Here is a 56,037-nt window from a genome sequence, read left to right as displayed (position 1 = left end):
GTTGCATGGGCTCGGTATAAATGGCGGAGGAGGTGGGATTTGAACCCACGGATGGTCGCCCATCGCCGGTTTTCAAGACCGGTGCATTCAGCCGCTCTGCCACCCCTCCGCAGCAGTGCGGCGAATATTACCATGCTGATCCGGCTTGTAAATCCCCGTCCGGTTCGATTGCTGGTTAATTGCGCGAAACGACATGAAAAAGTGGCAATCAGGGCGTCTCAAGCGCTTTTTTGGCCAGATAACTTGACTTGAAAACAGACTCAACCACTATAGTGGCCTCTATCATATCCTCTGCAAGATAACGTTATGACTATTAAAAATGCCCTGTTTTGCGCGCTGGCTGGCGTGACCCTGCTGGCGACGCCGGTACATGCAAGCGAGTTGACCAAAAGCGATGTCGAGCAAATTGTTCGCGACTATCTGGTCAAGAATCCCGAGATCCTGGTCGAGATGTCCAATGCCCTGCGTGCCAAGCAGGAGAGCCAGCAGGCCGAGAGTGACAAGGCGCTGATCAAGGCTCACTCCAAGCAGCTTTATGCCAATCAGGATCCCGAGATGGGGAATCCGAAGGCGTCGCTGACCATTGTAGAGTTTTTCGATTACAACTGCGGTTACTGCAAACGGGCCCATCCGCTGGTCAAGCAGCTGATGGCGGAAGATAAAGATATCCGTTACATCTACAAGCAGTTCCCCATTCTGAGCGAGTCCTCCTACTTCGCAGCCCGTGCTGCGCTGGCGGTCCAGCTGGGTCAGCCTGACAAGTACCAGGCGTTCCACGAGAAGCTCTATACCCATCAGGGCCCGCTCGCTGATGAAGCACAGGTCAAGCAGTTGGCTGTGGCGGCCGGTGTGGACTGGAGCAAGGTGGAGGCCAAGATCAAGGATGGCAGCATTGACCAGAACCTCGGTACCAACCGTGCGTTGGCTGAAGCGCTTGGTATCTCCGGTACCCCGGCCTTCATCATCGGTGATCAGATCCTGCGCGGTGCCCCCCGTGATCTGGCTAGCCTGAAGGGGTTTATCAAGGACGTGCGTGCCGGCAAGAGCATTCAATAAGCAGTTGTTATGGTCGAGGGCCCAGCGCCCCGGCCAGATACAGAAAGAGGGTCGGTATCACTACCGGCCCTCTTTTTTATTATGTCCTTTGGCACAAGTGGTCGTCGCGAAAGGACCATAACAACGTGCTCAGGACCCGGCCTGTTGGCCTCAGTAACAATTATTAGCAGAGTCGTTCGGAGTCTATTGATAAATATTTCGCCTCGCGGAGGCGTGTCGTGAGCATTGCTTAATTCCGGTCAAGATTTTTTCTGCTGCTTGCCTTAGAATCGCCGCCCGTTGCAGGAGAAACCCCTATGTTAGTTGATATTTTACGGCTGGTTTTTATAGCCGGAGGTCTCGTATTTGTCTTCATGCTGGTGCAAGCCTGCTGGCGGAAGAAGCAGAGTGGATCCTTTGAGGAGACCCCCTTCTGGCCGGTGGCGTTGATCGGTGGGGTTGCCAACTTCCTCGATACCCTGGGGGTGGGCAGCTTTGCGGTGAAGACCGCCTGCTACAAGCAGTTCAAGCTGATCGATGACCGGGTGCTGCCGGGTACCCTCAATGGGCAGTGTGTGCTGCCGACCGTGACTCAGTCGCTGATCTTCGTCGGCGCAGTAGCGGTGGAGCCGCTGACGCTGATCAGCATGATGATGGCCGCCGCAGCTGGCGCAGCCTGGGGCGCTCGTCATGTGGCTTCGTTTGATCGGCAGACCATCCGGCTGGTGATGGCCATTTCCTTACTGGTCGTCGCAGGGCTTATCTTTGCCGGTTTGCTGGGGCTTTTCCCTGTAGGCGGCGATGCGATGGGGCTCAGCGGCTACAAGTTGGCGATCGCCCTGCTTGGCAATTTCATCTTCGGGGTGCTGATGAATGTCGGTATCGGCCTGTTTGCCCCCTGCATGACGTTGGTTTATCTGCTGGGGATGAATCCGCTGGCGGCCTTTCCCATTATGATGGGCTCCACCGCCGTGCTTAGCGTCTTCTCCGCGGGCACCTTTATCCGCAAAGGGGCGTTCGATGCCAAGGCGGTGCTGGCGGTGGCCATCTTTGGCCCCATCGGTGTGGTGCTGGCCGCCATGCTGGTCAAATCCATGGATATGGAGATGCTGAAGTGGCTGGTTGCCTTTATCGTCATCTATACCTCCTGGACCATGTACGCCTCCTGGCGGGCGGCGCGTCGCTCCTCTGTGCAACTGGCGGTGGAGAGCGCAGGCTAGCCTGTACCAGTGCCGCTTCGGCCTTGGCCCCCAGAAAAACATAGAGGCCCAGCGCCAGCAGCAAACCCACCGCACACCCCATCACTCCGACCGCTGGCCAGAGCAGCTCGCTCTGGCCGAGCGAGCCTTTGAACAGCAGCAACAGCCCCTCGATGGAGACCGCGATCAGAATGGCGGCGATAAAGCGGGTGATGGTGCGGCGAATGGCGCTGTGGCGGAAGATATCCTTATGCAGCAGTACCTCCTCTTCCAGAATGGTCTTGCCCAGATCGAACACCGCCAGTGCCAGCGTCAGGAAGATGATGGCGCTAAAGGCGCCGAGCTGGTTCTGCTGCTCGCCGCACAATAGCTGGTAGAGCTGCTCCAGCCCGTGCCAGATGAGCGTCGCGACGATGAGAAACAGCGCCATGCTGAGCACTACATAGACCGCCTTGAACCAGGGCATGGCGCGGCGGCGTTCCCTGTCTCCCATCAACCAGCCAATCAGCTGATTCAGACAGATGGTGATCTCCCGTCCTTGCCCCTGCACGATAAGATGCAGCCGGTTATGGGCCGCCGGTGCCGCAGGCTGGATGCACATCGGCCCCTGATAGTGGTCAATGCTGACCACAAAGGGATACCCCTTGAGCGAGGCAAGGGGGGCTCTGAGCAGCCCCTGCAGTAGTGGGGTCAGCTCTTCCTGATACTCCTGATAGCGCCGCAGCACATCGATGGGGCTCATCTCTGCCATATGGACCTCGGTGACGTGGGCTCTTGTGGTGAATGTGCAAATAGTGGGCCTGCTTTATGACAGGGATGGCAGGGCAAGTTGCACCAGAGGATGACAAAACGACGGATGATGAGGGGGAAATGCACCAGAACTGGGCGTATCGAAGAGCTGTGTGGTGATGAAGGTACTGCGATAGAAAAGGGCCCGTGACGGGCCCTTTGCGACAACCAGCGGCGATTTAGCCAGCCAGCTTGGCGAAGCTGCGCTCGGCGGCAGCCAGAGTGTGTTCAATCTCTTTGTCGCCGTGAGCCAGCGACAGGAAGCCAGCCTCGTAGGCGCTCGGCGCCAGATAGACGCCCTCTTCCAGCATCAGATGGTAGAAGCGCTTGAAGCGTTCCATATCGCAGCGAGTGACCTGCTCGTAGCGAGTGATTTCGTTCTCTTCGGTGAAGAAGACGCCGAACATGCCGCCCACATAGTTGATGGCGAGCGGGATGCCGTGCTTGGCGGCGGCCGCTTTCAATCCCTCGGCAACCCGCGCTGTCTTGGCGCTCAGCTGCTCATAGAGACCCGGCTCCAGCAGCAGATCCAGCATGGTCAGACCGGCCGCCATGGCCACCGGGTTGCCGGAGAGAGTACCCGCCTGATAGACAGGGCCGGTCGGGGCGATGTGCTGCATCACCTTCTTCTTGCCGCCGAAGGCGCCCACAGGCATGCCAGCACCGATGATCTTGCCGAGGGTGGTGAGATCCGGGTCGATGTTGTAGTGACCCTGAGCACCGCGCAGGGAGACGCGGAAGCCGGTCATCACCTCGTCCAGGATCAGCAGGGCACCGAACTTGTCACAGATGGCGCGAAGCCCTTCCAGGAAGCCGGGGACCGGCGGGATGCAGTTCATGTTGCCTGCGACCGGCTCGACGATGATACAGGCGATCTCGCTGCCGTACTGGGTGAAGGCTTCACGCACCGAATCCAGATCGTTGAAGACGCAGGTCAGGGTGTGTTTGGCGAAATCGGCCGGAACGCCCGGGCTGTTCGGTTGACCCAGGGTCAGGGCGCCGGAACCGGCCTTGACCAGCAGGGAGTCGGCGTGGCCATGGTAGCAGCCCTCGAATTTGACGATCTTGTCGCGGCCAGTGTAGCCACGGGCCAGACGAATGGCGCTCATGGTGGCTTCGGTGCCGGAGTTGACCATCCGCACCTGCTCCATGGAGGGGACGATCTGGCGGACTTTCTCGGCCATCAGCACTTCGATCTCGGTCGGCGCACCGTAGCTCAGCCCTTTCTCAACGGCCTTGATGACGGCAGCCTTGATGGCGGGGTGGTTGTGACCCAGCAGCATGGGGCCCCAGGAGCCGATGTAATCCACGTAGGCCTGACCATCCACATCATAGAGATAGGCGCCATCGGCGTGATCGATGAAGCGGGGCGTGCCGCCGACCCCATTGAAGGCGCGGACCGGTGAGTTGACGCCACCCGGAATGGTCTGGCGGGCCTGTTCAAACAGCTGATCTGATTTTGACATGGATCATCCTTAATGGGATTTTGGGCGTCACACAAGGGATTGCAGCCGATTGAGACTCGGCAGGCCGGAGCATCAGGAGTATGCTTTGCGCTCTCGCCACCCGGACTCTCGGTCTGCTCCCGTGACAAAAATTTAACGGGCCGACTATAGCAGAAAGCCCCAGCCCTGGGCAGCCGAGCAACGCGCCGGGTGATCCTGATCTCAGCTAGCTGACGATATGGTTTTTCCAAGTTGGTGTAACAAGATGGCGCAACAAGCTCTCTCCTCTGAAGCCGATACCTCTTTGCGGGGGCCGCTTTCCCGCATTATCCGGCAAGACAAGATGCCCTTGCTGGTGCTGCTGCTGGCGGCGTTGGTCGGTACCCTGGCCGGACTGGTGTGCGGTCTGTTCGAATCGGGTGTCCACTGGCTGGCAGAACAACGTATCGATTTGCTGGCAGACCGTCCCTGGTGGCAGCTCGGTCTGCTTGGCTTTGGCTTCAGCGCCTTGCTGGGATTTGTCGGTTACTTCCTCACTCATACCTTTGCCCCGGAAGCGGGCGGCTCCGGCATTCCCGAGATCGAGGGGGCGATGGACGAGCTGCGCCCGGTGCGGTGGTGGCGAGTGTTGCCGGTCAAGTTCTTCGGCGGCATCTGTACCCTGAGCTCCGGTATGGTGCTGGGGCGGGAGGGGCCTTCGGTACAGATCGGCGGCAACCTCGGCAAGATGGTGGCGGATATCTTCCGGCTGCCCAAGGAGCATGGCCATGCCCTGTTGGCCGCCGGTGCGGCGGGCGGTCTGGCGGCAGCCTTCAATGCGCCGCTGGCGGGCATCCTGTTCGTGATGGAGGAGATGCGGCCGCAGTTTCGCTACTCCTTTCTGGCCATCAAGGCGGTGGGGATCTCCGCCATCATGGCGACCCTGATGTTGCAGAACATGAAAGGGCAGGGGGCGGTGATCACTCTGCCCCACTACGATGCGCCCGCCCTCAAGGCGCTCTGGCTGTTCCTCTTTATGGGGGCCACCTTCGGGGTGCTGGGTTTTGTCTTCAACAAGTTGGTGCTGGCATGTCAGGATGGCTATCTGGCGCTGCATCAGAACAAGCGCCACCGTTTCGTCGCCATCGGCATGCTGGTCGCCGGAACGTTTGGTGTGCTGTCGTTGTTTGCCCCCTCGGTGACGGGCGGCGGCACCGAGCTTATTCCTCATCTGATGGGGGATGAGTATGCGATGGCGACCCTGTTCCTCATCTTCTCGGTGCGGCTGGTTGCGACCCTCATCTGCTTCTGCTCCGGTGCCCCGGGTGGGGTGTTTGCGCCGACCCTGGCGTTGGGCACCCTGTTTGGCGTGGTGTTTGGCCATCTGTTTCATGCGGCGTTTCCGGAGCTTGGCATCGAGCCAGGCGCCTTTGCCATCGCCGGAATGGGGGCGCTGTTTGCTGCCACCGTGCGTGCCCCCATCACGGGTATCGTGCTGGTCACCGAGATGACCGACAACTATCAGCTGATCCTGCCGATGATGATCACCACGGTCGGGGCGACTCTGGTTGCCCAGTGGCTGGGGGGGCGGCCCATCTATTCCCAGATCCTGGAGCGAACTTTACGGCTCGCCGCGCGTCAAAAGCGAGGTGATGGCAGCGCCACGGCCAGTTAATTTTTCCCTTTATCGCCTTTGGCCCCGGTCAGGGCGGTATAGTGAAGGGAGAGGCGCTGCCGTAAATGGCGTGATAACGGGATGAGGGGCTATGTCCAATCTATTGAAGTTATTGGTCGTGTTAGCCGTCGGCGGGCTCATCGGTTACTTTGTCGGTAACCGTCAGGAGCTGGCCCAGAGCAGTCTGTTGGTGGTACAGCAGGAGACGCTGGATCGCCAGGGCAAGGCCATCGGCCAGCTCAAGACCGAGCTGGGGGTGAAAGATACCCAGCTGGCAACCCAGAAAGCGGCCTTCGAGCAGTTGCAGACCACCCTGAAGAGTCAGGAGGCGCAGGTGCAGGAGCTCAAGCGCCAGCTGGCCTTTTTCGAGCGGATCATGCGCCCCACCGGCGAACAGGTGGGTGTGGTGATCGACAACCTGACTCTGCAGGAGACCAGCATTCCCGGTCGCTACCACTATCGTCTCGCCCTGACCCAGCCCGCCAAGAAGCGGGAGCTGTTTCGTGGTCAGGTGCAGATCCGGGTCGAGGGGAGTCTGGCTGACAAGCCGAAGACACTAACCGGCCGCGATCTCGGGATGAAGGTGAGTGAGTGGCGCTATGCCCTGCGTTATTTTCAGCTGCTGGAAGGGAATTGGCAGTTGCCGGAAGGCTTTGTGCCGGATCGGATCCGTGTCACCATCAACAAGGATGGCAGGCAACCGGCGCAAGAGCTGCTGGTTGAGTGGGGCGAGGTGATCAAGCCGCTGGTCGCCGCACCGCCTGCTCCGGTTCCCGCTGCCGGTTAAACGTGGTGAATACTTGAACTGAATGGTCGGGTATTGGATAATTTCGCGGTTTCCATGTTTGTGGATCTAATGGTTGTGAGGTCAGTAATGAGTGCAGTAGCAGAAGCCCCGCTGCCCATCCAGATGACGGATGCGGCGGCCAACAAGGTGAAGAACCTGATCACCGAGGAAGAGAATCCCGAGCTGAAGCTGCGGGTATACATCACGGGTGGGGGCTGCTCCGGTTTCCAGTATGGCTTTACCTTTGATGAGAAGATCAACGACGGAGACACCGTAGTCGAGAAGAATGGCGTCACCATGGTGATCGATCCCATGAGCCTGCAATATCTGGTAGGCGGCAGTGTGGATTACACCGAGGGTCTGGAAGGTTCACGCTTCACCGTGACCAACCCCAATGCCACCACGACCTGTGGCTGTGGCTCCAGCTTCTCCATCTGATCGGCGTATCGGTCTGATGAAACGGCTCTCGGCAACGAGGGCTGTTTTTGTTTGTGGTGATCCGTGAGCTCCATCAAACAGCATTTCTCTGAAACAACAAAGGCGCCTTGATGGCGCCTTTGTTGTTTGCAGGATGGCTTAACGGGAGCTTGCCGCCGCGACCAGCGGGATCCGGTTCACTGCCTTGCCCATGTAGGCGAGGGTGATGGTCACAATGATGCAGGTGAAGCTCAGCCACATGTAGGGCAGGTAGTCGAGGGTTGCCACCCCCAGCACCCCGGCCATGAAGATGCCGTTGTCGCTCCAGGGCACCATGCCGCAGGTGAGGGTGCCGCCAAACTCGGCGTTGCGAGAGAGGTTCTTGCGTGCCAGTCCCAGCCGATCGTAGTTCTTGGCCATGATCTTGGGAGTCAGGATCAGCGACACATACATGGCCGAGCCAAACACGTTGGCCAGAAACGCGGTGCCGATGGTGTGGCTGGTCAGGCTGCCGACGCTATTGATGCGCTTCTCGAAAGCGCTGGCGATCACTTCCAGAATACCGACCTTCTCCAGCAGGCCGCCAAACCCGAGACCGAAGATGATGACCGCGACCGAGCCCAGCATGGACTCCATGCCGCCGCGACCGAGAATGTTGTCGATAAAGTCGATGCCGGAGGTGATGGCAAACGGACTATAAGCCGAGTGCATTGCCTTGACCGGATCCATGCCCTGGAAGGCGATGGCCCAGATCAGGCCCAGCAGGGCACCGAAGCTGATCACCGGGAAGGCGGGCTTGCGATTGGCCAACAGGCCCAGTACCAGCACCACCGGCACTATGGCCAGTGGGGTAATGTTGAACTGGTTGTCGAGAGCTTCCATCACCAGATTGACCTGCTCCAGGCTGACATTACCCGAATACTGCATGCCCACCACGGTGAACAGTACGGCGGTGATGACATAGGAGAGCAGGCTGATGGGCAGCATCCCCTTGATATGCTCCACCACATCGACGTTGGACATGGTCGAAGCCAGCACTACTGAGTCGGAGAGCGGAGAGAGCTTGTCACCAAAATAGACGCCGGAGAGCACGGCACCGGCTACCAGCGGCGCAGGCACGCCGAGGCTGTGGCCGATCCCCATCATGGCGATACCGGCGGTGGCGGCAGAGCCCCAAGAGGTGCCGGTGGCCAGCGAGGTCAGGGAACAGATGATCAGGGTTGCCAGCAGGAAGATGGACGGATGGATCACCTTGAGGCCGAAGTAGATTATGCTGGGAACAATGCCGCCGGCAATCCAGGTGCCGACCAGAGCACCGACGGAGACCAGGATCAGGATGGCCCCCATCCCCTTGGCAACTCCGTCAACGGCAGCCTGCTCCAGGGATTTGTAATCGTGGCCGAGTTTGATGCCAAGTCCCATGATGACGAACCAGGCGATGAACAGCGCCAGCTGGATCGGCAGATCGAGCACGCTGGTGAACGAGAATGCCAAGGCCAGGAAAATGGCCAGACAGGCAAACACCTGTGCCATGCCCGGTAGTCGGATGTGGTTTTGTTGGTTTTGCATAGATACTTCCTAAACTCTTGCTCGCCAAGGTCACTCCCTCTCGTCCTGTGGATACATCGATCCCGAGGAGGCAACCCAAAAAGAGGCCGCAATCTACCACAAACCCGAAGGGTTAAAGCCCCATCAAATTGGCAAAAATGCACATTTGATTGAAAAAATCACAAATTAGTTGATCTCATAACCCGTTTTTGAGCGGCCTGTTGACACAAAGGGTCACATACGAAGCTTGCCTGTGACGCCACTTGCATCCCCAGCAGATGAAGATGATAATTATTATCAATTGTTGGTTGGGGAGAAAACAATGCGCTGGATATTGCGGGGGATGATGTTGCTGGTGGCGGTGGCCGTACTCGCATGGGGTCAGGATAAAGAGTACGGCACCTGGAGTGCCGGTTTTCTGCTGGCTGCCTGGGTGATGCAGGAGCCCGGATTGCGCCCCGCCTTGATCTTGCTGCCAGTGGCCGGGTTGACCGGTATCGTCACCCTGCTCTGGCAGCAGCCATGGTTATGAGCTTTTGACGGGAGCCTGCTTGATCTTCTGCTGTGCCACCTTGAGCGATTCGACCACCAGTTTCTCCATTTCGGTACGCTTGGCGTCGGTCAGGAAGTAGATCATGTCGACATTGTGGCGAATATAGTGGGCCGGAAGCTGGTTGAGGGTAAGGCAGCAGAGGTCGGCCATCTGATCGCTGTTGAGCTTTTGCTGCAGCCCCTGTTTCTCAATCTCCTTGAGCACCAGATGTTCGTAAAAGTTGTGAATGTCGGTATCCAGTATCATATGCGTTCCTTGGCATGACGATGAGCGGGGAGTCGTCAAAAGCATAGCCATAACAAGGAGTAAAAACAAAAGGCCCATCACTTTCGTGATGGGCCTTTTGCGTAATGAATGGTGCGAAGAGAGGGACTCGAACCCTCACATCCGTGGGACACTAACACCTGAAGCTAGCGCGTCTACCAATTCCGCCACCTTCGCACACTGATTTTCTCCAGCTGGTTTTTAAATGCGGTTGGAGCGCATTGCTCTGTTTTTACATGTCAGAAGCATGGTGCGAAGAGAGGGACTCGAACCCTCACACCCGGGGGGCACTAACACCTGAAGCTAGCGCGTCTACCAATTCCGCCACCTTCGCACATTCGGGTTTCCAGTCTGGATTTACATGCTGTCTGGATAAAGCATGGTGCGAAGAGAGGGACTCGAACCCTCACATCCGTGGGACACTAACACCTGAAGCTAGCGCGTCTACCAATTCCGCCACCTTCGCACATCGGGTTATCAGTCTGGATTTACATGCTGTCTGATAAAAGCATGGTGCGAAGAGAGGGACTCGAACCCTCACACCCGGGGGGCACTAACACCTGAAGCTAGCGCGTCTACCAATTCCGCCACCTTCGCACATTAGGGTTTTCTAGTTGGATTTACATGCTGCTGAATCAGCATGGCAGTATTGGTGCGAAGAGAGGGACTCGAACCCTCACATCCGTGGGACACTAACACCTGAAGCTAGCGCGTCTACCAATTCCGCCACCTTCGCATCACTGCGGAGGGGGATTCTATAGAGTTTTGGGGGAGCGTCAACAGCCAAAGGGGACTTTTTTCGCTGTTGACGCCCAAAGTGGCGCCAAGGGTACAAAACTTCAGCAATCAGCTGACGTTTGGCGTTCAGTAACGGCCCAATGCGCTCTGATACATCCGTTCATACTGGGTGACCGAGTCAGGCCAGTTGAAGCGGGTGCTCATGGCATTACGCTGCACCTTGGCAAAACGCTCTTTGTCCTGCAGGAAATAGAGCAGGCTGCGGCGCATGGTATCGAGCAGGATGGCGGCAGTCGGATCGTTAAAACAGAAGCCGGTGGCATGCTCGGGATCGGCATCCCAATCCACCACGGTATCTTTCAGACCACCCACGGCGCGCACCAGTGGCAGAGTGCCATAGGCGAGACTGTACATCTGGTTGAGGCCGCAAGGCTCGAACAGCGAGGGCATCAGGAAGAAGTCGGCACCGGCTTCGACCAGATGAGCCAGCCGATCGTCATAAGTGTTGATGAAGGCGAGCTTGCCCGGATAATCCCGAGCCATGGTTTGCAGTTGCGTGGCGAGCGCAGGATCGCCAGAGCCGACGATCACCACTTGTACCTGATGGTGGAGGAATTTCTCCAACGCAGGGAGCAGCAGGGGAACGCCCTTTTGCTCGGTCAGGCGGCAAACCATGCCGTAGATGGGCAAGTCCGCCACGGCCAGCCCCGCCTCCTGTTGCAGGCTCTCTTTGCAGATCTGTTTGCCAGCCATGTTGTCGATGCTGTAGGTCGCAGGCAGGAATTCGTCGAACTCAGGATCCCAGTCCTTGTAGTCGCAGCCGTTGAGGATGCCACAGAGATCCGCCGCCCGTTGCTGGAAGATATGCGCCATGCCGTGGGCGCCAAGGTGAGTCAGCAGCTCCTGGGCATAGTTGGGACTGACCGCATTGATCTTGTCGGCGTAGAGCACCCCGCATTTGAGCAGATTGACGTGGCCGTAGTCGTAGTTGATGCGGCGTTCGTAGTCGGCGATCTCGGGCATGGCCCAGAACTGCTCGCGGCCAAACACCCCCTGAAACGCCGCGTTGTGAATACTGATCACGCTGCGAGTCTGCTGGAAGAAGGGGTTGTGGGCGTGACGGGTTTTAAGCAGCAGTGGCAGCAGGCCGGTGTGCCAGTCATTGCAGTGGGCGATATCCGGGGCAAAGCCGAGCTGCTCGCAGGCATGGAGGGCTGCGGCAGAGAAGAAGGCAAAGCGCTCGCCATTATCCGGATAGGCCTGATTGTTCTCGGCGTAGAGCTGGGGACGATCGAAATATTGCGGGCAGTCGAGCAGATAGACGCAGACGCCATCCAGCTCCATCTGGTAGATGCGATAACCGATATCCGGCAGCCCGGGGTGGGTTGGCAACCAGCGAGAAGCGACCAGTCTGGCCTCATCCCGTCGTTTTATCGTCTTGTAGAAGGGGAGCATGATCCTGACATCATGCCCCTTCTGGGCCAGGTACATCGGCAGGGCTCTGGCGACATCGGCCAGGCCCCCGGTCTTGACCAGCCCCTCAACCTCCGAGGCAACAAACAGGATTTTCAGTGGGTTAATAGCCAACTCTTGCTCCCTTAGGTACCACCACGATACCGCCTTCGGATACGGTAAATCGCTCTCTATCGTGGTCGAGATTTTCACCGATAACGGTGCCGGGCGCAATTTCAACGTTTTTATCTATGATCGCGCGCCGGATGGAGCACCCCTCACCAATCTTCACATCCCCCAGCAGCACGGATTCACTGATATGGCTGCACGCGCCGATATTGCAGCGGAAACCGAGGATGGATCGCTGGATCTGGCTGCCCTGAATGAAGCAACCGGCGGAGATGAGCGAGTTGGCGATCTTCACCTTGCACTCGTCGCTGTCGATGAAGGTAGCAGGCGGCAGCGCCGGATAGTGGGTGTGCAGGGGCCACTTGCGGTTATAGAGGGAGAAGGGGGGATTGTCGGCCACCAGGTCCATGTGCGCTTGCCAATAAGAGTCGAGGGTGCCCACATCCCGCCAGTAGACGTGCGGTTTCTCGCCGGGGATGACGTTGGTGCTGTAGTCGTAGACATAGACGGGGGCGCGCGGGTAGAGGCTCGGGATCACATCCTTGCCAAAGTCGTGGCTGGAGTTCTCCTCGGCGGCATCCCGTTTTAACTCGCGGCAAAGCGCCTCGGTCTCGAATATGTAGTTGCCCATGGAGACAAGTGCCTGGGTGGGATCGCCGGGAATGTGTTTCGGCTGTTTCGGTTTCTCCTGAAAGCCGATCATCCGCCCTTCGGCATCCACCTCGATCACCCCGAAGGCGCTCGCTTCTTCGATGGGCATGCGAAGTGCCGCGACCGTCATGGCGGCGTTCTTCTGCTTGTGGAAGGTGACCATCTGGCTCACATCCATCTTGTAGATGTGGTCGGAGCCGAAGATGCAGACGTGATCCGGTTCGGCCCGCTCGATAAAACCGAGGTTCTGGTAGATAGCATCGGCGGTGCCGTCATACCAGCGTTTGCCCATCCGCATCTGGGCCGGGATAGGGTCGATAAAGCGGTCGGTGATGCCGACGATATTCCAGCCCTTCTTCATGTGCAGGTAGAGGGACTGGGATTTGAATTGGGTCAGTACATAGATGCGCAGAAAGTCGGCGTTGACGAAGTTGTTGAGGACAAAGTCGATCAGCCGGTAGCTGCCACCAAAGGGGACGGAAGGCTTGCTGCGGGTAGTGGTCAGAGGCTGCAGGCGAGTACCTTCGCCACCAGCCAGGATCATGGTCAATATGCCTGCCATCGTATTTCTCTCCCTGAATGAACAACATGAAAAGGTTTTCAAAGCTCGGCATAAAAACACCCCTAAAGGGGTGGTTTTTATCGTGCTCTTAGTACCTTACCAGATCCCGTATGGGGCTCTCTAGCTGTTTTCTTGTACTGCTTACACTTAATTACACTTTGCTCAGATAGACCTTGAATTTGGCATCACTGCTGATCACTTCAGTCCGTTTGAAGTGTGTCTCCAGTATAGGCTGGTAGCGCAAGAAGGCGTTGGCAACAATGGTCAGCGAACCATTTGACAGCAAAAATTCCGGCGCCTTGGCCAGGAACTGCTCGGTTGCCGCATAGAAGGTTTTGAGACCCGCATGGAATGGCGGGTTGGAGACGATGTGCTGGAAACGGGTGGAGACATCCGAGTAGACATCGGAAGCGGTGACCTTGCCCTGCAGACCGTTGATCGCCAGGGTGCGGCGGCTCGATTCGAGCGCCAGCGCGCTGATATCCACCATGTTGACCTGCAGATCCGGATTGCGCTTGGCCAGCACAGACCCAATCACCCCGGCGCCGCAGCCGAAATCGAGCAGTTCGCCCTTCATCGGCGGCACCGCGGCCAGCAGCATCTGGGTGCCGAGATCCAGCTCGGCGGCGCTGAATACGCCGGGCAGTGCCAGCACGGTAAGCTCGGTATCACCCGCCTTGCACTGGTAGCGGCCAAACCAGCTATCCAGATCGAACGGGGCGACCGGTTGGCTCAGCTCACCGTGATAGAGGGAGCAGCGGCGCGCCGAATCGCGCTTGACCGGCTTTTCGCCATAGGGGGCCAGCAGCTTGTCGGCGCCATTGATGCCGCCGCGGTTTTCACCGGCCAGGAACAGATCGGCACCCGCCTCCAGCAAGGGGGTCATCATGGCCAGCAGATATTGTGCCTCGGCCTTGGCCTTGGGCATCAGCAGCAACAGGGCATCGAAGCGGGGGGCGCCACCTAGCTGGTGGTCGAACAGGATAGCCTCGCCGAGGGCGGCCTGCTGGCTGCGGTAGTAGCAGTAATCGGTGGTAAAGACGGTCAGGCTCTGGGCCAGGCTCGCCAGCTGGCGGGGGTAGTCATCCTCCAGTGCGCCACAGACAAGTAGCCGCTTGCCGACAAAGAGGGCTTGGTTTCGTTCCAGCATCTGGCTGACGGCACTGATAGGGCTGCTCATCGGGTCTCTCCACGCAATTTTGGGCGGCCATTATACATAGCCCCTTTCGCCTTGACATTTATGCCGTGTTCCCGAAATATGCCCAGACACCATTTTTTGACCAGAGATGACGAAATGCGGTTCAACGGGTTGAAACGAAAGCACAAAAAAAGCCTGAAATTCGGGCCTGCCGACGTTCGCGCGTAACCTCTCATCCCTGAGAAGCTTCAAACCCCGGTTGCGCACATCGTACCGGGGTTTTTTATTGCCATATGCGCGTCATTTAGGAGAAGGAGATCCCATGTTTCAAGGTTCAATCGTTGCGTTGATCACCCCGTTTCGACAGGGAAAGCTGGATGAAGAGGCGCTGCTGCGTCTGGTGGAGTGGCATATCGAACAGGGCACTCACGGCATTGTGCCGGTGGGGACCACGGGGGAAAGTCCGACCCTGACCCACGACGAGCATTGCCGGGTGGTGGAGCTGGTGGTCAAACAGGTCGCTGGCCGTATTCCGGTCATTGCCGGAGCGGGCTCCAACAATCCGGTCGAAGCCATCGAGTACACCCTCCATGCCGAGCGGGTGGGCGCCGATGCCACCCTGCATGTGGCCGGTTACTACAACCGCCCCAATCAGGAGGGGCTCTACCACCACTTCAAGGCGGTCCACGATGCCACCGCCAAGCCGATCATCGTCTACAACATTCCGCCGCGCGCCATCGTCGACGTGCAACCCGCAACCCTGGCTCGTCTGGCCGAGCTGCCGCGTATTGCCGGGGTGAAAGATGCCACAGGCGACTTGGCCCGCCCCTGGACCGAGCGCCAGCTGATCAAAAAGCCCTTCGCCTGGCTCTCCGGTGAGGATGCCACTGCGGTTGCTTACAACATCGGCGGCGGTCAGGGCTGTATCTCTGTGACCGCCAACGTGGCCCCCAAGCTGGTGGCCGAGGTTCAAAATTTGGCGCTGGCTGGCAAGTGGCAAGAAGCGCGTGAGCTGCAAGACAAGCTGATCCCGCTCCATCAGGCGATGTTTGCCGAGCCGAGTCCGGCTGGTGCCAAATATGCCGCTTCCCTGCTCGGTTTCTGTAGCGAGGAGTGCCGACTGCCGGTGATGCCGCTGTCAGAAGCGACCCGCGAGCGCATTCGCAGCGCCATGCAGCAGCTCAACCTGCTGTAATGCAAAACGGGTGAGCCAAGGCTCACCCGTTTTGTTTTCGGCTTTTCTGGCCTTTATTTACGACATCGCCCCACTCAGGCCGCGTGATGTAGCCAGGCAGCGATGGCCAGTTGCAACTCGACATATGCCGGATAGAGGAAGAGATCGGCCAGTTCGGCAGGCCACTCGTTTTGCTCGTCCGATTGGGCTTGCAGATGGGCGTGCAGGCTGGTCAGGGCGGGTAGCCAGGGCGCGGGTTGTGGCAGCGCGGCCGCAGTGCGGGCGACCAGATCGATCCCTTGGCACAGGGCCGCGAGTGCCTGCTGTTGAGCTTCTTCATCCTGCGGATGCTCCAGCCAGAGCTGCTCGTGGTGCTGCCAGTGACCCAGCCCCTCGCTTACCCCCGTTATGCCATCCATACCTTCATGCTCGACCAGCGCCTGCAGGGACAGCGGTTTGCCGAGCCCGGCCAGTCGATAGCCGCGCTGGGCCTTGGATTGGGCGCCGAGACGCAGCCCACCAAGCTTGGCGAGGCGTTGGGCCAGTGCAAACAGCGCCGCGGTCGCGCCTGATTTGAGCTCCAGTTCCAGTTCGTTGATGGTGGTGCTGCCTTGGCTGCCGACTATCTCTCCCTGATCCCAGGCCAGCTCAATCTCGGCCCCCTCGAAGAAGATCAACCAATGGCGGCGCAGGAAGTCGGTGCGAAACTGGGCGACCAGCTGCTGCTGAATGTGGTCACGCTCGGTCAGGGTCGGCCAAATCTCATCGGGAAAGGCCGAGAGGGTCGGCAAATCGCCGCTGACAGGGGCGTTGTACTCGGGTCTGGCATGCAGGCCGCCCACCACCTGGCCACGGCATTTGATGGTCTGTTCGGCGAAGGCGTCGCAGCGGCGAATGCGCAACCCCATCTCCAGCTGGCGCAGAGCCAGGGTCGGCGTATCGAAATAGACGTTGCCGAGCTGCTGTTGTGACGATTCTTTAATCTCAAGAGAATTCAGCAGGTTGGATAACTTGGCTTGAATGTCGCGGGCGACAAAAAACTTTATCTCGATCTCAGTTTGCATAGTCATTCCGGGCTGGCAGGCAACTTTGGGGGGCAGGATTCGGGTCGCGGGGATATAATGCCCGCGAGACGACTAGATTAATTCGCGGTTTAATTGAGGGCGCAGTTCGGTTACCATGCGCGCCTCATAAAATCGTATCGAGTGTTTTTTCACCGACACAGGTTTGGCCATGCCAGTAAATACTATTTTGGGGCTTTTTGCCAAGTCCCCCATCAAGCCGCTGCAGAAGCATATCGTCAAGGTTCACCAGTGCTCCCAGCAGTTGGTTCCCTTCTTTGACGCTGTTGCCGAAGACCGTTGGGAAGATGCCGAGAAGATCCGGCAACAGATCGCCCAACTGGAAAAAGAGGCAGATACCCTCAAGCGTGAAATCCGTCTGAAACTGCCTCGCGGCCTGTTCCTGCCGGTTGCACGTACCGACCTGCTGGAGCTGTTGACCCAGCAAGACAAGATTGCCAACCGTGCCAAGGATATCTCCGGCCGCATGCTTGGCCGTCGCATGGAGTTCCCCGCCGAAATGCGGACGGATTTCATGGCTTACCTCAAACGTTGTATTGATGCGACCGCTCAGGCCGAGAAAGCGATCGGGGAGCTCGACGAGCTGCTCGAGACCGGCTTCAAAGGACGGGAAGTGGAAATGGTTGCCGAGATGATCCACCAGCTGGATCTGATCGAGGACGATACAGACACCATGCAGATCGGACTTCGCCAACAGCTGCAAGCGGTTGAGCACAATTACAATCCGATCGATGTGATGTTCCTTTACAAGATCCTCGAATGGGTAGGTGACCTGGCAGATCAGGCCGAGCGCGTAGGCGCCCGTCTGGAACTGATGCTGGCTCGTTCGTAATCGACTGACTGGGTAAACACTACTAATGGACATTATCGCGAATTACGGCACCACTCTGGTGCTCGTGGCGGCCTTGTTCGGCTTTTTGATGGCTTGGGGCATTGGCGCGAATGACGTGGCCAACGCCATGGGAACATCGGTCGGCACCAAATCCCTGACCATCCGTCAGGCGATCATCATTGCCATGATCTTCGAATTTGCCGGTGCCTATCTGGCCGGTGGCGAAGTGACGGCCACCATCCGTAACGGCATCATCGACAGCAATGCGTTTGTCGATAGCCCGGATCTGCTGGTGCTCGGCATGATCGCCTCCCTGCTGGCGGCAGGCGCCTGGTTGATCCTCGCCTCCTACTTCGGCTGGCCTGTCTCGACCACTCACTCCATCATCGGCGCCATCGTCGGTTTCGCTGTGGTGAGCATTGGCCCGGAAGCGGTGCAGTGGAGCAAGTTTGGCGGCATCGTCGGCTCCTGGGTCATCACCCCGGCCATCTCCGGTGTCATCGCCTACTTCATGTTCATCAGCGTGCAGAAGCTTATCTTCAACACCGATGATCCCCTGAACAACGCCAAGCGCTATGTGCCGTTCTACATGTTCCTGACTGCGCTGGTGATCTGTCTGGTGACCATCAAGAAGGGGCTGACCCACGTCGGTCTGCACCTGAGCGATGGCGAGGGCATTCTGCTTTCGATTGCCATCTCCATCGCAGTGGCGTTTGCCGGCTGGATCTACATTCGCGGCCAGAAGTACAACCCGCAGGATGACAGCAAGATGCACTTCGCCAACGTGGAGAAGGTGTTCGGCATCCTGATGGTGATCACTGCCTGTGCCATGGCCTTTGCCCACGGCTCCAACGATGTGGCCAACGCCATTGGCCCGCTCTCTGCGGTGGCCTCGATCGTGGCTTCCGGTGGCGAGATTTCCAGTCAGGCAGCCATTGCCTGGTGGATCCTGCCCCTCGGCGGTATCGGTATCGTGATCGGTCTGGCGACTATGGGCGAGAAGGTGATGGCGACGGTCGGTACCGGCATCACTCACCTGACCCCGAGCCGTGGTTTTGCTGCCCAGCTGGCGACTGCCGCGACCGTGGTGATTGCCTCCGGTACCGGTCTGCCCATCTCCACCACCCAGACCCTGGTCGGTGCTGTGATGGGTGTCGGTCTGGCGCGCGGTATTGCGGCGCTGAATCTGGGGGTACTGCGCAACATCGTGGTCTCCTGGATCATCACCCTGCCTGCAGGTGCCATTCTGGCTATCGCCATCTTCTACGTGCTGCAGGCCTGCTTCTCCTAATCGAAGCGACATTCAGCAAAAAGCCCGAGTCATCGACTCGGGCTTTTTTTATTGTGCGCGGGAGCTGAGGTGCTGCTCCCTTTGCAATCTGCCTTAGAGGCTGGCGCAGATCTGCCACAGATCGTACTGGATAGCGGCGGCGGTCACTTCCCGACCCGCCCCCGGCCCCTGGATCACCAGCGGGTTGGTGCGGTAGCTGTCGCTCTCGATGGCGAAGATGTTGTCGCACGGCAAGAGGTTGGCGAACGGGTGGTGGGGCTCCAGCGCCTCCAGTCCGACCCGCGCCTTGCCGTCATGCTCGAAGCGGGCCACGTAGCGCAGTACCTTGCCGAGGCGCTTGGCCCCTTCGAAGGCGGTCTGGATCGGGCCATCCAGCTCTTTCAGTCTGTCCATGAACTGATAGGCGGTCACCTTGCGCAGCGTAACGGGCACCAGATTCTCCAGCTCGATATCGGCGGAGTCGAGCTCGAAGCCCGCTTCCCGCGCCAGAATAAGCAGCTTGCGCCGCACATCCTGACCGGAGAGATCTTCGCGGGGATCCGGTTCGGTCAGACCGTGCTGCCACGCCTCATCCACCAGCTCGGAGAAGGGGCGGGTGCCGTCATACTGCTGGAACAGCCAGGAGAGGGTGCCGGAGAAGATGCCGGAGACCCCCTGAATGCGGTCGCCGCTCTGGCGCAGCATCTGGATGCTGGACTGGATTGGCAGCCCGGCGCCCACGGTGGCGTTGTAGCGCCACTGCACCTGATGGTCGCGGCAGGTCTGCTTGATGCGCTGGTAGAACTCGCTGTCGGCGGCACCGGCAAACTTGTTGGCGGCGATGATATGAATGCCGAGCTGGGCAAAATCCGGATAGTAGCGGCTCACCGTTTCGCTGGCGGTCATGTCCAGCGCAACCAGCGCATCGAAGCCGTGCTGCTCAAGCTGGGAGAGCAACTCCGGCCAGATCAGCGGCTTGGGATTGAAGTTGTCCTGTACCTTGAGGGGGTTGAGCCCCTCTTCATCGAGCAGGCCTCCTTCCGAGCTGAACACCCCGTAGAGGGTGAGCGCCAGATTGAGCTCATGTTCCAGCCGTGCCTTTTCACGGGCGTAGAGGCTCAGCCAGTGGCCGCCGATATTGCCCTTGCCGAACACCACCAGTCCGACCCGGGTCGGGCGGCTGAACAGGGCGCTGTGCAGGGCGATGAGCAGCGGCTCCAGCACTACCTGACGCAACACGGCCACCAGACTCAGGCCATCTCTGGCCACCTGTACGAACTCCAGCGGCTGATCTGCCAGTAGCTGATAGAAGCGGTGGCACTGCTCCGCGTTGTCGGTGACACCGGCGCCGACCAGCGCCACCAGACTGTACCCCTCTTTCTGGATGAGGCCGGTGAAGTTCCCTTGCAACTGAAAGTCCCGCAGCAGCTCGAAGGCGCCCTGTGCTACCTCAAGGGTATAGGCGAGACGCAGGATCCGGCGATCCGGCTGGCGCTGCAGGGTGAGTGGGTTGAGACGGTGACGAGCCAGATGGGCCTCGATGGTGGCCACCGTCTGCTCGTAGTTGGTTTGCGGCAGCACCTTCAGCTCGATGAGGGCGATCTGATCCACCGAGGAGACGATGCGGGCGCCACCGGAGCGGGGGGCGCGGCGCAGGATGTGGGTGCAGCCCTCATCCGGGTTGTAGCTGCAGCGCAAAGTGAGGCGCTGGCGGCTGTCGGCCACCGGTTGCAGGGTGCGCGAGTGCAATACCGAAGAGCCAAGGCGGGCCAGCTCGTTGGCTTCCGCGAGGCTCAGGCGCTCCAGCAGACGCGCTTCCTTCACCCGACGGGGGTCGGCGCTGTAGACCCCGGCCACGTCGCTCCAGATGGTGGTGGATTCGCCGTCCGCCAGCAGCGCCAACAGGCTGGCGCTGTAGTCGGAGCCGTTGCGACCGAGCAGCAGGGAGCGCCCCTCCATGTCGGCGGCGATAAAGCCGGTTACCACGATGCGGCCGGCATGCTCCGCCAGTCGCGCCTTGAGCAGCTCGCTGGAGAGGGCGGTATCCACCTTGACCAGAGCGCCATCCTCGGCGCGCAGGAAGCTGCGGGCATCGAGCCAGATGGCCTTGTCGCCGCGGCTGGTGAGCAGGGCTGCCAGCAGGCGCGCCGACCACACTTCGCCAAAGGCGAGCAAGCCGTTGCGGGCGAAGCGGTCAAACTGCCCCTCCAGCGTTTTGGCGATCAGCTGCATGTCGTCGGCCAGCTGCTTGCTCAGATCGAGCTGCAGTTCACCCTCCAGCAGGCCGTCGATCAGGCTCTGCTGATAGGCCTGCAGGGCCGAGATGGCTTCGCCAGCGGCTTCGTCCCCCGCTTCGGCCAGCTCCACCAGCTGGATCAGCCGGTTGGTGGTCTTGCCGGCGGCGGAGACCACGATTAGTTCATCCCCGCCCACCTGTTGTTCAACGATACTGGCGACCCGGCGATAACAGACCGGATCCGCCAGACTGCTGCCACCAAATTTGTGGACGTGACGTCGCTTCAATCCTGCTTCTGCTGCCACCGCGATCTCTCCTTGTTGCTGCTGTTCCATTACTTCGCTACCTGTTCTGCCTGCTGCGCCTGTTCAAAAGCCTGAGCCAGATCGGCCACCAGATCTTCACCGTGTTCAATACCGACCGACAACCGCAGCAGCTGGGCGCTGATACCTGCTGCCTGCTGCGCGACCGGGGTCATGGCCCTGTGAGTCATGCTGGCCGGATGGGCCACCAGACTCTCCACCCCGCCGAGGGACTCGGCCACCGAGAAGAGGGTGAGGGCCGCGAGGAAGGCGCGAATGCCCGCCTCGCTGCAATCGAGTTCAAAACTTAGCATGGCGCCGAAGCCGGACTGTTGACGGCGCGCAATATCATGGCCCGGATGGCTCGGCAGGCTGGGGTGATAGATGCGTTTCACCAGTGGCTGCTGTTGCAGGAAGGCGAGGATGCGATCGGTGTTCTCCTGATGGGTGCGTAATCTGGGGGCCAGAGTGCGCAGGCCGCGCAGGGTGAGGTAGGAGTCGAACGCCCCGGAGGTGAGCCCCAGACAGTTGGCCCACCACACCAGCGACTCGGCCAGTGCTGCCTCCTTGGCAATCGCCACTCCGCCCACCACGTCGGAGTGACCGTTGATGTACTTGGTGGTGGAGTGCACCACCACGTCGGCACCGAGGGCCAGCGGTTGTTGCAGCAGAGGGGAGAGGAAGGTGTTGTCCACCACCACCTGCGCACCCACCTCGTGGGCGGCGCTGGCAATGGCGCTGATATCCACCACTCGCAGCAGCGGGTTGGAGGGGGTCTCGACCCATACCAGCGCAGGCTTCTGGGCCAGAGCGGCGGCCAGAGCGGCCTCATCCCCCTGATCGACAAATTGCACCCGGTAGTGTCCCTTGGCCGCCAGATACTCGAACAGGCGCCAGGTGCCGCCGTAGCAGTCGTGAGGGGCAATCAGCAGATCCCCAGCCTTGAGCAGTGCAGTGGTGACCAGATGGACAGCGCCCATGCCGGTGCCGGTGACCACGGCGCCAGCGCCCCCTTCCAGCGACGCCAGCGCGTCCGCCAGATTGGTGCGGGTCGGGTTGCCGGAGCGGGCATAATCGTATTGACGGGGCTCGCCAAAGTCGGCAAAGGTGTAGTTGCTGGAGAGGTAGATGGGGGGCACCACGGCACCGTGTTGCTGGTCTGTCTCAATCCCGGTGCGAACCGCCAGGGTGGCCTTGTGGGTCATATCACTCTCCTTGATGTCTCTTCACACGCCGGCATCTTGCTGCCACGCGCCATCCCGCCACTGCGGGCTCATGGACAACCACACTACGCCAGCTTAAAAAAGCCGTCAACACTTCCAGACGTCTAAATGGCTTTGCCGTTGGATTGCCATTAATTTCCTTAAGGGTTAAAATCCGCGCTCACGGCTAAATGAGAACAGGTGAGTCATGGGAACAGAGTGGAACGGCGACTACGTCAGCCCCTACGCGGAACACGGTAAGAAGAGCGAACAGGTCAAGAAGATTACCGTCTCGATCCCGCTCAAGGTGTTGAAAGTGTTGACCGATGAGCGCACCCGCCGTCAGGTGAACAACCTGCGTCATGCGACCAACAGCGAGCTGCTCTGTGAAGCCTTCCTGCACGCTTTCACCGGCCAGCCGCTCCCTTGCGACGAAGACTTGCGCAAGGATCAACCGGACAGTGTCCCGGCCGAAGCGCGCGCCATCATGGAAGCGCTGGGCAAAGAGATCGAAGATTTCGACAAGGAATAACCCCCAATGACGCGGCCCTGGCCGCGTCATTGCTATCAGCCATGTCCCGCTTCAGCCTGCGCCACTATCACCACCACGTTTGCAGCCATAGTCACGACTTTGCCCAGTTGGTGATCCCCCTCGACGGCCCCCTCGAGATCGAGGTGCAGGGCCGGGGGCGCCGGCTTGCCCCCGGTTCTGCCTGCATCATCGCCCCCGGTGAGCGACACGACTACGCCGCCGATCCTGCGCTTTCGTTTCTGGTGCAGGAGAGCGACTGGTTACCCGGCGATTTGGCGGCCCGCCCCTTTATCGAGCTGGATGAGCCCCAGCGTCACTACCTCGCTTTTCTGCACCGCATGGTGGCCGAGGGTCGGCAGGTGGCGGGCATGGAGCAGGTGTGGCTCTCCCTGCTGGCGGAAGGGCAGGGGATGCAGAGCACTGCCACGCCGCGTCTTGCCGCCCGCATCCTCAAGGTGCAACGCCATATCGATGCCAACCTCGCCGCCCCGCTGACCAATCAGCAACTCGCCGCCATCGCCTGCCTTGGCCAGAGCCAGTTCAAGCTCGCTTTTCGCCAGCAGCTGGGGACGAGCGTCTCCCACTACATTCGCAGTCGACGCATGGCGCTGGCGCGTACTCTGCTTGCCGGTACACAACTGCCTGTTGGCGAGATTGCCAGCCGCTGCGGTTACCAGAATCAGGGGGCCTTCGGCGAGCGCTTCCTGGCCGAGACCGGGCTTACTCCGTCCCTCTGGCGCCAGCAAAACGGCCACCTGCCGTAACGAAACGGCTGATCGCCGAATACAGGCTTCTCTCTTTGGGCCATGCTGCGGCTCATGCAGGTGCACGATAAACAGGAGCCGAAATGGAGACGATTAGCTGGCAGGATTTCGAGATGGTGGAGCTGAGGGTGGGCACTCTGGTGCGGGTCGAGCCGTTCCCCGAGGCGCGTAAACCGGCCTACAAGGTGTGGGCGGATTTTGGCCCTGAACTGGGGGTTCGCAAGAGCAGCGCCCAGATCACCGCGCTCTACCAGCCAGAGCAGCTGGTGGGCCGCCAGATCATCGCCGTCGTCAACTTCCCGACCAAACAGATAGGGCCGTTTCAGTCTGAATTTCTGCTGACCGGTTTCTATCGGCCGGATGGCGCCGTAGTGATGGCTATTCCCGAGCAGGCGGTGGAGAACGGTGCCAAGCTGGGCTGAGTTCACTCCCGAACAGAGACAAGAGAGGCGACCCAAGGTCGCCTCTCTTTTTTGTTATCTGCTGCGAGTCGTTACTTCAACAGGCTGAAGATCAGCGCCGATACCGCCAGCGAACCGGTCAGCAGGATAAAGCCGTTGGTCCAGCCGTGACGGAAGCGGGCCAGCGCCTCCACCTTGTAGATGGCAATCACCGGCATGATGAACAGGATCATGGCGATGACCGGGCCGGAGAGGGTCTCCATCAGCCCCAGAATGCCCGGGTTGATGACGGCGGCGCCCCAGATAGAGAAGAACATCAGGGCGATGCCGACCTTGTCCGCCTTGGCCAGCGGCAGGCCGGTGGGCTTGGCGATCAGGCTTTTCAGGCTCTCGCGGGCACCGAGGAAGTGACCGAGGAAGGAGGAGCTGATGGCGATAAAGGCGATGAGCGGCCCCAGAGTCACAATCACCGGGTTGTCAGTGATGTTGGCGAGATAGGAGAGCACAGAGACGTTTTGGGCCTTGGCTTCGGCCAGCTGGGCTGGCGAGAGGCTCAGCACGCAGGAGAAGACGAAGAACAGCACAAAGCCCACCAGCATCACTGTGGTGTTGCGCAGGATCAGGCCGCTCTTGGCTTCTGCCTGCTCGCCATATTCACGACGCTGCACGTTGGCAAAGCCGGAGATGGCGGCGGCGTGGCTGAAGGCGAACACGGTGACCGGCAGCGCCAGCCAGACGGTGTTGAGGAAGCTGACCCCTTCAAACGCCGTCACTTCCGGCCATTGCCACTGAGGGATCAGGTAGCAGGAGAGCGCCGCCAGAATGGCCGCCAGCGGATAGACCATAAAGGCGAAGGCGCGCAGCATCGCTTTCTCACCCGCCAGCATCACGGCGATCATGGCGAATACCAGCACGCCGGAGAGCATCACCCGATCCGGGGTTGCCATGCCGAGCTGGTTGACCATAAAGCTCTCCACCGTGTTGGTCAGACCGACCCCGTAGATGAGCAGGATCGGGAAGATGGAGAGGAAGTAGAGCGCCGAGATGAGGCGACCGGCCATCTTGCCGAAGTGCTCCTCCGCCACTTCGGTGAAGTCGGCGTGGGAGCGTGACGAGGAGAGCACGAAGCGCGCCAGCCCGCGGTGGGCGAGGAAGGTCATAGGACCCGCCAGTACTGCGACGATGACGAGGGGCCAGATGCCGCCCAGACCCAGATTGATGGGCAGGAACAGGATGCCGGCGCCAACGGCGGTGCCAAACAGGCTGATAACCCAGTGGGTGTCGTGACGGCGCCAGCGGGTGATGCTGGCAGTGGTGGAGCAGGAACCGGATAGCTCCTTGGTAGCCTCTACAGATAAACTCATTACTAATTCACTTTTTGTTAGTGTTTTAATCTGAGTTCATTGTGGTTTATCGGGATTTAATTCTCAAAAGGCGAGACTGAAACATATCACTGCCATTGCGGGGTTTAGCCAGCGAGATTGGGAATGGAATCTGGATCACAGAATGCAACAAAACTGATAATGGTGATTTTTGTGAAATATAAAACCAAAATTTGATCTGCACTCGTTTTTTTATTTTGGCTAACCAGGTGTTTTCAGCATTACGTGAAAAATCGCACCGTTTCTCGCCGACCGATTGTGATGTTTCACTATCATTTTGCCGCTTTGCCAGCGTATCACGCTGTTCAAGAGGGCCTTGAGCAGATGATCACTCCGGTCATCACCCGGGGCAACTTCCCTGACAAAGCAGGCGGCCATCGGGCCGCCTGCTTTGTCAGGTGTGATGATATCGCTATCGGCCTAGTGGGCCAGAATGTTGCCCCAGGCGAGATCCGGATCCCCCATCACGATAAAGTCAGGGTTCTCAAGCGACTCGGTTTCGTTGTAACTGAGTGGCTGCAACGCCAGGCTGAGGATGCGGCCACCGGCCGCCTCGACGATGCACTGGGCGGCGGCGGTGTCCCACTCGCCGGTGGGGCCTAGCCGCACGTAGCAATCGGCCGCCCCTTCCGCCACCAGACAGGATTTGAGGGAGCTGGAGCCGAGCGGGATCAGCTCGTAGTTGATGGCCGGGTTGAGGCGGCGGGTGAGCTTCTCCAGCTTCTGGCGGCGGCTGATGGCCACCACCAGCGAGTCGGGCTGGTCATGCTCGTGATGCATGGCGCTGATGGGCAACACTTCGCCATTCACCTCCTTGAAGGCGCCGTAGCCGCGCACTGCCCAGTAGAGCACGTTGGACTCGGGGGCATAGATGACCCCGAGCACCGGCACATTGTCCCGCACCAGGGCGATCAGGGTGGCGAAGTCGCCGCTGCCCGCGATAAATTCGCCAGTGCCATCGAGAGGATCCACCAGCCAGTACTGCCGCCAGTTGGATCGCTGGCTGAAGGGGATGTCGGCCGCCTCTTCGGTCAGCACCGGCACATGGGGGGTGAGCGCCGACAGCGCCTGTTTGAGGTAGGCATCGGCAGCAAGATCGGCACTGGTGACCGGGGTCGCATCCTCCTTCAGCTGACGCTCGAACTGACCGCCGTGATAGATGTCGTGAAGGATCCTTCCGGCTTCGCGGGCAATCTCCTTGACCCCCGGCACCCAGGCCAACAACTCCTGCATCTCGTTATCCTCTGTCTGTTAACTGCCCGTCTGCGGGCTACTCTGCCTGCTCCGCCAGCCACTTTTGGGCCAAGAGCAGGGCACTGATGCTGCGCGACTCGGTGAAGTCGGGCCGCGCCAGCAATTCATCGATCCGGTTGAGTGGCCAGGGGATCACCTCCAGCGGTTCGGGCTCGTCGCCGATCCGCTGTTCGGGGAAGAGATCCCGCGCCAGTAAAATGTCCATCCGGCTGGAGAAGTAGCCCGGCGCCAACGACACCTGTTTGAGCAGGGTCAGGCTGTTGGCGCCAAAGCCCGCCTCTTCCATCAGTTCCCGGTTGCCCGCCTCGAAGGCATCTTCGCCCGGGTCGATCAGCCCCTTGGGAAAGCCCAGCTCGTAGGAGTGGGTGCCGGCGGCATATTCGCGCACCAGCAGCAGGGTCTGCTCATCGAACAGCGGCACCACCATGACGGCGCCACGATTGCCGCCGCGCATCCGCTCGTAGACCCGCTCTTCGCCGTTGGAGAATTTGAGGTGTAGCGATTCCACCTTGAACAGTCGGCTCTCGGCCACGATATCGGCCTTGAGGATCTCCGGCTTGCTCTTGGGATGATCCAGCTGGTCGATCGAAATCTGTTCGGGGGGGCTTTTGTGGTGCTCACTCATCAGGGGTGACGGCTCGTTAAAAAATCGTGCTTCAAGAGTAAACGACTCTCACACCGAACACCACGGGCCGGGGAGGGCAAAGGGGGAGGAAAAATCCGTTATACTGCCGCCCCGTTTTCCGAGATCCGCGATCAAGAGGCCCGATGCCACACTCCCGCTCCACCACCTTGCCCTGGCACCAGATTGATACCGTCTTGCTCGATATGGATGGCACCCTGATCGATCTGCATTTTGACAATCACCTCTGGCAGCAGCTGGTGCCGGAGCGTTACGCCGAGCGGCTCGGGCTGCCGCTGGATGAAGCAAAGGCGCAGATCGATGTCCACTATCACGCCGTCAACGGCACCCTCAACTGGTACTGCGTGGATTACTGGAGCGAGACCCTGGGGCTCGATATTCGTGCCCTCAAGCAGGAGCTGCTGGCGAAGATCCAGTGGCGACCCCATGCCATCCCTTTTCTGGCCGAGTTGCGTGCCGCGGGCAAGCAGCTGGTGCTTTTCACCAACGCCCACCCCGCCAGTCTGTCGGTGAAGGATGCGCAGCTGGGACTGAGCGACCATCTGGATTTGATGGTGAGTACCCACGAGCTGGGTTGGTCGAAGGAGAGCCAGCACTGCTGGCAGGCGCTGGCACAGCGGCTGGCGTTCGATCCGGCCCGCACCCTGTTTGTGGATGATAGCGAGCGGATCCTGCGGGCTGCCGCCGACTATGGTATCGGCTATCAGCTGGCGATCCAGAATCCGGATAGCTGCAAGCCGGAGCAGAGCATTACCGCTTTTCCGGCGATCCGCGACTATGCCGAGTTGCTGCCGCTGGCAATCTGAGTCTGCTGAAACGAGAGAGGGCTGCATCATGCCGCCCTCTATCTTTGATTTGAATTTTGGTTATCTGACGCCTGATGGCGAAAAATCACAGCTCCCGAAACGGGCGCCGCTTCTCCTCTTCGATGACGATCGCCTCCAGATTGGCGATCCGCTCCTGCAATTCTCTGATGATCATATCCTGCTTGCCGAGGCGGTCGGTGATGCGGGCATCCCCCATCTGATAGCGCGCCCGCTTGCCGAGATATCCGAACAATAGGCTGATAAATACGATCAGGACTATGCCTGTCCACATGGTCATGTCACGACTCCTTGTCGATATCAATATGGTCGTCATAAACGGCGAAAACGCTGATGGATCAGCCCTGTTTTCTCATAGCCGCCAATTGGCCGCAATGGGGCCCATTGTCCCTTTGTGACGCAGACAGCTATTGCTGCCAGAGGGGGCGGCCAAGCCAGAGTCCCCACAGGGTGAGGTGCAGCAGCACGATAAACCAGAAGACCAGCCGGTAGCTGCGCTTCTGGGTCTTGTGACGCAGCCACTGGCGGGCCACCAGTGCCCCCGGCCAGCCGCCGCACAGCTCCAGCAGGTGCAGGCGAGATTCGGGAATGCGCCACTCGCCCCGCACCGCTTGCCGCTTGTCCCATGCGTAGGCGGCTACCGTCAGCAGGCTCATGAAGAGCAACACGGCCAGCGGCCACCACTGCTGCTCGCCGAGGCCGAGCCAGAGGGCGGCGCCCAGTGGCAGCAGCGCCAGCGCCATCACTGGGCCAGCTCCCAGCAGCGCTCCTCGTCCTGCTTGAGGGTGCGGATCACCTTGGCCGGATTTCCCACCGCTACCGAGTCGGCCGGGATGTCGCGGGTGACCACTGCGCCTGCGCCAATGATGGAGCGCGGCCCTATGGTGACGCCGGGGCAGATGATGGCGCCGCCGCCGATCCAGCAGTCATCGCCGATCTGCACCGGCTTGTTGTAGGCGGTCCAGTTGCGTCGCTCCAGATAGTTCATGGTGTGGGTGGCGGTGTAGATCTGCACGTTGGGGGCCAGCAGCACATGGCTGCCGATATGCACTTCACCCAGATCGAGAATGGTGACGTTGAAGTTGAAGAAGGTCTTCTCGCCGATATGGATGTTGCGGCCAAACTCGCAGGTGAAGGGCGTGCTGATCCAGCAGGAGTCGGGGCAGTGGCCGAACAGCTCGCGGCAAATCTGCTGGCGCAGAGGGGCATCGCCTGCAGGTGAACCATTAAGCTGGGCCAGCAGCGCCTGACCGCGGATCCGGTCGTTCGCTATCTCCTCGCTCTGGCCATCCAGCGCCCCGCCTGCCAGTACCTTGTCCCAGTCGCTCGCCATTGCTACCTCCTCATGCTGCAAGAGGGGGCAGTATACGTGACTGTCTGGGGCGCCGTCAGTCTGTCACTTGTTGCAGGTGATCCCCGTCAACCTGCGGGCCAGACGAGGGGCAGGATCAGCAGGGCCGAGACAAAGTAGGGGAGCAGCACCCGCAGCCCGAGACTGCGACCGCCAATGCCAAGGGCCAGCAGCCCCTTCACCAGCGAGTTGACCAGCCCGGCGAGCAGGATGCCGCGGGCGGCCACCTCCAGCGCCAGCTCCTTGTGGGAGAGCTGGGAGAGCGACAAGGTGATGGCGTCCACGTCGGTGATCCCCGAGACCAGCGCCAGCAGATAGACCCCCGAGTTGCCCACCCTGTCTTGCAGCAGGGTGGCCATAAAGCCGATCAGCGCCAGCAGCAGGCCGAACTTGATGGCGGTGGCAAGATCGAGCGGGTTGCTGGTTTCCGGCTTTACTGGGCCGTCAATCAGCTCCTCACGCTGACGCCAGAACCAGAAGGCAAAGCCGTAGACCGTGGCCGCCAGCAACACGAGCGGGGCGGCGAGGCGCATCGCCAGTTCGCTGTGAATCAGCAGCACCAGTACCAGCAGCCGCAGCCACATGGTGGCCCCCGCCAGCAGGATGCCGGTGGCCAGCAGTCGCTCCAGCCCCCCCTGCTCCTTGTTGAGGCGGGCAAACTGCAGGGTGAGGGCGGTGGAGGAGGCCAATCCCGCCAGTATGCTGGTGAGCACCAGCCCGGCGCGGGTGCCGAGCAGACGTACTGCGAAGTGGCCACAAAACGAGATGCCGGCGATCACCACCACCATCAGCCAGATCTTGAAGGGGTTGAAGGCGTCGAGGGGGCCCATCTCCTCGTTGGGGAGCACCGGCAGCAGCACCAGCGAGATAAGCAGAAAGCGCAGGGTAGCGTGGAATTCGGTCTCGCTGAGAAACAGCATCCCCTGCTGGATCTGTCCCTTCAAGCCCATCAACAGGGCGGCCAGCACGGCGCAGGCGACCGCCTCGCTCGGGCTCAGCAGCACCGACATCAGCCCCAGCAAATAGGTGAGCAGCATGGCTACCGAGCTGGTGAGACCAAACTCCCCTTGCCAGCGCTGGGCCAGCCAGACCGAGAGGCCGCAGCCGATCACCACCGCCAGCAGGCCGAGCAGCGGCAGCCAGGGGCCCAGGGTGGGCAGCAGCAAACCGCATACCCCGCCGAGCAGGCCGATAAGGCCGTAGGTACGCATCCCGGCGATGCGCTGGTTGTCCCCCAGCTGACGCACCTGCCAGCCCCGCTCCAGTCCGATGATAAGGCCGATGGCCAGCGAGACCAGGGCACCGTTGACCGGTTCTGCATTGATCCACATAACGACTTCCTTTTCGTCATCTGCCTGCCTTGTTCCCATGATGGCACAGCGAGCAAGGGGCCAGAGGGGCATGGCTCACAGAGTCTGCGTCCGGCTCCCGGTGCGGGTGGCTGAGTTGATATGAGCAAAAGAGATAAGCAAAGAGTTATTTCTTTCTTCTGGGCATAACAACTCCACGGCATGCTGTTCTCAACCCAACAAGATATGGAGAATCACCATGAAACTGCGAATGACCGCCCTGACCCTGCTCTCTCTGCTGGCATTTGGTCAGGCCAATGCCGCCGAGATCCGCCTGCTCAACGTCTCTTACGATCCGACCCGCGAGCTGTTTCAGGAGTACAACGCCGCCTTTGCCAAGGAGTGGAAGGCCAAAACCGGCGACGACGTGGTGGTGAGCCAGTCTCACGGTGGCTCCGGCAAGCAGGCCCGCGCTGTGGTGGATGGACTGGAGGCCGACGTGGTATCGCTGGCGCTGGCCTACGATGTCAACGCCATCGCCAAGGAGGGGCTGACCGCTGCCGACTGGCAGAGTCGCCTCGGCAACAACGCCTCGCCCTATACCTCCACCATTGTCTTCCTGGTGCGCAAGGGCAATCCCAAGCAGATCAAGGATTGGGATGATCTGGTGCGCAAGGATGTCGCCATCGTGACTCCCAACCCCAAGACCTCCGGCGGGGCACGCTGGAACTATCTGGCCGCCTGGGGCTATGCCCTGAAGAAGAGCGGCAGTGAAGAGGGGGCCAAGCAGTTTGTCGGCGATCTCTTCAAGAACGTGAAGGTGTTGGACTCAGGCGCCCGCGGTGCCACCACCAGCTTTACCGAGCGCGGTCTCGGTGACGTGCTGTTGGCGTGGGAGAACGAAGCCCTGCTGGTGCTTGGTCAGGCGGGGGCCAGCGACAAGTTCGAGCTGGTGGTGCCTTCGGTCTCCATTCTGGCGGAGCCGCCGGTCGCGGTGGTGGACAAGGTGGCCAAGAAGCACGGTACCGAAGCGGTGGCCAAGGCCTATCTCGATTATCTCTACTCTGACGAGGGGCAGCATATCGTCGCCAAACATCACTATCGCCCCAGCAACCCGGCGATCCTGAAGGAGACGGCAGCCCTGTTCCCGCAGCTTGCCCTCTTTACCGTCAAGGATCTGGAAGGGGATTGGGAGAAAGCCCAGAAGAAACACTTCGCCCAGGGCGGTCTGTTTGACCAGATCTATCAGCCGGGTCGTTGATAGCTTCGTTATCCATCACTGAACTGGCCCCTGTGCCAGCCGATAGGAGCACCAAGATGAACAAGATCCTCCTGGTTCCCGGTCTGCACAACAGTGGGCCGGATCACTGGCAGAGCCGCTGGCACGATCATTTTCCCCAATGGCAGCGGATGACCGGGCTGCCGTGGGACAAGCCGGACCTCAGGGTCTGGAGTGCCAAGCTGGCGAGCAAGCTGAAACGTCGCCGCAGCCGGGTCCATCTGGTGGCTCACTCTTTTGGCGCGCTGACTGCCATTGCGGCGGCCCGCTTGCAGCCGGAGAAGGTGGCCTCGATCTTTCTGGTGGCGCCCGCCGATCCCGCCCGTTTTGGCATTGCGGATGAGGCCTTGGCCGGGCCGCTGCAGGTGTCGGCCCAGCTGGTGGCCAGCCGCAATGATCCCTGGATGAGCTTTGAACGGGCCGAATACTGGAGCCGTCAGTGGCAGGTGCCGCTGTTCGATGCCGGTGAGGCGGGCCATATCAATGCCCAGTCCGGTCATGGGGATTGGCATCAGGGGCTGCATTTGCTGGGGGCACTCTACCGCCGTGGTGAGCTGGTAGTGGCACCGGTCAAGGCCGCATCGCCCCGGCCGGTCGTATTGGGCTTTCGCTAGGTATCTGTGAAGTGGTTGGAGGGTTGTCGGGCGCGCTGTTCGCTGGCTACTCCATGCCCCCGTTCTTTGAATGCTCCGCTCCGTATTGCTCCATTTCTTAGGTCTTTTATTTATATAAAAGACCTTTTTTTATTTGGAGTGCGCCAAGAGCCTTGTGACTCTGCGGTTAGACAAAAAAGTGATTAGCAAAGTCGCAATTGATGTTTGTTGCCGATGAGGGGAGTGCGCAGAATCACCATATCGAAAATTCTTCATAACAGATGGATGTGTTATGCGATTTGGTTCTTATTCTGTCCTGCCCGGTTTTGGTCCCACCTTGGGGTTCAGCCTGCTCTATCTGGGCCTGTTGGTGCTGTTGCCGCTCTCGGCCCTGGTACTGTTTGCGATCAACAACCTGACCGCCGCCGAGTTCTGGCAGGTGATCGGTTCACCCCGGGTGCTCGCCTCCTTTCGCCTGAGCTTCGGGGCGGCCTTTGTCGCGGCGCTGCTCAACAGCCTGTTTGGCCTGATCCTGGCCTGGATCCTGGTGCGCTACACCTTCCCCGGTCGTCGTCTGGTGGATGCGCTGATCGACCTGCCATTTGCCATGCCGACTGCTGTATCCGGCATCGCCCTGTGCGCCATCTTCGCCCCCAACGGCTGGATCGGCCATCTGCTGGCGCCGCTCGGCATCCAGCTCGCCTACAACCCCATCGGCGTCGTGATCGCCCTCACCTTTATTGGGCTGCCTTTTGTGGTGCGCACCCTGCAGCCGGTGCTGCGAGAGGCTGAGAGCGAGCAGGAGGAGGCCGCCGCCAGTCTCGGCGCCGATCGCTGGCAGACCTTTATCCATGTGCTCTGGCCGACCCTGATCCCGGCCCTGCTCACCGGCTTTGCGTTGGCGTTTGCCCGTGCAGTGGGGGAGTACGGCTCCGTCATCTTCATCGCCGGCAACCTGCCGATGGTCTCGGAAATCGCGCCGCTGATGATCATGAGCCATCTGGAGGAGTACGACTATGCCGGCGCCTCTGCCATTGCCGTGGTGATGCTGCTGATCTCATTCATTTTGTTACTGCTAATCAACAAGTTGCAGGCCTGGAGCTGGTCTCGTATCGGAGGGAGCCGGATATGAACGCATCGACACTCGCCCTTGAAGTCGCCCCTGTGGAGGTTGCTCCCGTGCGCAAGGCTCCGACCGTGATCCGCGAGCCCCAGTGGGTCAAATGGCTGCTCATCACGGTGGGTCTCGGCTGGTTTGCCGCCCTGTTGCTGCTGCCGTTGGCCACCGTCTTTATTCAGGCGCTGAGCCCTGGGCTGGCCTTCTTCTGGCACGCCATCAGCGAGCCGGATGCCCTGAGCGCCCTCGGTCTCACCGCTCTGGTGACCCTCTGCGCCGTTCCCCTCAATCTGCTGTTCGGGATCGCGGCGGCCTGGGCCATCGCCCGTTTCCGCTTCCCCGGTCGCCAGCTGCTCATCACCATCATCGATCTGCCCTTCTCGGTGTCGCCGGTGATCGCCGGTCTAATGCTGGTGTTGATGTTCGGCAGCCGCGGCTGGTTCGGTGACTGGCTGAGCGAACACGACATCAAGATCATCTTCGCCACCCCGGGGATCATCCTGGCCACCACCTTCATTACCGTGCCCTTCGTTGTGCGCGAGCTGCTGCCCCAGATGGAGGCGCGTGGCCCGGAAGAGGAGGAGGCGGCCATCATGCTGGGGGCGAGCGGTCTGCAGATGTTCTGGCGCGTCACCCTGCCCGGCATTCGCTGGAGCCTGATGTACGGCCTGCTGCTCTGTACCGCCCGCGCGGTGGGGGAGTTTGGCGCGGTGTCGGTAGTTTCCGGCCATATTCGCGGCCAGACCAATACCCTGCCGCTGCATATCGAGATCCTCTACAACGAGTACCAGACCGGCGCCGCCTTTGCAGTGGCAAGCCTCTTGGCTCTGTTCGGGATCTTCACCCTGCTGGGTGAAACCCTGTTGGCCCGGCTGCGTGCCCAGCCCACCAAATCTCACTGATCACCGTTTTAAAGAGGCAGCCATGAGCATTCAGGTTCAACAACTCAACAAGCATTTCAATCAGTACGCGGCGCTGGCAGACATCAACCTCGACTTTCACGACGGTGAGCTGGTGGCGCTGCTCGGCCCCTCCGGTTGCGGCAAGACCACCCTGCTGCGGATCATCGCCGGGCTGGAGCAGGCCGACAGTGGCAGCGTCATCATCCGCGGTGAGGACGCCTCGGATCTCCATGTGCGCGAGCGCAACGTCGGCTTCGTGTTCCAGCACTACGCCCTGTTTCGCCACATGACGGTGTTCGAGAACGTAGCGTTTGGCCTTAGGGTCAAACCGCGCAGTGAACGCCCGGCCGAGGCTGCCATTCGTGCCCGGGTCAAGGAGCTGCTGGATCTGGTGCAGCTCAGCCACGTGGCCGAGCGCTACCCGACCCAGCTCTCCGGCGGCCAGCGTCAGCGGGTCGCGCTGGCCCGCGCGCTGGCGGTGCAGCCCAAGGTGTTGCTCTTGGACGAGCCCTTCGGCGCCCTCGATGCGCAGGTGCGCAAGGAGCTGCGCCGTTGGCTGCGCGAGCTGCACGACGAGCTGCATGTCACCAGCCTGTTCGTCACCCACGATCAGGAGGAGGCGCTGGAGGTAGCGGATCGGGTGGTGTTGATGAATGCCGGACGGGTCGAGCAGATCGGCACCCCGGCCGAGGTCTACGACCAGCCCGCCAGCTCCTTCGTCCACAGCTTCCTCGGCAGCGTGAACCAGTTCCGCGGTCGGGTGGCGGAGCAGGGATTCGGCATCGGCGAGCAGCTGCTCGGCGGGCCGTCGGCTTCTCATCTGGCCCACGGCAGTGCCGCCATCGCCTATGTTCGTCCCCATGAACTGGAGATTCTGCCAGCCGATGCGCCGGGCGGGATCCGTGCCACCATCACCCGTCTGCTGCCCATGGGGCCACGCATTCGGGTGGAGCTGCGTGGCGATGGCGAAACCAAAGGGGCCCACTACGAGGCGGAGCTGAGCAAGGAGGCGGCCAAGCAGTTTGCTCCGGGACAGGGGGTACGGCTGGTGGCCAGACAGGCGCAGTTCTATCCCGATTACCAGATTTGATGTTTTGTTGCGGGTGGCATGGCTGCCCGGGTTCAGGCGCTCTGCCGGGGCATGATCCGGCCAAATAACAAAAATGAGGGGGTGACCAGATTGTGTCGCCCACTCTTCGCAGGAGGCGACAAGGTGAATTTTCAGCAGTTACGAATTATCCGGGAGGCAGCGCGGCGGGATTACAACCTGACCGAGGTGGCCAACGCCCTTTTTACCTCGCAATCCGGGGTGAGTCGCCATATCCGCGAGCTGGAAGAGGAGCTGGGGATCGAGTTGTTCATCCGCTACGGCAAGCGGCTGCTCGGCATGACCGAGCCGGGCAAGGAGTTGCTGGTGATTGCCGAGCGCATTCTCAATGACGCCAACAACATCCGCAAACTGGCCAGCACCTTTGCCAACCGCGACTCGGGCCGTTTGCTGGTGGCTACCACCCATACCCAGGCGCGCTATGCCTTGCCGCGGGTGGTAAAGGCGTTTCGCGAGCAGTTCCCGCTGGTACAGCTGGAGCTGCGTCAGGGCAGCCCGGAGGAGATAGTGCGGCTGGTGCAGACCGGCGAGGTGGATATCGGCATCAGCAGCGAGCAGCTCGACAAGAGCGAAGGGGTGGTGGCATTCCCCTACTACCGCTGGCACCACAACATCGTGGTGCCCGAGCAACATCCGCTGGCAGGCGAGCGGGATCTGACGCTGGCGGCGCTGGCCAACTGGCCCATCGTCACCTATCAAGCCGGGTTGACCGGGCGGGTGCGGGTGGATGAAGCCTTTGCTGCGGCTGGCATTGAACCGCAGATCCTGCTGACGGCGCAGGACTCCGATGTCATCAAGACCTATGTCGAGCTGGAGATGGGGGTCGGCATACTGGCCGACATGGCGTTCGACGCGCAGCGCGATCAGGGGCTGATACAGCTCGATGGCAGCCATCTGTTTGCCCCCCACACCGCCTGGATTGGCCTCAAGCAGGGGCAGTTCCAGCACAACTTTGCCTGGCAGTTTATCCAGCTCTGCAACCCTGAGCTGGCGCTGGCGGATATTCAGGCCCGCGCCATGGGCAGCGAGCCTGCCATCGACTTCCAGATTTGAATCGGAAGAGAAGACCAGAAGGGGAGCCATTGGCTCCCCTTCTTTATTGCTGGCAGATGAGATTGTCAGCGAAAACAGACGGCTTCATATGAATTTTTTCACTTAGGTTTGCCAGTTAATTTTGTTTGTTATCCGGTACTTGGATTGCAGGATGGAATAAGTGACTGACCAAAGTCGATCCATTCAGGATAAAGCATGCCGTATAGCTACCTATCACATCTGCGTTGCAGCAAGAGTGGCGAGATCCATGATGCCGACCAGCCCTGGCAACTGAGCCGGGCAGGTGCACCACTGCTGGCCAGCTACGATCTCGATGCGTTGAAGCGAGCCTGGCACCCGGCGGCATTGTCGGGTCGCCCGGCCAGCCTGTGGCGTTATCACGAGTTGCTGCCGGTGCGGGATCCCGCCCACGTTGTGACGTTGGGTGAGGGGCTTACCCCGTTGCTACGGCTGCCCACGCTGGGCAAGCAGATCGGTATTCCGGATCTCTGGATGAAAGACGAGAGCGTCATCCCCACCGGCTCCTTCAAGGCTCGTGGCGCAGCTGTGGGTATCTCCCGCGCGCGTGAACTCGGCGTCACCCACTTCGCCATGCCGACCAACGGCAACGCAGGGGCTGCATGGGCGCTCTACGGTGCCCGCGCCGGACTGCGCAGTACCATCGTCATGCCGCAGGCAGCTCCCGCCATCACCCGACTGGAGACCTCCCTCGCCGGTTCCCGTCTCTATCTGGTGGATGGCCTGATCAGCGATGCCGGTCGCCAGGTGGCACAGGCGGTGGCGGAGCACGCCCTGTTTGATGCCTCAACCCTGAAGGAGCCCTACCGGATAGAGGGCAAGAAGACCATGGGGCTGGAGATTGCCGAACAGCTGGGCTGGACCCTGCCGGATGTGATCATCTATCCCACCGGTGGCGGGGTCGGCCTTATCGGTATCTACAAGGGGCTGCGCGAGCTGCAGGAGCTGGGCTGGGTCAAGGGTGAGCTGCCCCGGCTGGTGGCCGTGCAGGCGAGCGGTTGCGCTCCCATCGTACAGGCGTGGCAACAGAGAGCCGCCGAGTCGAGCTTCTGGCCTGACTCCCGGACGCTGGCGTTCGGCATCAATGTACCCAAAGCGTTGGGGGATTTTCTGGTGCTGGACGCACTCTATCGCACCGAGGGTTGCGCCATCGCAGTGGATGACAAGGCGATCCAGAGCGAGATCCGCTTGCTTGCTTCTCGCGAAGGGAGCTTTGTCTGCCCGGAAGGGGCCGCCGCGTTTGCTGCCGCTCGTCAACTGCGCGAGGCGGGCTGGATCCGGGAGCAGGAGCAGGTTGTCGTGCTCAATACCGGTGCCGGCATCAAGTACCCGGATGCGATCACTGTGCTGCCCCAGCGTCTGCAGCGTGACGGGAGGATCCCGGCATGAATCTGGATCTGCCCTTTATCCTTACGACGCTGCCCGCCTTCGGCAAGGCTGTCTGGGTTACCTTGCAGCTGGGAGCCATAGTGATCCTCACTTCGCTGGCGGTCGCCCTGCTCAACGTCGCCCTGCTGAGCCTGCACAAGCGGCCGCTCAGCGCACTGATCCGCGGATATGTCGAGCTGGCCCGCAACACGCCGCTGCTGATCCAGCTCTTCTTCCTCTATTTCGGGCTGCCCGCGCTCGGTTTGTCGCTCTCCGGGTTTACCACTGCGGTGATTGCCATGACCTTCCTCGGTGGTGGTTATCTGACCGAGGCGCTGCGTGCAGGCATTCAGGCGGTGCCCGCCAGTCAGCTGGAGGCTGGCAGGGCCATCGGGCTTTCTCGCTGGCAACTGCTGCGCCACGTGCAGTTGCCCCAGGCCTGGCTCGCCAGCCTGCCCGCGCTGTTTGCCAACTTCATCTTTCTGCTCAAAGAGACAACCGTGGCTTCGGCGGTGGCGGTGCCAGAGCTGCTCTACACCACCAAGAATTACATCGCCCTCTACTACAAGACCTACGAGATGCTGGCGGTGCTGACCTTGATGTGCGTGCTGATCTTTCTGCCGCTCTCTCTCGCTCTGCGAGTCGTTGAAAGGAGGCTGCAACATGGTCAGTTCGGTCACTGAATCGCTGATGCAGGCGAGGATCCCGATGTGGGCACTTATCTTCCAGCTGCCACCCTCTCTCGTCACCAAGAAGCAGGAAAGGAGGGCTCAATATGGCCAGTGAAATTTCTGAACAGCTGACGCAGGCGCTGCCACTGCTGGCGGTGGGCGCGGGTCAGACCCTCGCCATCTCGCTGCTGGCCATCCTGTTTGCCACCCTCGGCGGTGTCGCTTACGGCGTGTTGGCACAACAGGGCGGCCGGTTGGTTCGGGGGCTGCTGCGGCTTTATCTCGAGCTGTTTCGGGTGGTGCCGGTGCTGGTGTGGCTCTATCTCTTTTTCTTCGGGTTGCCGATCTTTTTCGGCCTCGATATTCCGGCTTTCTGGTGCGCCGTGCTGGTACTCGCCCTCTGGGGCGCCAGCGAGGTGGGAGAGGTGGTGCGCGGTGGCCTCAACTCCCTCGCCCGTGGTCAGCAGGAGGCCGGGTTGGCGCTCGGGCTCTCGACCTGGCAGCTCTATCGCCATGTGTTGCTGCCACAGGCGTTGCAGCGGCTGACGCCGCCGACCATCAACATCTACACCCGCATCATCAAGACCAGTTCGCTGGCGGTGCTGATCGGGGTGGTGGAAGTGATCAAGGTGGGCCAGCAGATCATCGAGCGCACCTATGGCTCGCTGCTTATTTACGGTCTGCTGTTTCTGTTCTTTTTTCTGGTCTGCTATCCGCTCTCGCTCGCCTCGCGCCGGCTGGAGCAACAATGGGGTAATGCGGTATGACACCTCTGCTTGAACTCGGTTCTGTCAGTAAACAGTTCGGCCCGAATCTGGTGCTCGATCGGATCAGCCTCAGCGTGCGCGCCGGGGAGGTGATCGTCATTCTGGGGCCTAGCGGCTGCGGCAAGAGCACCTTGTTGCGCACTCTCAACGGGCTCGAGCCCATTCAGGGGGGCGAGATCCGCTTCGATGGTGTGTTGCTGGACGGCGCTACCGACTGGCAGCGGGTGCGCCAGCGGATCGGCATGGTGTTCCAGAGCTATCACCTCTTCCCCAACCTGACGGTGCTGGAAAACGTGCTGCTTGGCCCCCTGCAGGTGCAAAAGCGGGAGCGGGCAGAGGCGCTGCTGCAAGCCGAGCAGCTGCTGACCCGCATCGGCCTGTGGGAGCGGCGCCATGACTATCCGCGCCAGCTCTCCGGCGGTCAGCAGCAGCGCATCGCCATCGTGCGGGCGCTGTGCATGAACCCGCAGGTGATGCTGTTTGACGAGGTAACCGCCGCCCTCGACCCCGAGATGGTGCAGGAGGTGCTGGAGGTGATCCGAGATCTCGCCGGTAGCGGCATGACCCTGCTTATCGTCACCCACGAGCTGGCCTTCGCCCGGGCTGTGGCGGATCGCATCGTCTTCATGGATGGCGGCCACATTCTGGAGCAGGCCGCCCCCCACCAATTTTTCGACAATCCTAGGAGCCAGCGTGCGCGCCAGTTCCTCGCCAAGTTTTCTTATACAAATGTCATCAAACGAAAGGAGTCAGCATGAAAAAAATCACCTCGGTTCTGCTTAGTGCCTTATTGGGACTGGGTATCGCCAGCGGCGCTGCCCATGCGGCGGACGGTTCCCTCGACAAGATCAAGGCGCGGGACAAGCTCATCGTCGGCGTCTTCACCGACAAGCCGCCGTTTGGCTACGTGGACGAGAAGGGGAACTACGTCGGTTTTGACACCGACCTCGGTCGCCGCTTCGCCAAGGATCTGCTGGGGGACGAGAACAAGATCGAGTTCGTGGCGGTGGAGCCTGCCAGTCGCATCCCCTTCCTGCAGAGCGACAAGGTGGATCTGATCCTCGCCAATATGACGGTGACCCCGGAGCGGCGCGAGGTGGTGGATTTCACCAACCCGAACCTGCGAGTGGCGGTACAGGTGCTGGTGCCGGAAGGGAGCTCTGCCAAGAAGCTCGATGATCTGGCCAGCAAGACCCTGATCGTGACCACCGGCACCACGGCCGACATCTGGCTGACCCGCAACCACCCGGAGTGGAAGGTGCTCAAGTTCGAGAAGAATACCGAATCCTTGCAGGCGCTGGCCCAGGGCCGTGGCGACGCCTATGCCCAGGACAACCTGGTGCTGTTCAGCTGGGCCAAGGAGAACCCGGGCTATCGGGTATTGCCCGAAAAACTGGGCTCGGAAGATCCCATCGCCCCGGCGGTGAAGAAGGGCAATATCGAGCTGCGTGACTGGGTCAACGACCGTCTCGCCAAGCTGGGTGAGGAGAAGTACCTGCTGAAACTCTATGACCAGTATGTGCGTGACAAGCTGAGCCCTGATACCGATCCGAATGATGTGATCGTCGAAGGAGGAAAATGGCAGGGTTAATGGACAAACCCTGTTTTGAAGAGTGTGTTGAGTGTGTGAAGTAAGTGAAGAGTGAGGTCTTGGTTCCGTTGGTATGCAAACCGCAAGGTTTGATTTTTCCGGGCGTCCCCTGCTAGAGAGGACGCCCTTTTTTTATGTGGCCAAGCGTGGGTTAGTGCACTTCATCCCAGGCCATCTGCCAGTGGGAGCCGATGCCCGGCTCGTACTGGGTGGCTGTGGTGGTCCACTGCTGGCAGTAGCCGCTGTAGGGGAAGAGCTTGCACTGATAGACCTTGCCATTTTTCGGCTGCTGCACTTTGGTACCGGCGGTGTAGGACTTGATGTTGTTCGGGAAGACGAAGTCATATTCGCCGCTGCTCTGCTCCTTGAACATCAGATCCATGGTCTGCTGGATGGTCTCGCCGCCCGCTTTCGGGGTGGCCTTGATCACCAGCTGGTGGTGACCTGCCTTGAGCCCTTCCAGCGCCATGGTGAAGGTGTGGCTGCTGTCCTTGATGTCGGCACTGCTTTCACCCTTGGCCACGCCGCCGTGGTCATAGAGGGTGTTGGAGACGGTCAGATCGCCCTGTGCGGTGACGGTGAAATCGAGGGTTGCCTTGCCGTTGTCCAGCATATAGTCGCTGGCCAGACCGCTGACGCTGATACTGTCCACCACCGGCGGTTGCTGCTGTTGCAGGTCAATCTCGACCCGCTTCAGCTTGCTGTCTCGCTTCAGATAGACGGGGTTCATGCCATAGACCGGATTGAACTGGCCATCGGCTCCTTGCTGACCGGCGCGGATCAGGCTCTGCTCGGCGTTGATCTTGCTGGCGAGGGCATGAGCCCAGTTGTTCTTCTGGCCCTGCTCGGCGGTGGTGATGGTCAGCACGGTCTGCAGATCGGGGCGCTCGCCGTTGGCATCGAATACCCGGGTCATCGCCTTGTCGCCTGCCGCGAGGTCGATGGAGGGGTAGATGGTGCCGGCCTGACTCCACTCCAGCGGCGGCTGGCTGCCATCTTTGAACTTGGCATCGATGATGTTGTAGAAGCTGTTGCTGGTGTCGCCCACTTCCCACACGCCGAGGATCACCTGATAACCGGTGCGCTCCGGCAGGACACAGTTGTGGGTCACCTGCTTGGGCGGCTGCACCATGTTGCCGTCGATGACGCAGAAGGGGGTCAGGTCGAACGAGTTGCGGGTGAGCGGCTGGTTGGGGTTCCAGTCCTGCTTGGTGAGGTAGTAGCGCCAGTTGCGGGTGACGTGGTTGGCAGTGAAGGTCCAGCTGATGGCGAAGGGGCCGGGCTGTACTTCACGCTTGGTCCAGCGGTCGCTGGTCTGGATGTTCAGCTCGCTCCAGCGCGGGCTGCCCGCCGAGGCGATTTGGCCATCCTGCGGGCCGGTTTGCGGGAAGCCTGATGGGCCCTCCACGCTCTGGGGCTCCCACTGCACGCCGCCACACTGGCTGTTGCCACCGGTTTTGCACAGGTAGTTGCGGCTCTCGGGCTGGCTGATGTAGCCGTGGGCCAGGGCGCTGCCGCTGGCCAGCAGGGCCAGCATCGCCGCGATGTGATTGAGTTGGATTTTTGCTGCCATACATTCCTCTGTTCGATAGATGTGGGCAGTCAGTTGGCCGGGGAGATCCCCGATGCACACTTGCGTGTGGCAACCCCGCTATCCTGGACAAAACGTCTGTAGACCGGAGGCTTTGCGTCCCGACCTTTCGGTCAGTTTGCCAAATGACTAGATGGTTAGTGATGGGCCAAATGTTCGGCCATCAGCATTGTGCACTGCATTGATTAATCATTTGAAGTTAAATGTTTAAATGCGCCATTCAATGGCGCGAAAATCATTCTAACTGGCTGTTTTTAAATTGTTCTCTTATCTGTGAATGGCACCGATTAACGTTGAATATGCCGATAAGATGCATGTTGATTGCGTGTTGCTGACGTAAAAAAAACCTGCCAGCTTGGCTGGCAGGTTGGGTGACAAGGCGACACGGATTGACGCCATCAATGACGGGCGCGCTGCTCTCCGGAGGGGGGAGATACGGGAGCCATCATTGGCGCTGCAGCTGACTCCTTGCCCAGTTTGAACACCGCAAGTCGCTCATCCAGACTGCGGGAGAGACCGGCCAGCAACTCGCTCTCCTGCGCCAGTTGCGAGGCGGACTGGGACATCTCCAGCGCCGAGTCGTTGATGCCGCTGACGTTGCGGTTCATATCCTCGGCCACCATGCTCTGCTGCTCGGCGGCGGTCGCGATCTGGGTCGCCATGTCGCTTACATGCTGGATGTGGTTGACGATCAGGGTGAGATCCTGCCCCGCCTGCTGGGACTGGTTGACGCTGCTCTCTGCCAGTTTGCGGCTGGTATCCATGGCGTTGGCGGCGGTGACGGCCCGTTGCTGCAGCTGGGCAATGGTGCTCTGGATCTCTTCGGTGGATTGGCGAGTGCGACTGGCCAGCTGGCGCACCTCGTCGGCCACCACGGCAAAGCCGCGGCCCTGCTCACCGGCACGGGCTGCCTCGATGGCGGCGTTGAGGGCCAGCAGGTTGGTCTGCTCCGAAATGGCGCTGATGACGGCGGTCACTTCGCTGATCTGCATCACTCCCTCTTTAAGCTGGTTGACCTGCTGGGTGGCCTGCTCCACCTCGGTGGCCAGCGCCTTGATGCCGTGCACGCTGGCGTGAACGTCGCGGTTGCCGAGCCCGGCTTCTCCGGTCGCTTCCTGGGTATCCCGCGCGGTATTTTCGGCGTGTCCGGCCACATCGGAGATGGTGGCGCTCATCTCGTTCATGGCGGTCGCGAGCTGGGCCAGCTGATCCCGCTGGCTGGTCACCGCCTGATTGGTCTGCTCGGCAGAGGCGGCGATGCGCAGGGCGGCATCCGCCACGTTGCGAGCCCCCTGGCTGGCCTCCAGCAGGGCATGACGGATGGCATCGAGACTCTGGTTGGTACAGTGGGCGACCACTCCCAGCTCATCCTTGCCCTGTACCGGGATGCTCACCACCAGATCCCCCTTGGCGACCCGCTGCATGGCGCTGTTGATCTGGCTGAGGGGGGAGACGATGGAGTGGGTGATACGCCAGCCCAGCAGCCCCATCAGCAGGATCACGATGGCGGTGGCGGTACCCATCTTCATGTACTGGGCCCAGATGGTCTGCTGAATATCCTGCAGCAGCATGCCGGAGCCGAGGATCCAGCCCCAGGGCTGATAGCCGGAGACCATGGATAGCTTGTCGGCGGTTTCACCCGACGGGCCGACCCACACATATTGCAGAGTGCCCTGTTTGCCCCCTTTGGCGATATCCACCATCTGATACCAGAACTGCCCGGCGGTGGCGGCGCCCCCTTCACCCATCTTCTGGCCGACCAGTTCGGGGCGGATGGGGTGAACCACCATGGTGCGGTTCTCGTCGATGACGAATAAATAGTTGTTGCCATCAAAGCGGGTGTTGGTCAGCAGCTTGCGCGCTTCCTGCTGGGCCTGCTCTGCTGGCAGGGTGCTGGCCAGAAACTGGATCTGGCTCATGGCCTGCTCCAGTACCGCATTGAGCCGCGCCTCTCGCTCGCTCATCAGATTGCGCTGGAGCGCGTTGGCCGAGATAAGCAGCAGCGAGACAAAACCGACAAACGCCAGTGCGAGCAGCAAAATCAATTTGCGGCTCACGGTAATATCACCGAGCTTGAACATGACTAAACCCTCATTTCCCTGTTGATTTTATGTGGCTCTGTACCGCGGCAGCCAGTTCGTAAGAGTTAACAACTCATTTACTTTCAGTCTCTTGCCGAGCTTTCTCAAATGAGCGTTTTAACATCAGTATAGTCAGCAGACAGCAACCCCCACTTTTTGGTAGCGTGTTGATGCGCATCCCTGCGCAATTTTTGCCAAATAGTGTGAATGGTTTGGCATTTCTTCAAAAAAAGGAGTGGGCCCCGCTGCGGGTGACCCCATAACAAGAGGGAATTTATGAGTTCCATTGCCAGGAATTACTTCAACCAGCTCAACGCCGACTACCTGCAGGTGCACTGGCGCAAGGAGGGTCTCTTCTGGTCCACCTATATGGGCACCAGCGATGATCAGGCCGGTTTCACCGCGGCCGAGCAGGCCTACAAGGCCTTTTGTGCCAATCCGGCCCGTCTGCCCGAATTGCGGGAGATGTTGGTGCAGGCCGACGAGGATGATCTCAAGCGCGGTCTGCAAGGCTGGATCGCCTTCTTCGAGTGCAATGTGATTGAAGATCCCGCCGCTGCCGCCCTGATGGATGAGCTGGTAGCTGCCGAGGCGGAGCTGTTCGCCCGCCGCAAGGGGCTGAAACTGACCCTGCTGGATGAGCTGGGCCAGCAGGTTGCAGGCAGCCTGCCCGCCGCCAGTACCTCGCTCGCCGCCAGCCCGAACGAGGCGGTGCGCCAGAGCGCGCTCGCCATGTTCCACACCCTGGAGCAGTGGGTGGTCGGCAACGGTTTTCTCGAGGTGGTGGCGATCCGCAACCGCTTTGCCCGCGCCATGGGCTATCGCGACTACTTCGACTACAAGGTGCGCAAGAACGAGCAGATGAGCCCGGAGCAGCTGTTCGCCATCCTCGACGACTTTATTGCCCGCACCGACGCCCGGTTGCAGCAGAGTCTGGCCGAGCTGAAGGCCGCCAAGGGCGAGGCGGCCCTGCTGCCCCACAACCTGCGTTACAGCGTGAGCGGCGACGTGACCCGCCAGCTCGATCCTTACGTGCCCTTCTCGCGGGCGTTGCGGGATTGGGTTGAGAGTTTCCGCCGGCTCGGCATCCAGTATCGCGGGGCGACCCTGACCCTGGATTTGCTGACCCGGGAGGGGAAATACGAGAACGGCTTCTGCCACGGCCCGGTACCGAGCTTCTTCCAACAGGGGGAGTGGGTGCCGGCGGTGGTCAACTTCACCAGCCTGGCCGATCCGGCGCAGGTGGGCAGCGGCTGGAACGGCCTCAACACCCTGTTCCACGAGGGTGGGCATGCCGCGCATTTTGCCAATGTCACTGGCAACGCCCCCTGCTTCTCACAGGAGTTCCCGCCCACCTCAATGGCCTATGCCGAGACCCAGTCGATGTTCTGCGACAGCCTGCTGGACGATGCCGACTGGCTCAAGCGCTACGCCAGAAATGCGGCGGGAGAGGCTGTTCCCGATGCCCTCATCAAGGAGATGATCGAAGCGCGTCAGCCGTTTCGTGCTTTCAACGAGCGCCAGATCGCGCTGGTGGCCTACTTCGAACGGGATCTCTACGCCATGGATGAGGCCGAGCGCACCCCCGAGGCGGTGCTGGCGCTGGCCCGCCAGTGGGAGCGCAAGATTGTCGGGGTCGAGAGCCCGCGCCCGTTGCTGGCCATTCCGCACCTCCTTAATCAGGAGTCGGCCTGCGCCTATCACGGCTACCTGCTGGCGCTGATGGCGGTGGAGCAGACTCGCGCCTTTTTCCTGAAACGGGATGGCTACCTCACCGACAACCCGCACATCGGACCGGATCTGGCCGCCCACTACTGGGGGCCGGGCAACGGCATGAGCCACGGTGAGACCCTGCGCAGCCTGACTGGCGAGGGATTTAGCGCAGTGCCGCTGGCCGAGGCATGCAACCTGAGCGCCGCCGAAGCGTGGCAACAGGCGCAAGCCTGCATGGCCGCCGCCCAGCAGCGCCCCGCGGCTGGCGAGGGAAGCCCGCTCGATGCCCATATCCGGGTGGTACACGGCGCCGAGCTTATCGCCGACAACAGCGAGTCGGAAACCCGCATGCTGGCCGACTTCGAAGCGTGGATCCTGAGCCACAGCGCACGACCCTCAGTTGCGTAAGCTGGAATGCTCCCGGTTCTTGAGCCGGGGGCACTCTTGGCGTGGTTCTGATGTCTGTTCGCGGCGATGACTGGCTGGTGCGACTTTAGAAATGCTGATGACACAGGCTGTCGCATGATGGTTTTGGTATGCGGATTTCAGATTAAATATGTATTCATATGAACAAGTCTCTACAGAGCAGGCCATAAGCTCTTAGAACCTTATCGCCTCATATCTTTGTTTATTTTGTTAATAGTGTTTTTTGCACTCACCTTTGTGCATAAAGATTGATCTATTCATCTTTTTGAGAACCATTCCCATCTTGTTGGATTGACTAAATTGTCCACAACTGCAAAATCGCCCACCTTGCCACTCCCGATGTGAATCGGGTTCGGAAAGCCTCAGATCTCCGCCCGGAGATGGCTGGGCCGCACATAGGAAAGGTGTGGCCGCTGCCCGCCTTTCACCCTCGAAATCAGCACACAAGTCAGGAAGCCCTCTTGCTCATCAGGCAGGAGCGGACGGGTGTGTATATCCGTATGGTCGTGCAGGGACGATATGACCAGCGTTTGTTATGGGTGGTATGTTGCGAATGAATCGCATCTTTTTGATGTTGGCGCTGTTGCCCCTGCTGGTGTGTGCCAGTGAGGTGGACAGAGTGCGTGAAGCCTGGGTGATCAAGGCCCGGGCGGGAGAGCTGGATGCGGCAGCGCATGGGCTGGATGCTCTCTATCGACAAAGTGGTGATGGCAAGGTGCTCGATGACCTGATCGCCGTGCAGCTGTGGCGGGGTGATCGCAAGGGGGCGTTGGCCGCCTGTGAACCGTGCGAGCTCAGCCCCATCAGCAACAGTACGCTGGAAGGGGTGGCCCGTGCCGCCCGCGACGAGAAGCGCTACTCCGAGGCGATCAGCTATTACCGCATCCTGCAGGGACGCGATCCCGCCAACCGCAATGGCTGGCTCGGGCTGTTTCTCACTGCCAGTGAGCAGGGCAACCGCGAGCTGGCCCGCCACGCTGCGGGTGAATATGAGGCCAACTTTGGCCGCGATCAGGCGATCCTCGAAGCCAGCATCTATGCAGCCCGTCAGGGTGAGGATCCCATGGGCGAGCTGCTGGCCCGCCAGCAGTGGCTGGAGCTGGAGCCGGATAACCACGAACAGGTGCTGGCACTCTATCGGGTAGCCGTGAGCCTGGGGGCGGGGCCTGCGGCAGCAGACCTGATGGGCCGTTACCCCAAGCTGTTCAAACCGGTCGACCGGCTCTGGCTCGACTACTACCAGGCGGTCAATCTGCTGCGGATCTCGGCCCAGACCGAGGATCCGGTGCTGGCCCGCCGCTCCCTGACCCGCACTCTTGCGCTGCAAGAACGGATCCTGGCCCGCGCCCCCCACGATCATGTTCTCTATATCAGTGCCCGCCGAGATGTAGTGGTGACGCTGGTGGCCCTCGGCGAGTTTGCCCGGGCCGAACGGGAGTCCGCTACGCTGCAGGCCGAGGGGCCATTGCCTGACTATGTGCTGGAGGCGCGCGCCGATGCACTGGCCGGGCTGGGGCGGGTGGATGAGGCCTCCGTGATTTACCAGCAACTGGCGACGCCGGCACGGGCCAAAGACAAGCGGCTGCTGGAGAAGCGCTTCTACGCCTATTCGGATGGCGAGCGCTATGGTGCGGCACAGGGTCTGCTGGCCGGTTGGCAGGAGCCACCGACTCGCTGGGATTTCACCGGCAACATGCGGATGGCCAACGACGACTACGAGAAGGTATTGCAGCTGAAAACCTTGTTGCAGGCCTGGCGTGGTCAGGCGGGCGCCGCAGAGGCGCAGTTGGAAGCGTGGCTGCAAACCGCGCCAGCCAATCCCTGGCTCTGGCTGCAACTGGGGGATATCCGCCGTTGGCGGGGTCATCCCGATGGGGCCGAGCAGGCGTATCGGCAGGCCGTGCGCTGGCTGCCTGCCGGACGCACCGTGCTGGCCGAGCCCGGTCGCCTCAACGCCCGGCTCGACAAGGGCGACTGGCAGGGCACGCCGCAGGCCGTGCGCACCCTTGGCAACCTGACCCGGGATCGTCAGGAGTTGCAGCAGCGGCTGGCTCTGGAGCAGGCGCCACAATTTGTCACCGACTTGACCCATGGCCGCAACGAAGGGGGCTCGGTGCAGGCCAGCCGTGACTGGAGCTACGACAGCCGCCTCTACAGCGCTCGCACGGATGGCGGTGATCGGCTGTTTGTCCGTCGTCAGGGCAGCTTTGGCGAGTTCGACCAGCAGCCCGAACGCGCCGCCTATACCGGGCTGGGGGCCGAGCTTTCTTTCTACCCGCTGCAGCTGACGCTGGAGGGGGGGACGGGCAGTGAGCTCAACCACAAAGGCTATCTGTGGAGTCGCCTCGACTGGCGGCTGGATGATCACTGGATGCTGGGCACGGCCATCAACCTCAACAGTGCCGATACCCCGCTGCGGGCATTGGCGCGTGGCAACTACGCGGATCAATACCAGCTCGATCTGGGCTGGCGTCAGGATGAGACCCGCGAGGGGGCACTGCGGCTGGAGCGGATGGATATCAGCGATGGCAACCGGCGGCTGACGGCCTCCGGCTGGCTGCGTCAGGATCTCTGGCGCCGGGATCGCTGGTGGTTTGATACCACCTTGCGCGGCGCCACCTCACGCAACGAGGCGGTGGAGGTCGACTACTTCAACCCCCTGCAGGATCGCAATCTGGAGCTGGAGCTGGCGGGGCGCTATCGACTGCCGCTGGACGGTCGTCGCTCTTTGCTGCAGAGCCTGACCATGAGTGGCAATCACTACTGGCAGCAGGGCTATGGCAGCGATCAGGGGTGGCAGCTCAGCTATCGCCATGACTGGATCCTCTCTCCCGCTCTCAGCCTGGGCTATGGCCTGGGCCGCCGTCAGGCCATCTATGACGGCAACCCCGAGTTCGGAAATTTCATCTTCGCCAATTTGCAATGGAGTTTCATGTGATGAAACGCTGGCTTGCTCCTTTCGTTTTGCTGCTTGCACTGCTGCCTTCGCTGACGCAGGCGGCCCGGCAACCCGATGACTACGTGGTGCTCTGCTACCACGATATCGTCGATCTGAAATTGACCCCCAACCTCAAGCTCTATCCCCAGACCATCCGGCGCGACACCCTGATCCGCCACTTCAACTGGATCAAACAGCAGGGCTATCACCCGGTCAGCTTCCAGCAGATCCTGGATGCCAAAGCGGGCAAGGCACCGCTGCCGGAGAAGGCGATCCTGCTCAGCTTCGATGATGGCTACGAGAGCTTCTACCGGCTGGTCTATCCGCTGCTCAAGCTCTACAACTATCCGGCGGTCTTTGCGCTGGTGGGCAGCTGGCTGGATGTGGCTGATGACAAGATGGTCCCCTACGGCAATGACAAACTGCCGCGCAGCTACTTCGTCGGCTGGCCGCAGATCCGCGAGATGCAGGACTCCGGACTGGTGGAGCTGGCCTCCCACACTTTCACCTCCCACTACGGGCTGCTCGCCAACCCGCAGGGTAACGTGCAGCCGGCGGTTACCACCGCAGGCTGGAGCCAGAATGGCTACGAGAGCATGGCGGACTATCGTGCCCGGATAAAAGCCGACTTCGACGCATCGACCAGCCAGCTCAGGGAGCAGACCGGTCGGGCACCACGGATCCTGGTCTGGCCCTACGGCGCCTTCAATCAGACTGCGCTGGATCTCGCCCGTGCGGCGGGGATGCCCTACACCTTCACCCTGGCGGAAGGGCTCAACAAGCTGAGTGACTCGGGCAGTACGGTGCGCCGCTATCTGCTGGAGGAGGACACCAGCCTCGAAACCCTGGACGAGATCATGGGGGGCAACACCTGGGAGCGGCAGGTGGAGCGGTTGGTGCACGTGGATCTGGACTATGTCTACGACAAGGATCCGCAGCAGATGAACAAGAACATCGACATGCTGCTGGACCGGATCAAGGGTTACGGCATCACCACCGTCTATCTGCAGGCCTATGCCGATGACAACGGAGACGGGGTGGCGGAGGCGCTCTATTTCCCCAACCGTCATATGCCGGTCAAGGCGGATCTCTTCAACCGGGTGTCCTGGCAGCTCAAGACCCGTGCCGGGGTCAAGGTGTTCGCCTGGATGCCGGTGATGGCCTACGACATGGGGCCGAACCATGCCTATGTTACCGACAGCCGTACCGGCGCTCCGGCCAAGGGGCAGTATCTGCGCCTCTCGCCCTGGGATCCTGCCAGCCGTCAGCTGCTGCTGGATATCTACGAGGATCTCGGTTTTTACACCAAGTTCGATGGCCTGCTGTTCCATGACGATGCCTTCCTGAGCGACTACGAGGGGCCGATGCCGCTGGCTCGCACCCCGGATGCGCTGCAGGCGCAGGGGGAGCAGAAGACCGATCTGCTGATCGACTTCACCATGGCGCTGCGCGATGCCGCCGCCCGTTACCGGCAAGGGGGAGCCGACGGTCTCAAGACTGCCCGCAACATCTATGCGGCGCTGGTGACCGAGCCGCAATCCCAGCAGTGGTTTGCCCAGAGCATGGCGGCGTTTGCCAAGGCCTATGACTACACCGCCGTGATGGCCATGCCCTATATGGAGCAGGCAGAAAACCCCGATGAGTGGCTGGCCAGGCTGGCGGAAGATTCACTGGCACAGGTACCGGCCAATCGGCTGGTGTTCGAGCTGCAGAGTCGCAACTGGCGTACCGACCAGCCCATCCCCGATGCCGAGCTGGCGCGCTGGATGGAGATCATCCAGCGCAAGGGGGTGACCAACTTTGGCTACTACCCGGACGATTTTCACAACAACCAGCCGGATCCGGCGGTGCTCAAACCGGTCTTCTCGGTGCAGACCCAGCCTCAGCCGGCCCAGCTGCCGGTGACGCCGGTTGCTGTCAGCGGCGCTGCGGCCACCCACGGGGAGGCGATGCGGTGACGGCGCTTCTGGAAGGGATCGCCATCTTTACCCTGGCCTATCCCAGTCTGATGGCCATGGTGTGGGTTTGTGGCGGTCTCTATTACTACTTCCAGTGGGAGCGGCGGGATATCGCGCTGGCCAAGCGGGGGCTGGAGCTCCCCTATTACCCCAGGGTGACCTTGATGGTGCCTTGCTACAACGAGGGGGCCAATGTCGAGGAGACCATTGGCCACCTGCTGCGCCAGCGCTATCCCGATTTTGAGGTGCTGGCCATCAACGATGGCAGCAAGGACGACACAGGTGCGCGGCTGGATCGGCTGGCGCAGCAGGATCCGCGCCTGACCGTGCTCCACCAGCACAATCAGGGCAAGGCGATGGCGCTCAACAACGGGCTGGCGGTGGCCAGCGGGGAGATTCTGGTCGGCATCGACGGGGATGCGGTGCTGGACTATGACGCGGTGCGCTGGATGGTGAAGCACTTCATCGAGAGCCCGAGGGTCGGGGCGGTCACCGGCAATCCGCGGGTCCGCACCCGCTCCACCATCATCGGCAAGATCCAGACCGGCGAGTTCAGCTCCATCATCGGCCTCATCAAGCGGGCCCAGCGGATCTACGGCACCGTCTTCACCGTCTCCGGAGTGGTGGTGGCCTTTCGCAAGCAGGCGGTCGAGGCGGTCGGCGGCTGGAGCAATGACATGGTGACCGAGGACATCGACATCAGCTGGAAGCTGCAGCTGGCCGGCTGGCTCATCCACTATCAGCCGCAGGCGCTCTGCTGGGTGCTGATGCCGGAGACGGTACGCGGTCTCTACAAGCAGCGGCTGCGCTGGGCACAGGGGGGCGCCGAGGTGTTTCTGCGCTACGGGTTGCAGGCGATGCGCTGGCGCAACCGCCGCTTCTGGCTGCTGCTGCTGGAGTATCTCTCCAGTGTTGCCTGGTGCTACAGCATGCTGCTGCTGGCGCTGATCTGGCTGATTGAGCCTGACGTGAGCGGACTGGCGGTGGGCCACCTGTTCCAGTGGAGCGGGGTGATGATGACCGCGATTTGTCTGGTGCAGTTCGGGGTCAGCATCCTTATCGACAACCATTACGACAAGCGCATGGCCCGCAGCTTTATCTGGTGCGTCTGGTATCCGCTTATCTACTGGTTGCTCAATCTGGTGACCGTGGTGGTGGCGGTGCCCAAGGCGATCCTGCGTCGTCGTGGCCAGTTGGCGGTGTGGGAGAGTCCTGACAGGGGGGAGTCGTTCCGTGACAAAACATAAGTTGGCGAACGAGATGATCATCAGCAACGGTACCCGGCGCAGCTGGAAGTATCGGCTGCGGGATCTGCTGATCCTGCTGGTGACCTGGGTCGGCTGGATTTTTCTGGCCCTGCAACCCTGGCTCAACTATCTGGAGGCGGAGGCGGAGGAGGATGAGAGCTTTATCGGCTCGCTGGATGCCATCGAAGTGGGACAACTGTTTCTGGCCCTGCTGTTCGGCATCTTCCTGCTGATCCACTCCTGGGCAAAATACAATAGGCTGCTGCACCGGTTGGTGGGCAAGCGAACGGCCTCAAAAGCGCCGTAATCATGAGGGGCCGGTCGGCCCCTCACTTTTTATTACCGGTCACGGGCAGCGAAACGGGCGGGGTATCCGGAGCATTTTTCCGGGCCGGTTTGCCATAGCGATGTCGCCGACACTCCCAAAACCAGTCGTTTTTCCCCTAATTTTTCATTCATCAATAACTTTATTTCCGCAATTTTCACAGATGGCGTGGCGCTCAAAGCGATCCATGTTGGCCAGAAAGGGGCCGGCGGCCCAGCCGGTAATGAAGTCCTTGATAAAGGCTTTGCGCTTTTGCTCCGGGGTCAGCTGCTGGCCAAAGGATTTGTCGACCAGCACCACGACATGGTTGGTCTCGCGTTGACAGCTTGAGCAGACGCGTTGTTCGGTGGATGAAAGCAAGGGGGAGCTCCTTGTCCGGAAGGTGGGCAGCAGGGTTTCCGCCGCAGATATGTGTCGTCCCCATTTGATTCCTTTTGCAGGTAGATCGTCAATCACGGCAGAGGTGGATTTTGCACTATTCCCCATGAAGAGAGGGCCAGTCAGCAAGGGTGACCAGAGGGGCCGGCGGGCCCCTCTGCTGTTGCCGTTTGTCACACATTGCCACACAAGCTTCCCCCTCTGGCAAAGTCTTGTGACCGGACGGGGTTGTAATGGAGCCATGAGCAGGGATGAGGCCCTGCCGCGATGGAACCAGGGAGCATGTTATGACGGGTAAACGGGTGTGGTGGCTGTTGCCGCTGCTGGCGGTTGGAGTCTGGTGGCTGGGTTATGCGGGGGACGCCAACGGGGTGTGGCCCTGGCGCCATGAGATGTTGCTGCTGACGGGCCTGCTGGGGATGGCCTATATGGCCATTTCGCTGTTGCTGGCATTGCGTCTGCCGCGGCTGGAGGTGTGGTGTGGCGGTCTGGACCGGATGTTGCGATTGCACCGCCAGACGGCCATCGGCGGCGCATTGGCACTGACCGCTCACTGGCTGCTGGTGGAGGCGCCCAAGTGGGCGGTCTCGGCGGGTTGGCTGAGCCGTCCCGCCCGGCGTGGGGCCAGCGCGGCCGCAGCTGGTGCAGGAGCAGGTAATGGCATCTCGCTCCATGCCCTTGGCAATACCTTGGGGGAGTGGAGTTTCTATCTGCTGATCGCGCTGGTGGTGGTGAGCTTGCTGGCGCTGGTGAGTTATGGCCGCTTTCGGCTGATCCATCGGTTGGCGCCGCTCATCTATCTGGCGGGGTGGGGGCACGGGCTCTGCCTGCTGCCTCAGGTGGGAGCCATGACGCCTGTTGGGGTAGCGATCTGGTTGATCGGCGGGATCGGCGCTATCGGGGCCCTCTACTCCCTGCTGGGGCAAGTGGGGGCGCGCAAGCGCCATCCCGGCCGGGTCGTTGCGGTGCGGACGCTGGCGGATCAGACCTGCGAGCTGACCATGCAGCTGGAGCGGCCGCTCGCCCATTACCGCCCGGGTCAGTTTGCCTTTTTCGAATTTGACGCCAAGGAGGGGCCGCACCCCTTTACCCTGGTGCGGGTGTCGGCGGATCGGCGCCAGCTGGTGATCGCGGTGCGGGCGCTCGGGGATCATACCCGTCAGCTGGTGGCAGAGGCGCGCGCCGGGGATGGAGTGGTGGTGACCGGCCCCTATGGCGCCTTTGTCGCCCCGCAAGGGGGAGGTAGAGCCCTCTGGCTGGGGGCCGGGATAGGTATCACGCCGTTTGTTGCCTGGCTGGAGGGGCTGGCTGCCCGTGGAGAGCGCTGCGAGGGGATCACCCTGATCCAGTGCGCGCCGGATCTGGCGGGGGCTGTCTACCACCAGCGGTTGGTCGAGCTCTGTCATCGCACCGGTGTGCGTTATCAGCTGCATCTGGACAAGGCGGCCGGGCGGCTGGATCTGGCCCGCATCGCGCAGGATGCGCCCGAGCAAGTGTGGTTTTGCGGGCCGGAGGGGATGGCAGATGCCCTGACCCGGCTGTTGCCGGACGGGCATCTGCATCGCGAGTTGTTTCGCTTTCGTTGAGCTTGATGGGCGCCGTTATTTGGCGCTGGCTGGCAACTGCTTGAGGGCGGCTTGTACTGCCGCCTCCAGTTGCGGGTCGCGCCCGACCACCATGTCGGCGGGGGTGAGTGGCACCTGCAGATCCGGGATCAGCTCCTGATTCTCGTAGAAGGTGCCGTCCGGTTTGCGCAGCCCCAGGGTCGGAATGCCGTAGGAGAGGCCCGGGATTAGCCGGGAGTCGTGGCTGTAGACCATGGTGCCGGTGCCGGGCACCGGATCGCCGACGATGGGGCCGACCTTGAGGGTGCGGTAGTACTCGGGGAAGGCGGAGCCTTCCGAGTAGCTGCCAGCGTTCACCAGCACCACCGAAGGCTTGGTCCACTGGCGAGTGGCGGCGTCGGTTTCCCCCTTGCCCTGACGGGGCCAGCTGCTGGCCATCCCCTTGGTGC

At 60.9% G+C, this 56,037-nt stretch carries 51 protein-coding genes, 6 tRNA genes and 1 riboswitch (1 of these 58 only partly in view); of the genes, 30 read left to right on the top strand and 27 right to left on the bottom strand.

Annotation, left to right across the window (positions count from 1 at the left end; translation table 11 throughout):
- Positions 1-21: 21 nt before the first annotated feature.
- Positions 22-109 (bottom strand) — tRNA-Ser (locus I6L49_RS13495).
- 197 nt (positions 110-306) lie between these two features.
- On the opposite strand from I6L49_RS13495, the gene I6L49_RS13490 reads away from it, so the two are divergent.
- Together I6L49_RS13490 and I6L49_RS13485 are read left to right on the top strand one after the other, a co-directional pair.
- Complete coding sequence (locus I6L49_RS13490) at positions 307-1,056, top strand: DsbA family protein (RefSeq protein ID WP_042084194.1); 750 nt, start codon at positions 307-309, stop codon at positions 1,054-1,056.
- Between the two features lie 296 nt (positions 1,057-1,352).
- Positions 1,353-2,255, top strand: coding sequence for a sulfite exporter TauE/SafE family protein (locus I6L49_RS13485; protein WP_216949730.1), 903 nt, complete (start codon positions 1,353-1,355; stop codon positions 2,253-2,255).
- Here the strand turns inward: I6L49_RS13485 and I6L49_RS13480 are convergent.
- Positions 2,170-2,985, bottom strand: a complete 816-nt coding sequence (locus tag I6L49_RS13480; protein WP_216949729.1) for a hypothetical protein — start codon at positions 2,983-2,985, stop codon at positions 2,170-2,172. The genes I6L49_RS13485 and I6L49_RS13480 overlap by 86 nt on opposite strands.
- Before the next feature lie 217 nt (positions 2,986-3,202).
- Positions 3,203-4,489, bottom strand: coding sequence for a glutamate-1-semialdehyde 2,1-aminomutase (hemL, locus tag I6L49_RS13475; protein ID WP_216949728.1), 1,287 nt, complete (start codon positions 4,487-4,489; stop codon positions 3,203-3,205).
- A 244-nt stretch (positions 4,490-4,733) separates the two neighbouring features.
- Between hemL and clcA the strand changes: the two genes are divergently transcribed.
- The 3 genes from clcA to erpA all read left to right on the top strand — a co-directional run bounded on the left by clcA (position 4,734) and on the right by erpA (position 7,347).
- Complete coding sequence (gene clcA, locus I6L49_RS13470) at positions 4,734-6,122, top strand: H(+)/Cl(-) exchange transporter ClcA (protein ID WP_216949727.1); 1,389 nt, start codon at positions 4,734-4,736, stop codon at positions 6,120-6,122.
- 91 nt (positions 6,123-6,213) lie between these two features.
- Positions 6,214-6,909: a DUF6776 family protein gene (locus I6L49_RS13465; protein ID WP_005343032.1), complete on the top strand. Its 696-nt coding sequence runs from the start codon at positions 6,214-6,216 to the stop codon at positions 6,907-6,909.
- A gap of 87 nt (positions 6,910-6,996) precedes the next feature.
- Positions 6,997-7,347: an iron-sulfur cluster insertion protein ErpA gene (erpA, locus tag I6L49_RS13460; protein ID WP_005340225.1), complete on the top strand. Its 351-nt coding sequence runs from the start codon at positions 6,997-6,999 to the stop codon at positions 7,345-7,347.
- Between the two features lie 138 nt (positions 7,348-7,485).
- Here the strand turns inward: erpA and nhaC are convergent, their stop codons facing one another.
- Entirely contained in the window at positions 7,486-8,895 is a 1,410-nt protein-coding gene (nhaC, locus tag I6L49_RS13455) for a Na+/H+ antiporter NhaC (RefSeq protein WP_005357819.1), read from the bottom strand.
- Positions 8,896-9,196: 301 nt separating this feature from the next.
- Here nhaC and I6L49_RS13450 point away from each other — a divergent pair, with 301 nt between their 5' ends.
- Positions 9,197-9,406 carry a hypothetical protein gene (locus I6L49_RS13450; RefSeq protein ID WP_216949726.1) on the top strand — a complete coding sequence of 70 codons (210 nt, stop codon included), beginning with the start codon at positions 9,197-9,199 and terminating at the stop codon, positions 9,404-9,406.
- Here I6L49_RS13450 and I6L49_RS13445 read toward each other — a convergent pair.
- The 9 genes from I6L49_RS13445 to rsmC all read right to left on the bottom strand — a co-directional run bounded on the left by I6L49_RS13445 (position 9,401) and on the right by rsmC (position 14,403).
- Positions 9,401-9,673, bottom strand: coding sequence for a late competence development ComFB family protein (locus I6L49_RS13445; RefSeq protein WP_005343036.1), 273 nt, complete (start codon positions 9,671-9,673; stop codon positions 9,401-9,403). The two genes, I6L49_RS13450 and I6L49_RS13445, sit on opposite strands and share 6 nt — an antisense overlap.
- A gap of 109 nt (positions 9,674-9,782) precedes the next feature.
- Positions 9,783-9,868: transfer RNA gene (locus I6L49_RS13440), tRNA-Leu, on the bottom strand.
- Between the two features lie 71 nt (positions 9,869-9,939).
- Positions 9,940-10,025: transfer RNA gene (locus I6L49_RS13435), tRNA-Leu, on the bottom strand.
- 46 nt (positions 10,026-10,071) lie between these two features.
- Positions 10,072-10,157 (bottom strand) — tRNA-Leu (locus tag I6L49_RS13430).
- Between the two features lie 45 nt (positions 10,158-10,202).
- Positions 10,203-10,288, bottom strand: a tRNA-Leu gene (locus I6L49_RS13425).
- A gap of 53 nt (positions 10,289-10,341) precedes the next feature.
- Positions 10,342-10,427, bottom strand: a tRNA-Leu gene (locus tag I6L49_RS13420).
- A 128-nt stretch (positions 10,428-10,555) separates the two neighbouring features.
- Positions 10,556-12,016 (bottom strand): glycogen synthase GlgA, encoded by a 1,461-nt coding sequence (glgA, locus tag I6L49_RS13415; protein ID WP_005343039.1) that lies wholly within the window; start codon positions 12,014-12,016, stop codon positions 10,556-10,558.
- Positions 12,006-13,223, bottom strand: a complete 1,218-nt coding sequence (glgC, locus tag I6L49_RS13410; RefSeq protein WP_058056511.1) for a glucose-1-phosphate adenylyltransferase — start codon at positions 13,221-13,223, stop codon at positions 12,006-12,008. Before glgC ends, glgA begins: the two co-directional genes overlap by 11 nt.
- 151 nt (positions 13,224-13,374) lie before the next feature.
- A complete protein-coding gene (gene rsmC, locus I6L49_RS13405) occupies positions 13,375-14,403 on the bottom strand; it encodes a 16S rRNA (guanine(1207)-N(2))-methyltransferase RsmC (protein ID WP_204384979.1) in 1,029 nt (342 codons plus the stop codon).
- A gap of 280 nt (positions 14,404-14,683) precedes the next feature.
- On the opposite strand from rsmC, the gene dapA reads away from it, so the two are divergent.
- Positions 14,684-15,556, top strand: a complete 873-nt coding sequence (dapA, locus tag I6L49_RS13400) for a 4-hydroxy-tetrahydrodipicolinate synthase (protein ID WP_100654624.1) — start codon at positions 14,684-14,686, stop codon at positions 15,554-15,556.
- 74 nt (positions 15,557-15,630) lie between these two features.
- Here dapA and I6L49_RS13395 read toward each other — a convergent pair whose 3' ends face one another.
- Positions 15,631-16,599 carry an inorganic triphosphatase gene (locus I6L49_RS13395; RefSeq protein ID WP_216949725.1) on the bottom strand — a complete coding sequence of 323 codons (969 nt, stop codon included), beginning with the start codon at positions 16,597-16,599 and terminating at the stop codon, positions 15,631-15,633.
- 169 nt (positions 16,600-16,768) lie between these two features.
- Here I6L49_RS13395 and I6L49_RS13390 point away from each other — a divergent pair, with 169 nt between their 5' ends.
- Both I6L49_RS13390 and I6L49_RS13385 read left to right on the top strand, forming a co-directional pair.
- Complete coding sequence (locus tag I6L49_RS13390) at positions 16,769-17,449, top strand: TIGR00153 family protein (protein WP_005340244.1); 681 nt, start codon at positions 16,769-16,771, stop codon at positions 17,447-17,449.
- Positions 17,450-17,474: 25 nt separating this feature from the next.
- Positions 17,475-18,740 carry an inorganic phosphate transporter gene (locus I6L49_RS13385; protein ID WP_005343043.1) on the top strand — a complete coding sequence of 422 codons (1,266 nt, stop codon included), beginning with the start codon at positions 17,475-17,477 and terminating at the stop codon, positions 18,738-18,740.
- Positions 18,741-18,833: 93 nt separating this feature from the next.
- Here the strand turns inward: I6L49_RS13385 and I6L49_RS13380 are convergent, their stop codons facing one another.
- Both I6L49_RS13380 and metB read right to left on the bottom strand, forming a co-directional pair.
- Complete coding sequence (locus I6L49_RS13380) at positions 18,834-21,290, bottom strand: bifunctional aspartate kinase/homoserine dehydrogenase II (protein ID WP_216949724.1); 2,457 nt, start codon at positions 21,288-21,290, stop codon at positions 18,834-18,836.
- Positions 21,290-22,462, bottom strand: a complete 1,173-nt coding sequence (gene metB / locus I6L49_RS13375) for a cystathionine gamma-synthase (protein ID WP_216949723.1) — start codon at positions 22,460-22,462, stop codon at positions 21,290-21,292. Before metB ends, I6L49_RS13380 begins: the two co-directional genes overlap by 1 nt.
- Before the next feature lie 205 nt (positions 22,463-22,667).
- Here metB and metJ point away from each other — a divergent pair, with 205 nt between their 5' ends.
- The 3 genes from metJ (at position 22,668) to I6L49_RS13360 (ending at position 24,177) form a co-directional block, all read left to right on the top strand.
- On the top strand, positions 22,668-22,991 hold the full coding sequence (gene metJ / locus I6L49_RS13370; protein WP_005340251.1) for a met regulon transcriptional regulator MetJ: 324 nt from the start codon (positions 22,668-22,670) through the stop codon (positions 22,989-22,991).
- 41 nt (positions 22,992-23,032) lie between these two features.
- A complete protein-coding gene (locus tag I6L49_RS13365) occupies positions 23,033-23,755 on the top strand; it encodes an AraC family transcriptional regulator (protein WP_216949722.1) in 723 nt (240 codons plus the stop codon).
- 83 nt (positions 23,756-23,838) lie between these two features.
- Positions 23,839-24,177: a tRNA-binding protein gene (locus I6L49_RS13360; RefSeq protein WP_108541080.1), complete on the top strand. Its 339-nt coding sequence runs from the start codon at positions 23,839-23,841 to the stop codon at positions 24,175-24,177.
- Positions 24,178-24,248: 71 nt separating this feature from the next.
- Here I6L49_RS13360 and I6L49_RS13355 read toward each other — a convergent pair whose 3' ends face one another.
- From I6L49_RS13355 to nudE, 3 genes are all read right to left on the bottom strand, one after another.
- Positions 24,249-25,520 carry an aromatic amino acid transport family protein gene (locus I6L49_RS13355; RefSeq protein WP_216949721.1) on the bottom strand — a complete coding sequence of 424 codons (1,272 nt, stop codon included), beginning with the start codon at positions 25,518-25,520 and terminating at the stop codon, positions 24,249-24,251.
- Positions 25,521-25,958: 438 nt separating this feature from the next.
- Positions 25,959-26,771, bottom strand: a complete 813-nt coding sequence (gene cysQ, locus I6L49_RS13350; protein ID WP_005343054.1) for a 3'(2'),5'-bisphosphate nucleotidase CysQ — start codon at positions 26,769-26,771, stop codon at positions 25,959-25,961.
- A gap of 37 nt (positions 26,772-26,808) precedes the next feature.
- Positions 26,809-27,417 (bottom strand): ADP compounds hydrolase NudE, encoded by a 609-nt coding sequence (gene nudE / locus I6L49_RS13345; protein WP_216949720.1) that lies wholly within the window; start codon positions 27,415-27,417, stop codon positions 26,809-26,811.
- A 143-nt stretch (positions 27,418-27,560) separates the two neighbouring features.
- Between nudE and yrfG the strand changes: the two genes are divergently transcribed.
- Entirely contained in the window at positions 27,561-28,241 is a 681-nt protein-coding gene (gene yrfG / locus I6L49_RS13340; RefSeq protein WP_158112679.1) for a GMP/IMP nucleotidase, read from the top strand.
- Between the two features lie 85 nt (positions 28,242-28,326).
- Here yrfG and I6L49_RS13335 read toward each other — a convergent pair whose 3' ends face one another.
- The 4 genes from I6L49_RS13335 to I6L49_RS13320 form a co-directional block, all read right to left on the bottom strand.
- Positions 28,327-28,539, bottom strand: coding sequence for a hypothetical protein (locus tag I6L49_RS13335; RefSeq protein ID WP_040067337.1), 213 nt, complete (start codon positions 28,537-28,539; stop codon positions 28,327-28,329).
- 127 nt (positions 28,540-28,666) lie between these two features.
- Positions 28,667-29,005 (bottom strand): DUF1294 domain-containing protein, encoded by a 339-nt coding sequence (locus I6L49_RS13330; protein ID WP_167570795.1) that lies wholly within the window; start codon positions 29,003-29,005, stop codon positions 28,667-28,669.
- On the bottom strand, positions 29,002-29,592 hold the full coding sequence (locus tag I6L49_RS13325) for a sugar O-acetyltransferase (RefSeq protein ID WP_167558230.1): 591 nt from the start codon (positions 29,590-29,592) through the stop codon (positions 29,002-29,004). The genes I6L49_RS13330 and I6L49_RS13325 overlap by 4 nt, the downstream gene beginning before the upstream one ends.
- 86 nt (positions 29,593-29,678) lie before the next feature.
- Complete coding sequence (locus tag I6L49_RS13320; RefSeq protein ID WP_216949719.1) at positions 29,679-30,941, bottom strand: DUF4010 domain-containing protein; 1,263 nt, start codon at positions 30,939-30,941, stop codon at positions 29,679-29,681.
- Positions 30,942-31,158: 217 nt separating this feature from the next.
- Here I6L49_RS13320 and I6L49_RS13315 point away from each other — a divergent pair, with 217 nt between their 5' ends.
- The 11 genes from I6L49_RS13315 (at position 31,159) to I6L49_RS13265 (ending at position 41,366) form a co-directional block, all read left to right on the top strand.
- On the top strand, positions 31,159-32,160 hold the full coding sequence (locus I6L49_RS13315) for a sulfate ABC transporter substrate-binding protein (protein ID WP_216949718.1): 1,002 nt from the start codon (positions 31,159-31,161) through the stop codon (positions 32,158-32,160).
- Positions 32,161-32,216: 56 nt separating this feature from the next.
- Positions 32,217-32,792, top strand: a complete 576-nt coding sequence (locus tag I6L49_RS13310; protein ID WP_040067346.1) for an alpha/beta hydrolase — start codon at positions 32,217-32,219, stop codon at positions 32,790-32,792.
- A 271-nt stretch (positions 32,793-33,063) separates the two neighbouring features.
- Positions 33,064-33,903 (top strand): sulfate ABC transporter permease subunit CysT, encoded by an 840-nt coding sequence (gene cysT, locus I6L49_RS13305; protein ID WP_058056496.1) that lies wholly within the window; start codon positions 33,064-33,066, stop codon positions 33,901-33,903.
- On the top strand, positions 33,900-34,790 hold the full coding sequence (cysW, locus tag I6L49_RS13300) for a sulfate ABC transporter permease subunit CysW (protein ID WP_042030335.1): 891 nt from the start codon (positions 33,900-33,902) through the stop codon (positions 34,788-34,790). Before cysT ends, cysW begins: the two co-directional genes overlap by 4 nt.
- 22 nt (positions 34,791-34,812) lie before the next feature.
- The gene (locus tag I6L49_RS13295) at positions 34,813-35,880 is read left to right on the top strand and encodes a sulfate/molybdate ABC transporter ATP-binding protein (protein WP_042030337.1); all 1,068 of its coding nucleotides are present in this window, start codon (positions 34,813-34,815) and stop codon (positions 35,878-35,880) included.
- Between the two features lie 123 nt (positions 35,881-36,003).
- Positions 36,004-36,951, top strand: coding sequence for an HTH-type transcriptional regulator Cbl (cbl, locus tag I6L49_RS13290; protein WP_043850028.1), 948 nt, complete (start codon positions 36,004-36,006; stop codon positions 36,949-36,951).
- A gap of 195 nt (positions 36,952-37,146) precedes the next feature.
- Complete coding sequence (locus tag I6L49_RS13285; RefSeq protein WP_185227823.1) at positions 37,147-38,358, top strand: threonine synthase; 1,212 nt, start codon at positions 37,147-37,149, stop codon at positions 38,356-38,358.
- Positions 38,355-39,020, top strand: a complete 666-nt coding sequence (locus I6L49_RS13280; protein WP_111901048.1) for an amino acid ABC transporter permease — start codon at positions 38,355-38,357, stop codon at positions 39,018-39,020. The genes I6L49_RS13285 and I6L49_RS13280 overlap by 4 nt, the downstream gene beginning before the upstream one ends.
- Before the next feature lie 92 nt (positions 39,021-39,112).
- The gene (locus tag I6L49_RS13275) at positions 39,113-39,775 is read left to right on the top strand and encodes an amino acid ABC transporter permease (RefSeq protein WP_071913495.1); all 663 of its coding nucleotides are present in this window, start codon (positions 39,113-39,115) and stop codon (positions 39,773-39,775) included.
- Positions 39,772-40,533, top strand: a complete 762-nt coding sequence (locus tag I6L49_RS13270) for an amino acid ABC transporter ATP-binding protein (RefSeq protein ID WP_040067361.1) — start codon at positions 39,772-39,774, stop codon at positions 40,531-40,533. Before I6L49_RS13275 ends, I6L49_RS13270 begins: the two co-directional genes overlap by 4 nt.
- Entirely contained in the window at positions 40,530-41,366 is an 837-nt protein-coding gene (locus I6L49_RS13265; RefSeq protein WP_075115973.1) for a transporter substrate-binding domain-containing protein, read from the top strand. Before I6L49_RS13270 ends, I6L49_RS13265 begins: the two co-directional genes overlap by 4 nt.
- 151 nt (positions 41,367-41,517) lie before the next feature.
- Here I6L49_RS13265 and gbpA read toward each other — a convergent pair whose 3' ends face one another.
- The gene (gene gbpA / locus I6L49_RS13260) at positions 41,518-42,939 is read right to left on the bottom strand and encodes an N-acetylglucosamine-binding protein GbpA (protein ID WP_216949717.1); all 1,422 of its coding nucleotides are present in this window, start codon (positions 42,937-42,939) and stop codon (positions 41,518-41,520) included.
- A 65-nt stretch (positions 42,940-43,004) separates the two neighbouring features.
- A riboswitch (cyclic di-GMP riboswitch) is annotated at positions 43,005-43,090 on the bottom strand.
- 265 nt (positions 43,091-43,355) lie between these two features.
- Positions 43,356-45,038 carry a methyl-accepting chemotaxis protein gene (locus I6L49_RS13255; protein ID WP_216949716.1) on the bottom strand — a complete coding sequence of 561 codons (1,683 nt, stop codon included), beginning with the start codon at positions 45,036-45,038 and terminating at the stop codon, positions 43,356-43,358.
- 276 nt (positions 45,039-45,314) lie between these two features.
- Between I6L49_RS13255 and I6L49_RS13250 the strand changes: the two genes are divergently transcribed.
- From I6L49_RS13250 to I6L49_RS13230, 5 genes are all read left to right on the top strand, one after another.
- A complete protein-coding gene (locus I6L49_RS13250; protein WP_216949715.1) occupies positions 45,315-47,159 on the top strand; it encodes a M3 family metallopeptidase in 1,845 nt (614 codons plus the stop codon).
- A 571-nt stretch (positions 47,160-47,730) separates the two neighbouring features.
- Complete coding sequence (pgaA, locus tag I6L49_RS13245) at positions 47,731-50,115, top strand: poly-beta-1,6 N-acetyl-D-glucosamine export porin PgaA (RefSeq protein ID WP_254127476.1); 2,385 nt, start codon at positions 47,731-47,733, stop codon at positions 50,113-50,115.
- Positions 50,115-52,073 carry a poly-beta-1,6-N-acetyl-D-glucosamine N-deacetylase PgaB gene (pgaB, locus tag I6L49_RS13240; RefSeq protein ID WP_216949713.1) on the top strand — a complete coding sequence of 653 codons (1,959 nt, stop codon included), beginning with the start codon at positions 50,115-50,117 and terminating at the stop codon, positions 52,071-52,073. The genes pgaA and pgaB overlap by 1 nt, the downstream gene beginning before the upstream one ends.
- Complete coding sequence (gene pgaC, locus I6L49_RS13235; protein ID WP_216949712.1) at positions 52,070-53,320, top strand: poly-beta-1,6-N-acetyl-D-glucosamine synthase; 1,251 nt, start codon at positions 52,070-52,072, stop codon at positions 53,318-53,320. The genes pgaB and pgaC overlap by 4 nt, the downstream gene beginning before the upstream one ends.
- Entirely contained in the window at positions 53,307-53,627 is a 321-nt protein-coding gene (locus I6L49_RS13230; protein WP_194495258.1) for a hypothetical protein, read from the top strand. Before pgaC ends, I6L49_RS13230 begins: the two co-directional genes overlap by 14 nt.
- Positions 53,628-53,771: 144 nt before the next feature.
- Here I6L49_RS13230 and I6L49_RS13225 read toward each other — a convergent pair whose 3' ends face one another.
- The gene (locus I6L49_RS13225; RefSeq protein ID WP_194495323.1) at positions 53,772-54,005 is read right to left on the bottom strand and encodes a hypothetical protein; all 234 of its coding nucleotides are present in this window, start codon (positions 54,003-54,005) and stop codon (positions 53,772-53,774) included.
- 305 nt (positions 54,006-54,310) lie between these two features.
- On the opposite strand from I6L49_RS13225, the gene I6L49_RS13220 reads away from it, so the two are divergent.
- Complete coding sequence (locus I6L49_RS13220; protein WP_216949711.1) at positions 54,311-55,609, top strand: ferric reductase-like transmembrane domain-containing protein; 1,299 nt, start codon at positions 54,311-54,313, stop codon at positions 55,607-55,609.
- Between the two features lie 15 nt (positions 55,610-55,624).
- Here I6L49_RS13220 and I6L49_RS13215 read toward each other — a convergent pair whose 3' ends face one another.
- Positions 55,625-56,037, bottom strand: partial view of a S41 family peptidase gene (locus I6L49_RS13215; protein WP_216949710.1) — the 3' end only. Its footprint extends 2,755 nt past the window's final position; the window shows 413 of its 3,168 coding nt (coding positions 2,756-3,168); its start codon lies beyond the right edge, outside the window; it ends in the stop codon at positions 55,625-55,627.

This window comes from Aeromonas sp. FDAARGOS 1419, from assembly GCF_019047045.1.
Classification (GTDB): Bacteria; Pseudomonadota; Gammaproteobacteria; order Enterobacterales; family Aeromonadaceae; genus Aeromonas; species Aeromonas veronii.
Note: the sequence above shows the minus strand (reverse complement) of the source record. Positions and strands in the feature narration are given on the sequence as shown.

What these genes read in the sequence shown, in the direction of transcription:
- I6L49_RS13490 (WP_042084194.1), top strand. Translation starts at nt 307, where the DNA reads ATGACTATTAAAAATGCCCTGTTTTGCGCGCTGGCTGGCGTGACCCTG.
- I6L49_RS13485 (WP_216949730.1), top strand. Translation starts at nt 1,353, where the DNA reads ATGTTAGTTGATATTTTACGGCTGGTTTTTATAGCCGGAGGTCTCGTA.
- I6L49_RS13480 (WP_216949729.1), bottom strand. Translation starts at nt 2,985, where the DNA reads ATGGCAGAGATGAGCCCCATCGATGTGCTGCGGCGCTATCAGGAGTAT.
- hemL (WP_216949728.1), bottom strand. Translation starts at nt 4,489, where the DNA reads ATGTCAAAATCAGATCAGCTGTTTGAACAGGCCCGCCAGACCATTCCG.
- clcA (WP_216949727.1), top strand. Translation starts at nt 4,734, where the DNA reads ATGGCGCAACAAGCTCTCTCCTCTGAAGCCGATACCTCTTTGCGGGGG.
- I6L49_RS13465 (WP_005343032.1), top strand. Translation starts at nt 6,214, where the DNA reads ATGTCCAATCTATTGAAGTTATTGGTCGTGTTAGCCGTCGGCGGGCTC.
- erpA (WP_005340225.1), top strand. Translation starts at nt 6,997, where the DNA reads ATGAGTGCAGTAGCAGAAGCCCCGCTGCCCATCCAGATGACGGATGCG.
- nhaC (WP_005357819.1), bottom strand. Translation starts at nt 8,895, where the DNA reads ATGCAAAACCAACAAAACCACATCCGACTACCGGGCATGGCACAGGTG.
- I6L49_RS13450 (WP_216949726.1), top strand. Translation starts at nt 9,197, where the DNA reads ATGCGCTGGATATTGCGGGGGATGATGTTGCTGGTGGCGGTGGCCGTA.
- I6L49_RS13445 (WP_005343036.1), bottom strand. Translation starts at nt 9,673, where the DNA reads ATGATACTGGATACCGACATTCACAACTTTTACGAACATCTGGTGCTC.
- glgC (WP_058056511.1), bottom strand. Translation starts at nt 13,223, where the DNA reads ATGGCAGGCATATTGACCATGATCCTGGCTGGTGGCGAAGGTACTCGC.
- rsmC (WP_204384979.1), bottom strand. Translation starts at nt 14,403, where the DNA reads ATGAGCAGCCCTATCAGTGCCGTCAGCCAGATGCTGGAACGAAACCAA.
- dapA (WP_100654624.1), top strand. Translation starts at nt 14,684, where the DNA reads ATGTTTCAAGGTTCAATCGTTGCGTTGATCACCCCGTTTCGACAGGGA.
- I6L49_RS13395 (WP_216949725.1), bottom strand. Translation starts at nt 16,599, where the DNA reads ATGCAAACTGAGATCGAGATAAAGTTTTTTGTCGCCCGCGACATTCAA.
- I6L49_RS13390 (WP_005340244.1), top strand. Translation starts at nt 16,769, where the DNA reads ATGCCAGTAAATACTATTTTGGGGCTTTTTGCCAAGTCCCCCATCAAG.
- I6L49_RS13385 (WP_005343043.1), top strand. Translation starts at nt 17,475, where the DNA reads ATGGACATTATCGCGAATTACGGCACCACTCTGGTGCTCGTGGCGGCC.
- I6L49_RS13380 (WP_216949724.1), bottom strand. Translation starts at nt 21,290, where the DNA reads ATGGAACAGCAGCAACAAGGAGAGATCGCGGTGGCAGCAGAAGCAGGA.
- metB (WP_216949723.1), bottom strand. Translation starts at nt 22,462, where the DNA reads ATGACCCACAAGGCCACCCTGGCGGTTCGCACCGGGATTGAGACAGAC.
- metJ (WP_005340251.1), top strand. Translation starts at nt 22,668, where the DNA reads ATGGGAACAGAGTGGAACGGCGACTACGTCAGCCCCTACGCGGAACAC.
- I6L49_RS13365 (WP_216949722.1), top strand. Translation starts at nt 23,033, where the DNA reads ATGTCCCGCTTCAGCCTGCGCCACTATCACCACCACGTTTGCAGCCAT.
- I6L49_RS13360 (WP_108541080.1), top strand. Translation starts at nt 23,839, where the DNA reads ATGGAGACGATTAGCTGGCAGGATTTCGAGATGGTGGAGCTGAGGGTG.
- I6L49_RS13355 (WP_216949721.1), bottom strand. Translation starts at nt 25,520, where the DNA reads ATGAGTTTATCTGTAGAGGCTACCAAGGAGCTATCCGGTTCCTGCTCC.
- cysQ (WP_005343054.1), bottom strand. Translation starts at nt 26,771, where the DNA reads ATGCAGGAGTTGTTGGCCTGGGTGCCGGGGGTCAAGGAGATTGCCCGC.
- nudE (WP_216949720.1), bottom strand. Translation starts at nt 27,417, where the DNA reads ATGAGTGAGCACCACAAAAGCCCCCCCGAACAGATTTCGATCGACCAG.
- yrfG (WP_158112679.1), top strand. Translation starts at nt 27,561, where the DNA reads ATGCCACACTCCCGCTCCACCACCTTGCCCTGGCACCAGATTGATACC.
- I6L49_RS13335 (WP_040067337.1), bottom strand. Translation starts at nt 28,539, where the DNA reads ATGACCATGTGGACAGGCATAGTCCTGATCGTATTTATCAGCCTATTG.
- I6L49_RS13325 (WP_167558230.1), bottom strand. Translation starts at nt 29,592, where the DNA reads ATGGCGAGCGACTGGGACAAGGTACTGGCAGGCGGGGCGCTGGATGGC.
- I6L49_RS13320 (WP_216949719.1), bottom strand. Translation starts at nt 30,941, where the DNA reads ATGTGGATCAATGCAGAACCGGTCAACGGTGCCCTGGTCTCGCTGGCC.
- I6L49_RS13315 (WP_216949718.1), top strand. Translation starts at nt 31,159, where the DNA reads ATGAAACTGCGAATGACCGCCCTGACCCTGCTCTCTCTGCTGGCATTT.
- I6L49_RS13310 (WP_040067346.1), top strand. Translation starts at nt 32,217, where the DNA reads ATGAACAAGATCCTCCTGGTTCCCGGTCTGCACAACAGTGGGCCGGAT.
- cysT (WP_058056496.1), top strand. Translation starts at nt 33,064, where the DNA reads ATGCGATTTGGTTCTTATTCTGTCCTGCCCGGTTTTGGTCCCACCTTG.
- cysW (WP_042030335.1), top strand. Translation starts at nt 33,900, where the DNA reads ATGAACGCATCGACACTCGCCCTTGAAGTCGCCCCTGTGGAGGTTGCT.
- I6L49_RS13295 (WP_042030337.1), top strand. Translation starts at nt 34,813, where the DNA reads ATGAGCATTCAGGTTCAACAACTCAACAAGCATTTCAATCAGTACGCG.
- I6L49_RS13285 (WP_185227823.1), top strand. Translation starts at nt 37,147, where the DNA reads ATGCCGTATAGCTACCTATCACATCTGCGTTGCAGCAAGAGTGGCGAG.
- I6L49_RS13280 (WP_111901048.1), top strand. Translation starts at nt 38,355, where the DNA reads ATGAATCTGGATCTGCCCTTTATCCTTACGACGCTGCCCGCCTTCGGC.
- I6L49_RS13275 (WP_071913495.1), top strand. Translation starts at nt 39,113, where the DNA reads ATGGCCAGTGAAATTTCTGAACAGCTGACGCAGGCGCTGCCACTGCTG.
- I6L49_RS13270 (WP_040067361.1), top strand. Translation starts at nt 39,772, where the DNA reads ATGACACCTCTGCTTGAACTCGGTTCTGTCAGTAAACAGTTCGGCCCG.
- I6L49_RS13265 (WP_075115973.1), top strand. Translation starts at nt 40,530, where the DNA reads ATGAAAAAAATCACCTCGGTTCTGCTTAGTGCCTTATTGGGACTGGGT.
- gbpA (WP_216949717.1), bottom strand. Translation starts at nt 42,939, where the DNA reads ATGGCAGCAAAAATCCAACTCAATCACATCGCGGCGATGCTGGCCCTG.
- I6L49_RS13255 (WP_216949716.1), bottom strand. Translation starts at nt 45,038, where the DNA reads ATGTTCAAGCTCGGTGATATTACCGTGAGCCGCAAATTGATTTTGCTG.
- I6L49_RS13250 (WP_216949715.1), top strand. Translation starts at nt 45,315, where the DNA reads ATGAGTTCCATTGCCAGGAATTACTTCAACCAGCTCAACGCCGACTAC.
- pgaA (WP_254127476.1), top strand. Translation starts at nt 47,731, where the DNA reads ATGAATCGCATCTTTTTGATGTTGGCGCTGTTGCCCCTGCTGGTGTGT.
- pgaB (WP_216949713.1), top strand. Translation starts at nt 50,115, where the DNA reads ATGAAACGCTGGCTTGCTCCTTTCGTTTTGCTGCTTGCACTGCTGCCT.
- I6L49_RS13220 (WP_216949711.1), top strand. Translation starts at nt 54,311, where the DNA reads ATGACGGGTAAACGGGTGTGGTGGCTGTTGCCGCTGCTGGCGGTTGGA.